The sequence below is a fragment of the Verrucomicrobiota bacterium genome, assembly GCA_019247695.1.
Lineage (GTDB): Bacteria > Verrucomicrobiota > Verrucomicrobiia > Chthoniobacterales > JAFAMB01 > JAFBAP01.
The window spans coordinates 1-57,279 of record JAFBAP010000116.1 but is presented as its reverse complement, the minus strand read 5'-3'; the positions used below and the strand labels follow the sequence as shown (position 1 = coordinate 57,279).

Below are 57,279 nucleotides of genomic sequence, written 5' to 3'. Positions count from 1 at the left end.
GTCATGGCAAATTAATAACGGCATTTTGCCAGGGCCCTTAATTTCCTTTTAATCAGTACGGCTGCACGCCGGAGGCATTGACCATTCGCCAAGCATTTTCATCAACAGCAGCGCGTTCTGAGGCGCGCGGGTGTTCACGTCGTTGTTGAAATAAGCAAACCCGGTAAGGCCCCGGCGCGCGCAGTCGCGGAGAAACTCAGCCCACGGCTGGAGTTCTTCCTCCGTATAATCGTGAGCGGCGCCGCCTTCGAGGCCGTGGAACCGGACATAGGCGAACCCCGCCGTCAACTCATGGCAGGCGGGCATTCGCAACGAACTGACGGACACCTGCGCAACCCCGGCCTCCCGCAAGAGCGCAAACGTATCGGCATCCAGCCACGACGGATCGCGAAACTCCATTGCGTGCGGTAAATCGCGCGGCAGCGTTTGCAGAAAATTCTGCAGCCGGTTCAGGTCCTTCCGCATCGAGCCGGGCAGCTGCCAGAGAATCGGGCCGAGCCGCCCGTTTAGCTGCCGGCTACGCTCCATCAACAGGTCGAACGATTTGGCGCCGGGCAGCAGGCGTTTGTAATGCGTGACTGCCCGGCTGGCCTTGACGCTATACACAAAACCGGGGGGCGCCTGTTCTCGCCAATGAACGAATGCCGCCTCCGTCGGCAGCCGGTAAAATGACGCGTTGATCTCCACCGTCGGGAATCGGCCCGCGTAAAAGGAGAACCGATTTTTGACCGGAAACCCCGGCGGGTAAAACGATTTCGCCCAATCCTTGTAGATCCAGCCGCTGGTTCCTACGCAGACCTTGCCGGTGTACCCTGCTGGAAGGCCATCCCTCACAGGGGCTAAAGATGCCATGGATCAGCGGTTGAACGATCCCTATTAATCGGTCCGGGTTATTCCGCCGCGAACTTTCAGGACTCTCCGCCGGTGGCACCTGCCGGTTTCGCGCAACCGGGCGGACCGGTTGAACCGAACGAACTCCAACCGATTCACCAGGTGTTATGACTACGAGCCAGACTGATCAACCGCCCCAGACCGGGCGCGAGGAGGACAAGCGCGAGGCCGCCGAGATCGAAGAACGAATCGCGCCTAATGCCGGCGTGGTCTACGCCACCATCGTCCGTCAGGGCGAAGACGAGCTCGCACGTCCCAATTCAGCGCTGGCCTTCTCCGGGCTCGCGGCAGGTTTATCGATGGGATTTTCCTTCATCGCGGAAGCCTTGCTGACTGCCGCGCTGCCCGATGCACCCTGGCGCAACCTCATTACCAAATTCGGTTACAGCTTCGGCTTTCTGATCGTCATTCTGGGCCGGCAACAATTGTTTACGGAAAACACGCTCACCCCGGTTCTGCCGCTCCTGGACCAGTTTACCTGGAAACGGCTGGTTCAGGTCTGCAAGTTATGGGTCGTCGTCCTGATCGCCAATATGATCGGCGTCTGCCTGCTCGCCTTGGTCCTGGCCAAGGTACCGGTGCTCGACGAACCCGTGCGCCAAACGTTGAAAACGCTGGGCGAACACGTCTTTGCCGGGCCCATCCCGATCACGTTTGCCCGTGCTGCCTTCGCCGGATGGCTGATCGCCTTGATGGTCTGGCTTCTGCCCTTTGCCGAGACCGCGCGGGTGCTCGTCATTATTCTCCTGACCTATCTGATCGGGCTTGGCCGCTTCGATCACATCATCGCGGGCTCGACCGAGAAGTTCTACCTCCTTTTCACCGGGGCTGAAGACTTCGGCTCTTTACTGTTCCGATTCTGGCTGCCGACCCTGCTCGGCAACATGTGCGGCGGCATCTTGCTGGTTGCGGTGCTGAACCATGGCCAGGTCGCCTCCGGCAAGTAGGAAAATGCCACAGATGAAGAAGTGCCGGGTGTCGGGTGTCGGCTCACTTCTGCCAGAGGTTGCGCGACAAGCTCGTTGAGCATCGCCGGCACCTGCCGGAGGTCCGGGATTGGAAATGGCCGTACAACCGGTAACGCGTAACGGGTAGCTCGTAGCTCGTCCCTGGTGACAGGCTCGCGCTGCGAAATTGCCGGCTCCCTGCAGGAATCGTCACCCGGTCCACCGGTAAAGCAAAAGGCGCCCGGGACGTCACTCCCGAGCGCCTTCATGCGGTCTGAGTTTTAACAGTTACCAGTTACCCGCTACGAGTTACCCGTGATCACAGATCAAAGTACATGAAGAACTCGTACGGGTGCGGCCGGAGGCGCAACGCGTCGTACTCCTTGGTCTTCATTTCGATCCAGTTGTCGATAAAATCCCGGTTGAACACGTCGCCTTTGAGCAGGAACTCATGGTCTGCCTCGAGCGCTTCGACCGCGCCCAGCAATGAATCGGGCACGCTCGGCACCTTGGCGAGTTCCTCCGGCGGCAGTTCGTACAGGTTCTTGTCGAGCGGATCGCCCGGATCAATCCGGTTCTGAATGCCGTCCAGCCCCGCCAGCAAAAGTGCCGAGAAAGCGACGTACGGGTTCGCGGCCGGATCCGGGGTGCGAAACTCGATGCGTTTCGCTTTCGGGTTGGCCGAATAGGTCGGGATACGAATCGAAGCTGAACGGTTCCGGGCGGAGTAGGCCAGGTTCACCGGCGCTTCAAAACCCGGCACCAGCCGCTTATAGCTGTTGGTGGTCGGGTTGGTGATGGCCGTCAGCGCAGGCGCATGCTTGAGGATGCCGCCGATGTAGAACAGCGCCATCTCACTTAAGCCGGCATACCGGTCGCCTGCGAACAGCGGTTTGCCGTCTTTCCACAACGACATGTGCGTGTGCATGCCGGAGCCGTTGTCGCCGAAGAGCGGTTTCGGCATGAAGGTGACCACCTTGTTGTATTTCTTCGCGACGTTCTTCGTGATGTATTTGTAGTACATCATGTGGTCGCCCATGAGCTTGAGCGACGCGAAACGGATGTCGATCTCCGCCTGACCTGCCGTTGCCACCTCGTGGTGCTGCCGCTCGATCGGCACCCCGGCCTTTTCCATCTCAAGGCACATCTCGTTGCGGACATCCTGCAGCGTGTCGGCGGGTCCCACCGGGAAATAACCTTCCTTATGCCGGATCTTGTAGCCGAGGTTGGGAAACTCCTCGCGCGCAGTGTTCCAAATACCTTCCACACTGTCGAGCGAGTGGAACGAACTGTTTGCGGTGTAATCGTAACGGACGTCGTCGAAGATAAAAAATTCCGCTTCGGGACCGAAAAACGCGGTATCAGCAATCCCTGTGCTCTTCAGGTACGCCTCAGCCTTTTCGGCTACCCCTCGCGGGTCGCGGTCATAAGGTTCGCGGGTGATCGGGTCCCTGATGGTACAGATAAAGCTGAGGGTTGGCTCAGTATTGTAAATGTCGATCCAGGCCGTCTGGGGGTCCGGGATGACCAGCATGTCACTCGCGTGAATGGCCCTCCACCCACGGATGCTGGAACCATCAAAACCGAGGCCATCGTTGAAAATGTCCTCATTGTACTCGGTCAGCGTCGTGGTGAAATGCTGCCAGGTACCAAGCAGATCCGCGAATTTGAAATCAATGAGTCTGATACCTTTATCTTTGATAAACTGAGAAACTTCCGCTGGGGTCATAGATGTTCCATTTTGCTTCTAAAGTTCGGTCTGGCCGAGTTTCAGGAAAAGCACGGCTTCTCAGATCGCCTGATCTCCGCGCTCCTCGGTGCGGATCCGGATCACTTCAAGGAGATCCTGCACAAAAATTTTGCCGTCCCCTTGTCTGCCTGTCCGCGCGCACTGCTTTATTGCAGCAATGGCGGACCCTAGCAATTCGTTTCTTACAATCAGTTCAAGTTTCAATTTCGGCAGAAAACAGCTCGCTCCGGACCACGTTTGTACGGGGGCGTTGGTTCCCCGAAGCCCGAAACCTCGGACCTCACTGACGGTCATGCCTTGGATCCCCAGCTCAGCCAACCCCGACTTAACTTCTTCCAACTTAAAGGGTTTGATGATCGCCTCGATCTTTTTCATGGCCGCGTTTTCCTTCGCCCTCGGGGAAAAAAGAGCGAGGAAGTGGCACTCCCTCCAAGGCCACTTCCTCGCCGTATGCTCGCGTAACGTACTTAATCCGACTCGTCCCTGACCCCTCCGGCGTTCGCATTAGTTTCCCACGCTTTAACGCAAGCCTACATTCGGACCCCCCGAATGAACGCATGCTCCACGACAGCACCTCACGTGCCAGGACCCTCCAATCGAGTCCTGCCCAACGCACTCCGTGAAAGCCGGGCCGGAAACACGGGAACAGGGTGGCAAGAAAAAGCCAAATTGCTCCTTCGACCCGAAAACTGGTCAAAATGGAACAAAAGCGGTCATCCTCCGGACACCTGAAAATACCCCCGGACGCGTCGCCATCCCCGGTTTTCCCGGCGACCGGGGTCTTCACGGTGCCCCAAATGGTTGGAGAAGAAACGTAAGTCTGAACCTTTCGATGTTCGCGCTTGCCGAGGCGCGTAAAGGTGCCATCTATCCCAACGTTTATTATGACTCAGGAAGAGTTCGACGATCTGATCAAAGAGATCCGGGAGGAAGACCCCGAGCAGCTCAGCTCAGACTATTTGGTGCGCGAGGATCCTCTTAAGGAGGAGATGCTTGCTAAACTCGAAAAGAAGGCTGGGTTCCGATTTCCCGAGGAATACCGCTATTTTCTCAAAAAATTCGGTGCCGGCGAGATCGGTACCGTGACCGTCTTATCGCCCGATCCTGAAAGCCAATTTTCAATGTGGGACGGGCGTGAGGAGTTTAATCGTGAAACGGGTGTGCCGTTTGCGGAGGATGGCAATGGGAATTATTACGCCTTTCTGGTGGAGAATAACGCCTGCTCAAAAGATGTCTGGGTCGCTGAGGCCGGTGCCGGGGGCGACCTGACGTACACCGACCACGAAGACTTTTTTGAATTTATCGCCGTTGTCGGTTTCGGAGTCGACCTCTGACCGTTGCCGGCCGTTCGGCGTCACGTGGTGTGGCGTCCGGACGAACGGGCGAGAGCGTTGTGCGGGCGGGCCTCCGTTTTCCCGCCCGGATTTTTTCCGGCCCTTTGCTTTCCTTCATGATGGCCGGCGATAGCCGGAAAACAGCAAGGTATTTTACGCCCGGACCGGTCGATTTGCCCGGCCAAAGGCAATCCCGCGCGCTTCCGGTCCGAAAAAGGTTACGATGGACAGCGACACGGCGACGATGGCGGCGACCGACGCGAGCGCCAGGCCGAAGTTGCCCCCGGAGCGTTCCACGATCAGGCTTTGAAGGTAAAGGTTTCCGGAAGCAAAAAGGTTCCCGAGCTGGTAAGTGAAGCCCGGGAACGTTCCCCGTACGTCCCGCGGTGACAATTCGTTGAGGTGCACCGGGACCACCCCCCACGCGCTCTGGACCAGAAACTGGACGATGAACGCCCCGGCCGCCAAGCCTGCCGGCGATCGCGCAAAGGCCCACAGCGGAATGGCCGGCAACACCAGCAGAGCAGCCGAAATGATCGCCCGTTTGCGGCCGATCCCTTCCGACAAACTGCCGCCGGTCAGGCCGCCCAGGATGGCCCCGACATTGTAAATCACCGCGATCATCGAAACCGTGGCGGGATTGAGGTTATGCTGCCTCTGCAGAAACAACGGATACAAATCCTGGGTGCCGTGGCTGAAGAAGTTGAACGTGGTCATCAGGACGATGACGTACAAGAACAGCTTCCACTGCCGCGCGATGAGGTTCCACCTGAACGCACCGCCTTCATGCTCGTGCTCATGCTCGCGTTCGAGCCAGATCGGAGATTCCTCCACCTGCCGGCGAACGTACAGCACCAGCAGGGCCGGCAGCGCGCCGATCATGAACATCCCGCGCCAGCCGATGTGTTCGTACAAGGTCCAGTTGACCAGTGAGGCCAGCAAATAACCCGACGGATACCCGGCCTGCAGAATTCCCGAAACGATCCCGCGCGCCGGTGCCGGGATGGTTTCCATCGTCAAGGAGGCGCCTACGCCCCATTCACCGCCCATGGCGACGCCGTAAAGTGCCCGCAGGACGAGCAGGACAGCCAGCGAAGGTGCAAACCCGCAGGCGAACTCCACCGCGGAGTAAAACAGAATGTCCGCCATCAGGGTAGGCCGGCGGCCGATGCGATCAGCAACCAGGCCGAACAACAGCGCCCCCACCGGTCGCATCGCCAGGGTAAGATTTACCGTGAAAGAGACCGCGCTCAGGTCGCTGTGAAATTCTCTGATGACGTCTTTAAGAACGAAAATCAGGATAAAAAAATCGAAGGCATCGAGCGTCCACCCCAGGTACGCCGCAACCACGGCGTTGCGTTGTTTCGGGGTGAGACTTTGCAGGATCGCAAGGATGTTCATGCTCTGACACGTGCGGCTGGGGCAAGGGCAAACCCGCGGGCAGTCCGGTCTGCGGCCGGCCGCGGTTCAGAACGAGCCTATCAGAATGCCTGCCAGAAAGACCAGCACACCGCCGAGGACAACCTGGAAAATTGCCGAGAGCAGCGGCGTATCCATGAAATGGTTGCGGATGTACGCGATCACGATCAGTTCGATCGCCACCACCGCGACCGCGATCCCGGTCGCCAGATAAAAATTGGGGATCAGGAACGGAATCGTGTGACCGATGCCGCCCGCCGTGGTCATCAAACCGCAAACCCCGCCGCGGAGCAACGGTCTGCCTCGGCCGCTCAGCGCGCCGTCATCCGAGAGGGCTTCGGCAAACCCCATGCTGATGCCCGCACCGACCGACGCGGCGATACCCACCAGGAACGCATCCCAGCTACTCTTGGTGGCGAATGCCGCCGCAAAAACCGGCGCCAGGGTCGAGACCGAACCATCCATCAGCCCCGCCAACCCGGGCTGGACGACCTGCAGGACGAAAAGCTTACGGTTGGCTTCGTCTTCGGAACCGAACTCGCCGGATTTCTCCTTCTCGTGCGCCATTTTGTCGGCCAGCTTCTCGTGACCCCTCTCGTCGTCGGCCAGATCCCCCAGCAGCTTGCGCAGGTCCGGCGAGGCCGCCCTCTGCGCCGCCCGCAGGTAAAAGCGGCGGGTCTCGGATTCCATGGTTTGCACGGCGCTCCGGATCTGGGCCAATCCGAGCACCTTGTTAAGCCAGATCGGGCGGCGCTTAACGAATCCACGGACATCCTGACGCCGGATCAGAGGAATGAAGTTGCCGAATTTTTGCTGGTAAAGGTCGATAAGCGCGCGCCGGTGCTTGGCTTCCTCCTCGTGCATCGACACCAGGATTGACGCCGTGGCGGGGTAGGCGTCCTTGACCCGTTCGGCAAACTCCCCGTAAATGCGCCCGTCCTCCTCTTCAAGCGAGACGGCCAGGGCCAACACTTCATTTTCCTTCAGCTCATTGAAAGCTTTGATCATAGTTAAGTTCTAACAAGCTCCCCCCGGCACGCCTTTACGTTCGCCGGCGGGAGCGGTGCGCCCCCCTATCCACGCCGTGCCTAAGCCGCTAGCCGTCCAGGCGGGGCTAGCCGTCCAGGCAGGACTAGCCGTCCAGGCAGGACTAGCCGTCCAGGCATTATATTGGAAAGGGCTGCCCTCACGAGCAGTGTGGCATTCTATGTACAATGACCAGCCTGTCGAGGGACGCCGGTTAGGTTTGCCTAATTGAGAAGGAGTCGCAGCCGCAACAAGCTTTTTAGCCCGCAAGAAAATCATGCAAAAGCCGAAGCGACCTGCCTGCTCATCGCAGGGCTAAATCCAAGCCTTGCCCGGCGACGGCAGGGTAGCCGGACCAACCTTGCGGTAAAGACGGCCATCCAGCCGCATTTCCGTTCCTCCGCCGGCCGGGTGCGGCGGTTCGTCCACGTGCCAGGAAGGTCCCAGGATTGAATATTTGAGCGATAAAGACCGGTGAACATCATCGTAGCGAACCCGTGCGCCGGCCAGTTGATAATCGTCCCTGCCATGATAAATGCTGCAGTCGCCTTTGCCGTCGGGGCGAATCGTGATCGTGCTGCGAGGGTCATCAACCGCCTGCCAGGTGCCCACGAACTCGCCGGGCACGGGTACGGCCCCGCGCGGCAACTTGGGCTCAAACGGATGCAGGTCCAGCGCGGCAAGGATGATCAAAGTCAGCCCCAGGATGAAAGCGAGCACGAGCCCGAGGCAGCCGGCTGCACAGCCGAAAATAAATAGCCGGTGGGTGCGGCGCCGTCGTGGAACCGGAGGAGGCATTGAATATCACAAATGCCACAAGCCGAAAAATGCCACAAATGGAGAAGTGGAGCGTCGGGTGCCGAGTGTCGGGTGTCGGGTGCGGAATCCGGAGGCGCCGCGCCCGTTCCGCTGCCTCAATGGGCGAAGACGTTAAATGCCACAAGCCGAAAAATGCCACGAACGCCACAAGTGACTAACCTCCATCCGCGGCATTTTTCCACTCAGGCCAATCGCGGCATTTCACTTGCGCCATTTGAATGCTAAAACCGGGGCATGTCACGAGCGCTCCGGGCAAATGCCGCAAGCCAAACAATGCCGCGACTGCCACGAATCAGTGATCGTCATTTGTGGTATTTTTTCACTCGTGGCAATTGTGGCATTTTTCCATGAGTTCGGACGCGCCATCAACACCGGCGGGGGAATCGGTGCTTTTCCAGGGCGATACCGCCGAAGGACTCAAGAACCTCCGGGGTCGCCTCCTCGACCTGAGCCGAAACAACCGGCTGCTCAATTTTAAGCACACGGCCAAATCGCTCCGGCTGTTCAACCTTGCGCCGGACTGGATATACGAACGCCTCGTCACCAGGAAAAAAGAGTTGCGCCTCCTGCCCGTGCCGAGGCCCAAACCCGGCGCCCTCACCCCCGAACAGGAAGAAGCGTTCACCGCCCTGGGCAAAAACGCCCGGGGCGACAAAACCGCCCCCCAGGCCAGGTTCATCGCCGAAACCGTTTACGGCTTGGCATGCACCTTCGAATTGCCTTGCGCCGCTGCCGGTGATGATCTCCTTGAGCGGGTCGATCCGGCCCGCCTGATCAACACCCTTTATTTCCCGGACGAACTCGAGGCCCGCGGCCAGAATATCAGGAACGCTGCCCGCCTCGCCGTCGAAGAAACCGGGTCCAACGTTCTGCACTTGGTCCTGGGATTCCTGGAATGGTTTGAGAGTGACGACTCGAACCAGCCGAACCTAGCGCCCCTCCTGCTCATCCCCGTGCAAATCCGCCGGACCCAAAACGCCGCCGGCCATGCCTATGAGTTCCACCTCGCCTTTACCGAGGAAGAACTCATGCCGAACTTATCGCTCATCGAGAAACTGCAGTTTGATTTCGGCTTCGCGTTCCCGGTTCCCGGCGAGGAGCAAACCCCTGAACGCTACTTCGAGGCCTGCGCGCGCGCCATCAAGACCCGGCAGGACCGGTGGCGGATCTGCCGCGGCGCCACCCTGGCGCTGCTCCAGTTTCGCAAAATGGTCATGCACAAGGACCTGGACCCGGCCAACTGGCCGGATCCCGGTCTGCTCCTGCAAAACCCTCGGGTCAGCGAATTCTTTGAAGGCCAAAAATCCGGCGATTCCTGGCATGCCGATGATTTTCCAATCGACCAGCTGCCGCCTGACCAACGCGAGTTGCCTTTGATCGAGGACGCAGACAGCAGCCAGCACAGCGCCATCCTCGATGCCTTGAACGGCCGGGACCTGGTCATCCAGGGGCCGCCCGGCACCGGCAAATCGCAGACCATTACCAACATTATCGGCGCCGCGCTTGAGCAAGGCAAAACCGTCCTCTTCGTCGCCGAAAAGCTGGCCGCGCTGCAGGTCGTGAAAGAGCGGCTGGCCAAAGCCGGCCTGGGTGATTTTTGCCTTGAGCTGCACAGCGAGAACGCCAACAAACGGCATTTTTACGCCGACCTTCGACGCCGGCTCAACGCCAGGTTTCCTGAGCCGCGCGACCTTGACCAGGTAAAAGCCCGGCTCCGCGGTCATTGGGACGAACTCAAGGCGCTCGTGCTCGAACTGAACGAAATCGAGCCGGTCTCAGGCAAGACGCTGCAGCAGATTCTGGCGTTGGCCGCCCGGAGCCGGTTAACCGTCGATTCCCATCAATCCGGCGATGGACAGACGCTCTCGGCCCTGTTCGACCTCGACAAGGATGCCATCGACCCGGCACGCTTCGAACCGTTCATCGCTGAACTGGAGAGATTCCAACTCCTGACGAGGATTGTCTGCCCCGGCCAAACCACACTCGACCGGCATCCCTGGCACGGACTGCAAACCACCGCCGCCGATCATGCTGCGCAGGCCGAAATCATCGCCCGCCTGCACCAGGCCCGGGACGCCCTCGATACGCTTCTCGCCCTGGCCGGCCGCTTCCTAACCGGACACGGCGCCACCTTCGAACTAACCACCCCAAACCTCCAGAAATGTTTTCGGTTAGCCGATCTGCTCCGGGCCGGCCGCGACTGCTGGTGTTTCGGCTGGCTTAACCTCCATGCCTCTTCGGGCGACACGGAAGCGGATGAAGTGTTGGCCTGCCTCGGGCGCCTCCTCAACCACAGCCGGCAATTGGCAGCCACCCTGCAGTCGCGCCGCCTCCAGCAATCCGATCTAACCTCACTCGGGGCCTTCCTTTCCCTCTCTGACGATATCAACTCAACTCCGGGTCCCGGCATGACCCTCGGCAGGCTCCGGCAATGGTTAACCGGCCTGCTGAGCCTGGAGCCTGACCTGCCCGGCATCAGCGCCTCTCTGGACGAACTGGAAAAAACTTTCTCCTTAACCTTTGCCGCCTCACCCGCTGACCTCGAGCTCGCCGCGCGGTTGATCCAACTCCTCCGTGACGCTGACCACGTCCCCGGCGTCACCCCGCAAGCGCTGCTGACCCCGGAATTTTCCGCCACGCTGGCAAAAGCCGCCGCCGAGGCTGGTCAGATCAACGCGGAAGGCCAATCATTAACCGAGGACTATTATGTTTCTCAACTACCCGGCGCGCAGGAACTGTTAAAGGAAGCCGCGTTCCTGGCCGGACACAGGTTTTTCCCTTTCCTGAGCAAAGGCTGCCGGGAAGCCCGTCAACGTCTGTTAGTCTGGCAGAAGGACAAAACCCGCCGGCCCGGCTACAAGGTCACCGCCGCCGTGCTAAACCGCCTCGCCGACTGGAAACTCGCACTCGAAGAGTTCGAGAAAAACCCGGTTTACATCGCCGCCTTCGGACCGGCCTTCAGCGGCATCACAACCGACCTGGCGCACTTGGCTCGGGCCCGCGACTGGGTCACAACCATCGATCGCCAGTTCCCGATTTCCGGTTCAGCCATTGAACGGCGCTGCCGCGAGTTCCTCTTCTCATTGTCGCCTGACCGGCTCACGTTTTTGAAAGGTTATTTCAGTGGCGGCAGAGGCGACGCCCTCACCGGCTTCTGCCGCACCCTCCGGCAAGGCGCCGATTACCTCAAACTCACTTTCGAATCCGATCCTGCACTCGCCGGGTTCCAGTCTATCCTGCCGGTTGCACAAGCCATCAAAAGCAGCGTGGACGCCCTCTCCGGCGGCGTTGCGGCGGACTCATTACCACTTGCGGTTCTCCCGGTTGCCTTCACCGGGTTCAAAGACCTCCAAAGCGCGCTGGCGCACGTCTGTGGACGCCGGTGGGACCACGTTCTCGGACCGCAGCATTACCGCGGAATCGATACCAGCCGGGCCGAACTCGCCCGGCAATCGGTCCTTTGGCGCGCCCTTGCCGCCGCAACCCCCGATCGCGCCCTGCTGCAATCCGTGGTGAAGACAATGATCGAACGCGGGAATACGGGCCTCGACCAGTGGTTGGCGAGTTTCCGCGACCTGCAACGCGCCTACCTGGCCTTCGATGATGCGTTCAGCCGGTTTGCTACCTTTGGCGGGCTGGCTCCCGCCGTTTGGCATCACCCCGATCAGCCCCTGACGCGCACGCGGGACCGGATTCACCGGGCGTTGGCGGAAAACGAAAAACTCGATCACTGGCTTCAGTTCAACGAACTATGCGCGTCGCTTCGGGAGCTCGGGTTAGGTCCGGTTACTCGCGCCATCCTGGATCACCGTGTCGCTCCCGGACTCGGCCGCACCCTCCTCGATTACCTCACCTGGGAACCATTGGCCCGGCGACTCCAGCGGGCACATCCGGCTTTGCGGAGCACCCTGGGAAAATGGGACGCCGTGCAGGAACAGTTCCAGGCGCGCGACCGCGAATTTCAGGCGCTCACCCGCCGGATGATCGCCACCCGGCTCGCGCAACGGCCCGTTTCTGCCGGGATCAACGCGGCCCGGACGGGCGGGAAGACCGAACTGGCTCTTCTCCAGCACCAGATCGGTTTACAGGTGCCGCGCGGGTCGGTGCGCGACGTCCTTTCGCGTGCGGCCAACGCTGTGCTTGCCTTGAAACCTTGCTTCATGATGGGGCCTCTCGCCGTCTCCCAGTACCTGGCCCGCGGCAAATTTCAGTTTGATCTCCTCGTCCTGGACGAGGCCTCCCAGATGCGGCCCGAGGATGCCCTGGGCGCGATGGCCCGCTGCCGGCAGTGCGTCATCGTGGGTGATAACAAACAGTTGCCGCCGACGTCCTTTTTCGAATCCAACTTCGGCGACGATCATCTCGACGATGACGAGAACGTTGACCTTGCCGCCATCCAGGAATCGGAAAGCATCCTGGACGCCGCCGCCGGCCTATACCAGCCCGCCCGCCTGTTGCGCTGGCATTACCGGTCCCGGCACCCGTCCCTCATCGCGTTTTCCAACGCCGAGTTTTACGACAACGAACTCATCCTGTTTCCCTCAGTCCACGAAAAATCCCCTGAGTACGGCGTTAAATTCATCGAAGTCGCCGGCCAGTATGCCGGGAGCAAAAACGAGATCGAGGCTGCCGCCGTCGTTGAGGCCGTCATGGATCACCTCCGGCACCGGCCCGGCGAAAGCCTGGGCGTGGTCGCGATGAACTCAGTCCAATCCGCCCTTATTGAGGACCTCCTGGAGACCGGCCTTAAGCACGATGCCGTTGCTCAGGCCGGCGCCGGGCGGCTGGAGACTGACCGCGGCGAGCGCGTCTTTGTAAAAAACCTCGAGAACGTCCAGGGCGACGAGCGCGACGTCATCTTCATTTCCATCACCTACGGCCGCAATCCCCAGGGCGTGCTGCACCGGAACTTCGGGCCCATCAACGGCCGGAACGGCGGGCGCCGCCTCAACGTTCTCTTCTCCCGGGCCCGCAAACGGGTCCACGTCTACTCGTCCTTCCGCCCCGACGAACTCAAGCTGACCTCGGAAAGCAGCGCCGGCGCCCAAAGCCTGCAGCGCTACCTCGAGTTTGCCCGGACCGGCCGTCTCCCGTCGACCAGTTTGCCGCCGCGTCCGCCCGATAGTGTGTTCGAGCAACAGGTCATCGCTGCCGTGCAGAGCCTCGGGTTTGACTGCCAGCCGCAGCTCGGCGTCGCCGGGTATTTTATCGACCTCGCCGTGCGCGACCCGGACCAGCCCGGCTCTTTCATCCTGGCCATCGAATGCGACGGCGCCTCCTACCATTCCTCCAAATCCGCCCGCGACCGCGACCGGCTCCGCCAGAGCATTCTGGAGGGCATGGGCTGGCGTGTCCACCGAGTCTGGTCGACCGACTGGTTCCGCAACCCGCAAGGCGAACTTACCCGGATCCGCGAGGCGATTGCCGCGGCGGGAGCCGCCCGGGCGCGAGGAGATGGGGCATTGATGGCAAACACCCTTTCACCGATGAAAACCGGTTGATGGTGTGTTGAACCTCCTGAAATATAGGAGGGGAGGTTGGTGCGTCGTTGGCTGGTGAACGTGATCAACGAATCGGCATCTTCCGGCGGGTTGCACCGCTTTTCGGTACGATCCAGCCGGCCCGCGTCCTGCGCGACGCCGAACGCTTCGGCCACATCCTCCATCCGTTTGCCGAAGGTATCTACAAGCCGCACTGGTCAAGCCACGCGCTTTCGATTACGTCGATGCTGTCCAGCCCTTACACGGACAGGATCGAGTACCTCTTTGATCGTAGCTGGACGATGCTTTACAGCCCGAAGGCCGGAGGACTCGAGATCTCCTCAAATCAAGCGCTGGTGCGATGCAGCGAAGACCGCGAGCCGGTCCTGGTTTTTCGCCAGGTCACGAGCAAAATGGATCGTGAGGGCTCGACTTACCTCATTGCAGGGCTCGGGCTGATCGAAACTTTTGAATCGCAATCCGGTCTTTTTCGAATCCGAGGCATGCACGTGGAAGAAGTTTCCAGGTACCTGTACGGGCAGGAAGAACTCTCCGACGATTTACTGGAAACTGCGCTGAGACTCGAGAGCCTGGAGGAATGGACCGCAGTGGTGCAGGAAAACCGAGCCGTTTACCAGGTGAGCCGCCAGAAACGCGAAGCGGTTTTCAGGGAAATTGTGTTGAGCAACTACGCGTTCACCTGTTCCGTAACGGGCCAGCGGTTCGTGCATGGACCTCACATCGAGGCTGAAGCGGCCCACATTATCGGCAAAGAGCATCGGGGTCCTGACGATCCCCGCAACGGCCTGGCTTTATCCCGCACAGCCCATTGGGCTTTTGACCGGGGCATTTTCACGATCTCGGATCAGTACGAGGTCATCATCCACCCGGAAGCACGAAACGCGAGCTATCAGCTTTTTCCGATCATCGATGCGGAAGGAAGAAGCATTCTGCTTCCAAAAGAGAATCTCTACCGGCCGCACCCGGAAGCGCTGGAATGGCATCGAAAAGAACGGTTCGGAGCCTTTCTGCGGTAGCAAGGATAGTAAGCCAGCGGATCGTTCCCACAGTGCAGTGTACCGGTAAGCGTTGACTTCGGCCCAGATCGTGGACGCCTACTGTTCAACCTCTTGAGTGCCAAAGGATTTGCGTTCATCACTGGGCTCGCGGCCAAAATTGTCCCATAAGGGAAGCGGGGCACCAGCAGCCGGCGGTAATTGCCGTGAAATAACGGTCCGATCTCCGGAAACATTCGCAAATGGCCAAAAGCCACGTCCAAATGTCGCGTGAAAATCGCACCCCGGCCCACCTGATACTCCTTGTAAACGTTGTAGGCCTGCTGGATATCGATGTAGGCGGAGAGGAGAAAGATGAGCTCAGCCATCTACCGGGAGCCGAGAATGCGCTCCTTAATGGCTTCCCACGTGGTTACCTGTGACGGGCCGTTGCGGTAATCCTCCATGCGCCGGTCAAGCTCGGCCAAATGCTCCGGTGAGACTGGCGCGTCAGCCGGGTGGGCGGCCAAGTCGTCCCATAGCTCCGTAACCAGGGCGAGCTTCTCCGCAGGCGAAAGGCGCCGGAGCGCGGGATACCGCTCAAGGATCATCCGTGCAAAATAGTCATTCATTCCGATCGGTTCAAATAAATAGCCCGGTAGCTCACCCATCACCGCCCTGCTTTCATTTCACCATCTCGCGTTCATTGAGGATGCTCGAGGTCGGATCAACGCAGAATTGGCAGCGATTCGGGAGCAATCAGTACTTCGATGCTGCGAGCGACGCCGGGTCGCCGTCGAATCAGCCCCGCGCGCTCCAGGGTCAGGATCATCTGGTGAACAGTCGGCGGGCTGACGCCGAAGTGGCGCTGCATGTCGGCTTCGGCTGGCGGCCGCCCCATCACGCGCGTGTAGGCGTAGATAAACGCCAGATACTGCCCTTGCTTGGGCGTAAAGCGGGGCGCATCAGGAGAAGACGAAGGGACCATGGGGCGGGGTTTGGCTCCGGGTGGCCTCCAGGCGGCCCGCAAAGAGTGTAGCACCTGCAAGGGTGTGATACCATTCAGACAGTTTCTCGGTAGAATGTCGCTCAGGGGGTGTCGGCGCCGGAGGATGCTCCGTAGCTGGTTGAATCGGTCATACACCATTCAGACAGTTATCTTGGTGGAATTTCGAGCGGGTTTCAGCCCCGAAGGGGCGTTTGATGGCCTGAAGGGCCAAAAGAACCTAGCCCAGGGTTTACCCTGGGTGACCGTCAAATCACGATCGCCTAGACCCGTTATACAGTCTAATAGGTATAAAGCCGGCAGGGCACCTGGGAAGGCAGTCAAGATTTTATCTTCATGGCCGTCGAAATGGTATGAAGCTACCCGGCACCTTTGAGTCGCTCATAGGGACAGGTCCGAACGGCGGCCGGTAAGCGACCTGTCCCCATGCCACGAATAACCCCATTGGGGACAGGTCCGTTTCGGCCCCTCATGCAGCCTGTTTCAACGCACCGGCTGGGACCGGGTGTCAGGCAACGTCCAAGGAGCACTGGCGGAGCGCGCCCGGATGGTGCTCAGCAGCCTTGGTGAAAAGTTCGGAATCTTCATCGGGGGTGTGTACCTTGAGGCTAAATGGTCACTCCTTTGTTTAAACGCGAGCGTTTGGGCGTCGTTTGTGCGGCGCTCCTTTTTTTAACCGTGGGCGGACGGGCGCAGGAAGCGCCACCGCCCCCGCAGGGGCCGGCCGAGACGCCGCCTGCGGTCGAACCGGGCGGGGGGCAAGGCGTTCCGGAGCAGCCTGAAGGCCAAACTCCCGGCGGGCCCCGGCGGCCGCGGGGCGGGCCGGGAGGACCGCCGGGGCCCGGACACGGCAATTTGGGCGGGGGGTTGGGAGGCGCGCCCTTTTTGGAAGGGTTAACCTTGACGGACGCCCAGCGCCCGGAGGTACGGCGGATTCTCGCCGGCGCCCGGCCGGGACTTCGGCAAGCCCGGTTGGCCGTTTTGAAAGCGCAGGAAGCTTTGCGCCAGGCAGTGCTGAACAACCCGGATGACGCGCAGGCAATCGGGTCGGCCGGCCAGGCTTTGGGTTCGGCCTTCGCAGCCCAAGAAGTGCAGCGCGCGAAGCTTGAGGCGAAGATGGAAGCCTTGTTGACCCCGGATCAAAAGACGGAGTTGGCCCAGCGGCGGGCCGCCGCACGCGCGCGGGTTCAGGCGTTGATCGATCGCCTTTCTTCCGGGGCGCCGGAGCGTTGAGGACATCCCCGGGGTTCATAAGCGTTGAATAAGGCTCAGCGAGACCTCGGTCGCCTGTTCAAGTCGAACCCCGCCTCTTCGAGCGGCCAAGAGAGAGTAATCACCTACGATCCGGTATGCGCCCTGGCCGGCCGCCGGCTCCGGAATGGCCGTCGATGGCCATGGTAGAACGCGTATTGCATCGATAAGAAGGATGATTAACCTTCTGCGAACGTGGCAACGGTGACTTTATCGTCGAAATTTCAAGTCGTTATCCCGCGTGCGGTTCGTGCCCGACTTGGATTGCGGCCGGGCATGAAACTCCAGGTAATCGAGTATAACGGCCGTGTGGAATTTCTACCCCTGCGTAAGCCGGCGGAATTGCGTGGTTTTCTAAAGGGCCTGGACACCACTATCGAGCGCGACTCGGACCGGCTATGAATGTAGTAGATTCCTCGGCTTGGCTCGAGTACCTCACCGGCTCGGAGTGGGCGGAACGCTTTGCCGAGCCCATTGAGAAAACGGCCAGCCTGATCGTGCCGGTCATCGTCATCTACGAACTGTTCAAGAAAGTTTACCGGGAGCGGGGTGAGGATGCCGCACTCGAAGTGTACGGGCTGCTGGCGCAAGGCACAGTCGTGGATATCGAGCCACCCTTGGCATTGGCCGCTGCGCGCATCCCGCTTCCTCTGGCTGATAGTCTGATCTACGCTACCGCGCAGCTCCACCGGGCAACGTTGTGGACTCAAGATGAGCACTTTCAGGGAATGGCTGGCGTGAGGTACTTTCCCAAAGGGAAGGAAGAGAAATAAAATAAGGGAATAGGAACCGGTGCGCCCGTCCGCCAACCGGCGAAAACTCGCCTGCTCGCGCAGAGGCAAGCGGTAAGTACCTTGCCGCTACCCCCGCAGCCGGGGCTGCGCTTTTCACCTGAGCGCGGCCATTCGCACCGGAATCCGGCCTCAAAGGAAACGGAAACACGGGTAGGTTCATCTCGGGGTTAGCCGGTCCCTCATTAAAGATGCAAATAAGATGCAAATGACGTCACATCGGGGGCGGCCCGTTAAGTGACTCCCCTTTCGCTTCGGTTGATTCCCATGCGGCGCTTACGGTGCCCCGTAGAGTTGCCGGCCGCCGGCTTGCCGCACCCGTTTCAGCCTGCGCTCATGTGATTTGATCCGGTTCACGGCTTGGGATCAGGCGAATGAATGGGGGAGTCCTTCAAGGTTAGTATGGTTCTCCTGCATCGCTTGCGGCGATACCCCTTTTCGTTCCATCAGCAGCATCACGACGATGTCGGTGAACAGAACGAGCGCCTGCTCAAGCAACGAAGCCATCGGTTGGATCGAGGGCACTTCCTGCGGTCCCCCGAAGATTTGTCCGGGCACGCGGACGCAAAGGTCCGCGAGTTGTCCGTGCTCATTCTCCGGGTGAGCGGTGAGCAGGACGATTCTCGCACCGGCTGCCTTGGCCAGGCGAACGACGTTCAGTTCGACGTTTGTCACCGCGCAATGGTCGATGAGTAAATCTCCCGGACCGATTCGCGGGCTCGTCGTGTCGTAAACGATGTAAGTGTCGATTCCCATGTGCTTGAGTCGCATGGCGAAGGCCCGGACCGAGAGTTGCATGCGCCCCATGGCGTAGAGGTGGACGGTTTTTGCCTGGAGTATCTCCTGGATAAAGCGATCAACGTCCTCGGGATTGACGGCCTCAAGAACCTGCCGGTTCTCGTCGAGGACCTTGGTGATAAGGGTTTGGTAGTTCATGGTTGGAAGGCGGTCATCGGGTGGCTCTGGTCTTTGCATCGTTTCGGGCGCGGCCGGCAATTCGTCCGTTGCCGGATCCGAGGCACTGCGTAGCATGGTCGCATGGTCGTCGAGCTACTGACAGGCGAAGAAGCGTTGCGGGCGTTGGCGCCGCTGCTTCGTCCGGAGCGGACTGCCGATGGGTTGAAATTTTCGTCCGGCGCGATGACGGTACCGCCTACGAAGCGGTCCCGCGGAGCCGGCGGTTGCCGGACCTCGACGTTGCGCTGCTCGAACGTTGCGTGGCTATCCGTTCATGGCAGCAGGCCCGGCGTGCATTTCGCACCGGTTTGGAAACCGGCCATTGACTTCTTGGCTTCAGGCCGCTCTCCTGACATTCTCCGCGCCCTTGGTACGGAACGCGATACGGCTTGAACTGATACCATTTCGACGGCCATTGAGGTAAAATCTTATTTTCCTTCCCAGGTACCCTGCCGGCGTTACACCTATTAAACCGTATAAACGGTCTGGGCTCAACGGGCCGGAAGGCGATCTGATGGCCTGAAGGGCCAAAGGAACTTAGCCCAGGTTTCCACCCTGAGAAGGCGTTTCCCCCCCGAATCAGCCCTCCTAAGACGTCACGCCTGTACGCCCTCCCTAACAAACACCCGCCCCGCCGGGTTGGATTTGCTGAAGGGGCGGCAGAACCCGTGAGCCACGCCTTCTGCCGCCCTTCAGGGCTCGATCGTGATTTGACGGTTACCCAGGGTAAACCCTGGGCTAAGTTCCTTTGGCCTTTCAGGCCATCAGATCGCCTTCCGGCCCGTTCGGCCTAAGAGCGATTCAACCAGCTACAGGGCATCTTCCGGCGCCGACACCCCCTGGGCACGCCAACAGGGACAGGCCCCAAGGCCGCGCCGAAAACAGGGACAGGTCACAACACGCATACTGATGGGGACAGGTCGCGTGCCACAGGGACAGACCTCAAGGGTGCGCCGATGGGGACAGGTCGTAAGTGCCCCCGAAACACCTCGACAGAAACAGGGACAGGTCTCGAAGGCGCCAGGTCAGGCCCGGGCCGAAAGGGACAGGCCCGCAAGGAAAGGGGACAGGTCCGCCTTGTGCCCGCCTTACCCACGCCGGACCCGCCCTGACGCGCTCGGTGTCCTGGCGACAAGCCTTCGCCAAAACCACTGCCGGCCCGAGGACGTTCCTGCCCCGAAACGCGCCCCCGGGTGGCTCGAGCGGGGACAGGTCCGGGGGGAGAGAGAACACGGACCTGTTCTGGCTGCACGCCTGGGTCACGCCCAGGACCGGTCTCGTTGCTCCGGCCCGCAAGGCGCGTAAGCTGATGCCGGCCCAAAAGGATCGAGATGAAAATTTCCGAACTGCGCACCCTGCTCGAACGCATGTCGCCGGACGATACGAAGCGTGTCCTGGTGGAAATTTACCGGGCGTTGCCTCCTAAAACGCGAGAAGGCTTAGGCATCGACGAACTGCTGAATAACCCCACCGCCGCCGGTAGCCGCACCAAGCAGGCCAAGGCTCAAGCGCAACCGGTAGACATTGATGCGCTCGCCGCGGAACTCGAACAGTTTTTAAGCGATGCTTACGCGCAGAACTATTTCGCCCCCAACCGGCACGTGCCCAAATCAGAACGGCCGAAATGGCGTTTCAAAGCCAAGCGCTTTTTCAAGGAGATCAATGCGGCCGTTAGCGACCGGACCAACCTTGAGCAAGCAAGCGATTTGCTCGAACGGCTGTACCGGATGCTCTGCTACGCGTGTGATTACGCGCTGTTCAACACCAATGATGCGTTTCAATCAGTGGGCATCACGCAAACGGAGTTTCTGGATGCTGTTCTGGGCTTGAAGGCGGAACACCTGGAGCTGCACGAATTTATCGGGGAGGGCCTGCGCCTCGTGATCGACAGTGAGTTAAGTCGCGAGACGCTCGGTTCCTACCTGGCACGAGTCTTGATCAATCGCCTGCGGACGCCGGAGAGCCTGGAACAGGCAATCGAACAGGCGGCGGGGCTGTATGCTCGACCCGACCCGGTCTCCGAAGAGGCCCCGGGCCGCCGGGCATGGGACGGGGCGCAGGCGTACCATTCTCGCGAGCAACGCAACCGATTGGCAGAGTTCGGCTTTCTGGCCTACGCGAAACTGTCCGACTACGAAAAAGCGATCGGTTTTCTGAGGCTCCACTACGCGGCAACCAACCAGGAAGTCCTCCTGTATGTGGTTCTGGATTGGCTACGCGCATTCGGCCAGAAAGCCCTCTGGATGCGCGAATACGAACAAGCGATCCAGACAGGCATCGAGCCGCGGCAAAGCCTGTCCCAGGCGTACCATCGTTTGAAAGCTCACGGGGAGCTTCCCAATTACTACTGATTACTGATCGAAGGACGACGGACAGGACGACAGCTCAAATCGGGCCGCTCCCAGGGACCCGTGACGAGGGACAGGTCCAAAGCCGGCTGATTTTCTCCAGCTACTTCGCAGGCCCGAGGATTGCCTCCTTGGCCATCTTGGCAAAGCGAAATTCGAGCACGGGCCCGGCCCGGATCTCAAACCTCTGCCTGGTCATGGGGTTAAGTGCCTCGCCGATCTTCCGCCGATGCTTGACCACTTTGCCAAGCCCGGGCAGAACCATTTGACCCTCCTCTCTGACCGTCTGATACGTGATGGCCGTGAGCGCATTGAGGAACACTGCGGCAGTCTTGGCGTCGGTCCCGGTCGCTGCGGCCAAGGCCTTTTGAAGTTTGGTGCTCGTCATCTCCGGGCAAAAGGTACTGCCTTTCCGGGGCTTGTCCCGGGTGGAACGTGCAACGGTTTCCTCTTCCTGCTGTCAATCCAATCACCCGATTATCAATGCCTGGCGGGCAACCACGTCCCGGACGTACCCGCGAAACTCCAGGAAGGTCAATGACTCCCGATCCTGGCCCGCCACTTCGAGCAGGCCGGGTAACAGCCGTTGAAAATGGCCGTAATCTTCCAGGATGCGATCGCGTCCCGGCAATCTGGCGCCCCTCGGGGCATGCTGGACAAGGAATTGCCGGACAGCGCGCACGGCCTCTTCCGGCTTTCCCAGGTGCGAGTCGACGTCCTGACCCGCGATATCCGAGATGACCCGTTGATATTGGTGAGGTTCACCCGACAAAATCAGGCACCGCTTCCGCCGTTGCCGTTTGGAGCCATACCGCTGCGCGCCGATGAACAAGCCAAGCTCGAAAGGCATGTTGAATCGCGGCAGGCTGCCCTGCGTGTCGACCCGGCTGAGATCGTGAATTCCAAGATCCGATTCCCCGATCATCTGCATGATCTTCTCGATCCGCACGACGTTACTGTCGGAATCTTCCATGGCGCATCGAACCAGGAACCCGCAACGGTGGACGGCGAACACCACCGCGTCGAATATGGGTTTGTACTCCGGGTCGAACGGGCAATTGACGAAAACCGCGTTCGATGCCGGCCGGGACGAACCCCGGTTATTCAACCTGGGCAGCATGCCCGGACTCGTGCACTAAAATCCCCACCTTATGCAAGGCAGCGCTTTTCCGTGCAGCGTCAAGGGCCTCTTCCCTGTGCCGGAACTTGAGGGAAGGTTCCCCCAAGCGGAAAACTTCCCAGCTGTTGTCGTCCTTAATCACCTGGACGGCTTCGACCGCCCGGCGAAACCGGGTGCGCGGTGATGGAAAGTTCGAATTCATAACCGATCGTTAAGACTGGATAAGGACCATTCTTACCGTACCAAAGTTTCCAGCGGGACACAACTGCCCACCGTGGTAGGCGCCGGCGCTCAGACCACGGCCGTGGATTCCGGACCACCGAACGAACCGCGGCGGCTCATCCGCGGCGGTGGCCAACGGCAATCCCCGTCTTTGGGTCCAGTTTTTCTGATTTGGCGCAGCAGCCGGGCGTGAAGCGTTCGCCGCGGTTGCCGCGCTCGAAAGTGTGTTGCACGATTTCGCATGAGTCCAAAACGTGCTCCCGAAGCTTTCGTTTCCAGCGCCTTGTTTGAAGTCGGCATGGGAACCGTCATCCTGAGTCGTTTCAAATCCGAAGGCCGGGTCGAATCCGGTGTTTTCCTGCTTGACGCCTTTTGTCTCGGCGTCAAGGACGCAACGTTTGTTCAGCTTGACGTCACGAGGTATGAAAAGCAGTTGTTAGAAGGTTATTCAGCCCAGGACCCGCTGGAACCTATCGAGCCGGCCTGTGCCCGGAAGTTAATTGAAGACGCCGTCCGCTACGCCGCCGGCCTCGGGTTCCAGCCTCATCCGGATTACAAGAGAGCCTGCCGTGTCTTTGGCGGAACCGATCCGAGTGCATGCACGCGCCAATTCGTCTTTGGTGACCAGGGCAAACCGAGTTACATCCAAGGCCCGAGCGATTCACCCCAACGGGTCGCCCGGATTCTGGAGACGTTGCGAACCCGCTGCGGCGAAGGCAACTTCACCTTCACGCTCCTCGATGACGATCTGCAGGATTTTCCCGATGACCCTGAATGGGATACGGAACCGGAATGATTCGCTCGCCGGCGACCGGCTGGATTTGAGTGCCTTTCTCGAGCCACCACTCACACGCCGGAAACTCGAGCTTCCTCGGAACGGAGCAGCGCGAATCGCCCTGATCCGTGCGAATGATGGTGACTGAACAGATCGCTTTGAGCAAAGTGCAAAGTGCAACGTCCTATACCAGAATACTATGAAAATCGACGGTTTGCGCAGCCCCTATGAGACGGTCGAAGGACTCGTTCACTTCGGCCGGATGATCGATAAGATCCGGCTCCACGCCGCCGGAAAACTACCGGCCGAGTATCAGGCTTTCTTAGGAGGAGCCAATCCTCACGGCTTTGACGCGCGCTGCTGCCGCTTGCTGCGGATCGATTATGCGGCACTAACCACCCAGGCTAAAAACGGCGCTACGGAGAACGAACTATTCCAATGGGCCTGCACGCAGGGACGCAAGCCGTCCGGCGAAGAAATCGAAATCTGGAACGCCTTCATGCAAAAGCGCGGCTGGCGCGATGACAGCTCCGGGCGCCTTCGTGAACGCCTGCAGCAAGCGCAAATAACGGATCGCGCCGCGCAGACTTTTTTCGACTGCATCGATGCTGATGAGGGCCGTCCGCTTCATTTTCCCAGCGATCCCGCCCCGCCGGAGGGACCCCTGCACGGTACGGTGGTCATCCCCGGCTTGCGCAGCCCGTACGAACGGGTAGGCGGCCTCGTCCATTTCGGCCGCATGCTCGACAAGATACGGATTTTTCCTCAAGGAAAGCTCCCGCCTGCCTGGGTGCAGTATAAAGGTGGCGCCCACGCCTTCGACGGGATCTGCTGTCGCTTTCTCCAGGTGGATTACCGCGTCCTGGAAGACGAAACCCTCAAAGGGAGAAGTGACGACGAAATGCTCGAGTGGACCTCAAAACACGGGCGCAAGCCCTCCGAAGAAGAAATTGAAATCTGGAACGCCTATATGTCCAAACGTTCCTGGCGCGACCCGCACACCCCACGGCTCCAATTCCGCTTACAGGAGGCGGGCCTGCCGGCCGAAGCTGCCCTGACCATGTTCGACTTTATTGACCTCGATGAAAACCGCCCATGCCGCTTTCGCGAATGATTCGCGCGCGCACGGCGGAGGGACGGCACTCGGCAATCGGTGCCGGCTGCCCGATGCCAACTCCAAAACTCCTCTTCCCGCCGTGTTTCGCCGTGTTCGCCGTGTGAACTCTTACGTCGTGCCCGCCCGATCCGCCCGCCGTGGTCGCCGTGTGACGTGGCAGGGCTTACGGTGTCCCGTAGAGGTGCTGGCCGCCGGAGATGTCGTCCGTGGTGAGGCTGTCGGTGTTGCTGATCGAGCTGTTCATGATCGCATTAACCACCTGACCGTTCTGGTCGGGGTGCGCCAGGCCGATCATGTGGCCGCTCTCATGGAGCGCCACCCTCCGCAGGTCCATGACCGGGTAGGTGAGGTTGCCGCGGTAGGAGTTCCACTTCCATCCGGGGTTGATCGCCGTGGAAGTTTGCGTCATCCGGTTGGGGTTGGACGACGGGTTGTAGTAGTAGAGGGTCAGCCCCAGGGTGTACTGACCTAAGGCATAGCCCTGGATCGTGCTGGAAAAGCCCACCTCATTAAGCCCGCTGGACATGGTGACGCCTTGGGCATTGGACCCCGTGACGGTATTAATCTTGAGGTTCTTCAGGTAGGAACTCCAGATCGCTTCGGCGTTCGCATAAACCTGGTTGTAGCTCGCCGAGCCGTCCGTGAGGGGGAACTTGGCCAGGTTGGCGCCCAGGCCGGCCTGCGACGCCGTGAGGTTCAGGTACACCAGCACGCTCGGCACCGCCCAACTGGGCCCTTCCAGCACATAGGCGCCGGCCGGCAACGCCGGCAAAACCGCCAGGGCCGCCATAGTCAGAATAAGGAGCTTTTTCATCGTGTAAAGGAAGGGGCCGCTGACTCCGTTACTGGTTGGCATAAACGCGGGCCAGGAATTGGGGGACCGTGTCGGCCGTGCGCAGGTAGTCGCGGGTGGTCAGGCCGGCCACCGCGGGGATGCGGCCGGCAAAGTCTTCGCGCCCGTTGACCGGTTGGCCCCAGTGGCGGAACACCCGATCGACGTTGCTTTGCTGGTCATGGACGACGCGCAAGGCCCCCTGGTCCAAGCCCAGGATCGGGCAGACAACGGCTTTATCGGGGGATTCAGAGAAGATGATGTAGCGTCCGCCGGGCTGGAACTGCGGTACGCCTTCGACGCTCAAGGATTGTTGGCCCACCTGGCCCCCGAGGAACTCCAGGGTGAAGGTCGGCCCCGGGTTGCCCTTGACGGCTTGGTTGACCTGGAAGGTGACTTTGGTGCGCAGGGTTTGTGCCCCGGAGGGGGTGGCCCAGAAGCACTGGACGCTTTGGACGGTGGCGTCGGCAATGAGGGCAGCGCTGTGGGTGAGTTGGGGCAGGGTGAGAGGGAGGGCCGAGGAGCCGTGCGCCTGGGGCAGGCTCAGGCTTGCGGCCGCCGCGACCGCGCCGGCCGCCACTGTTCTTCGTACATGTTTGAGAAGTTGATTAACCATGGTCCGAGTGTCTTTGGGATGGTCCGAAAAATGTTCGGCGGTTTTTCCGATCCGCCTCTCGGGTTTGCATGTCTGACACGGCTTAAACCGACAAGCAAGATGGAAAACCCCTCGCTTCAGTAAGGAAAGCATCGTGCCGTCTCAAATCCCCGTGCGCTGCTGCTATCCACTCCGCGTGTTCAACAAATGACTTTCGGCAACCGGTATCAAAGCTTTAATCCCAATGACCCGCTCCCAACGGCCCAGTCGGCAGGAGCAGGTTGAGGCCTGATACCATTTCGATGAGCAACGAGGCAAAATTCTGTCTTAGGCCAAACGGGCCGGCAGAAGGCGTCGCCCGCGGGTTCTACCACCCCTTCAGGGCTCATCATCATTTTACGGTTACCCAGGGTAAACCCTGGGCTAAGTTCTCCTGCCCATTCGCGGCTGAGACCCGGTTGAAATTCCACCAAGATAACCGTCTAAATGGTATGAGAACCGGGGACCGGGATCAAACATCCATTACAAACGTTACGAGCGGATCGCCGAATCGACCGCCGGCGGGAAAATGTTTGTGACCTCACCCTCCAGGCGCAGCGAAACGCAGCGTTCGCCGTCATGTTCGGTCGGGCCTCGATTGATGATAACGTAAGGTACTCCACGCCCCGCGGCCAGAAGCGGGAACGAAGCTGCCGGATATACCGAGAGAGTGGAGCCGAGTGCCACGACGAGGTCGGCCTTTTGCGCTGCATCGTATGCGCGTTCAAGCGTTGCCCGATCGAGACCCTGGCCAAAGCTGATCGTCGCCGGCTTCAAGAAGCCGCCGCAAGGGCACAAAGGGGGGTTGCGGTGAGCCTGAAAGTATTGGAAGTGCGGCTCAGGATCGCTTCGCTGGTGACAGCTTTGGCACTCAATCAACCGGTTTGTGCCATGCAATTCGACCAGGCGGCCAGGGCTGGTTCCAGCGTCTGAATGTAACCCGTCGATATTCTGTGTGAGCACGACGAGCAGCTTGCCCGCCTTTTCGAGTTCCACAATCGCATGGTGCACCGCATTCGGCTGGGCGCTGCGAAACAGTTCCCAACCTTCCAGTTTATAGTCCCAGTGCTCGATTCGCGCGGCCTCCGAGCTCATAAACTCGTCGTAGTACACCGGCTTGCGCCGGGTCCAGACGCCCTGCGGACCGCGAAAGTCCGGGATCCCGCTGCTGGTGGAGATGCCGGCCCCCGTGAAGATCAGTATCTGCCGGGCGCTTTTGAGATGCTCGACAAGGTCGTGGACCTTTCCATTCATGACAACGCGGGAACTTTAGCGGAACGCACCCCTTCAAACACGGCGGAGCCTCCTTCGCGAGACGCCCTGCAACGCCGCAGGCAGAAAAAAACGTTGGCGGCCATCCCCGATTACCTCAGGGAAGGAATGACATCTGCGCCGCCCCCTGTAGCCCCGGTTCCGCCGATGGGTCCGGCAGAAGAACCTGGGTTGCCGTTCGGGACTGCGGTTGGTGAATTCAAGCTCGATGCCGGCGGCGCGTGGTCGGTATGTGCCGGAACAGCCATGTCCTGGCTCGAGCATGATGCCAGCAGGAAAAGGGCACCGCCCACTCCGCCACGCAGAATCCGGGGAACCGCTCCATTCACGTTTGGACATTCGTTCCTCTGACGCTTTCCGGATGTGACTGGAGCAGGTAGAAACGGGGACAGGCCCGAAGGATGGGCCCCCTGTGCCGGCGGTCGGCTGGGGAAAAAGAGCGGGCTCCCGGGAGGTTGCAACCAGGAGCCCGCCGTTGTCTGCCGGAGCTTGGCACCCGCCAAGCGGGCTGTTATGCGCTTAGGTTACGCACGATTTGGTGAGCACGAGTCGTGCCAGTTGGCCGTCGGCGAACCGCCGCTCCTGGGACCGGCGGTCCGGCGCCATTCGCAAGGTGAAATCATGAATGATGAACGCGAAACCCGCAACGAGTTGGCAGAAGCCGATAGCCACCTGAAGCAAGCGGAAGCCCGGATAGTACAGCAGCAAAAACGGGTTGCAAAACTTGCCGCAGGCGGCCATGACACCGAGGAAGCAGAAAAGCTTTTAACCCGCCTTACTGAATCGCTGGAAACGATGTTGCAGCACCGGGAAATCATCCTCCGCAGAACTAGAAGGTAAGGGCTGCCGTCACGGGTCATTCGGTACCCTTTCGGTGCATTCTTGTGCGCGCTTACACCGGCATGGGTGCTCTGAAACGTCGCCCCGCTTACCGGCAGAGACCGATCGGCTCCGGTCTCACTGACGCGCCGCCATTTGCCCGGGATTGGGACGTCATTTCCCATTTCCGGTATGCCCGGCTGAGTTCAGGCGTACACCTTACCCGCGTGTCGCCATGGCATCGCCCATGCTTACGAAAACGTTCAAGGTGAGACGAAATGCCGATTCCTCATTGATGGATCACGCGGCATAACGGCAGATCCATGTTTTACCTGGTCAACCCAAAACCCGGATAAGACAGCCGGTCCAGGAAACTACCGTATGATAAACGCGGCAAGGCGCAAAATCGCGCGGCATGGCGCCTCGCCACGGGTACGCCGCTGGCCCGGTCTTGCTAAAGCCTGCATCGCGCATAACGAAAAAGAATCCTCCGCAGAACACGCAGAGAACGCAGAAAAGAAAGAAAACGTCCACAGATTACACAGATTGACACAGATTCAAAAGGCACCTCACGACGGCATCGGCGCCTCTTCATTTGTGGCATTCTTTGCCGCTCCGAACCCCGAACTCCGAACCCCGAACTCTTTCCTCTTCCCGCCGTGTTCGCCGTGGCTCGCCGTGTTCGCCGTGTGAACTCTTACGTTGTGCCCGCCTTTTCGCTGTGCCCGTGGTGTGACCGACACCCGACACCCGTTACCCGTTACCCGTTACCGCCACTTGGCATGGCGGGCAACTTTACCTAGATTGGAGGCATGCCGAATCGACCCCCTTCACGCGACGACCAAGCCTGGGAAATTTTTCTCGTCCTTTTGGGCCACAAACCTTACAGCTCGCTTCATCAACTTGTCGATGAGGCCTACAACGCGGCTGAAGCCTTCGAGAATTACCGTACTGAACAGGAGCCGTACCGGCAACCGGTGACAAAGAGGGCCAGGGTGAAAGCGCCGCCGGCTCTCTGAGTGGCGGCGGAAAGTTCGCGCACCATGACGGGCCGGCGGCTCGTTTGAGAGCTGGCGGCCCATCGAAGTGGACCGTCAGGTCAATAGGGGCGGTCCCGCAGGCGAAACTTGTAGAGCACCCGCGAGATCAGGATCTCACCGACGAAAAAGGTGAGGACCGTGACGACGGTGTCCACGCCACTCAACGAAAGCGCGCGGCGACAGGCCAGAAGTGGAAACAGGGATTCGGGCAACTGGTCCAGGCCGCTGGCCCGGCTGCTTGAAGGCAGCCGCATGCGGCGCTTTAAAAAGCTGGAAAACAGATCGCCTGACATGGCCAGTCCACCGACCAGCGCCCCGGTTTTCGGTTTCAGACCCACCAGGCATGCGCCGGCTGCGGTTGCCAGCACCGCGAGGAGGACGCCACGAAAGGTCTTGGACTTGCCGAACCAGGGTTCTCCATCGAGAAATCGGGCGCCGCTGTCGAGGGGACGCGAGAATCGATGGCCTAAGAATTTCTTCGCAAGCACGGGTGTGCCGTTCGCCAAGAGCAGTAGAAATAAAAGTCGTATAATCACCAGCGCCGCAAACCATTATGCGATCCGGGCGCGGTGTCGAGCCTATTGTCGGCGCCGGATGAGCGGTCCCGGCAAAGCCCGTAAGGCTGCTCCTCCCGCCAAAAATCCAGGCGGGCAAATCGTCAGGCCTCTTCGCCGTGCCTGGAGTCCCAGGATTCTTTTCTGTCCAGTTCTGACGGCCGCCTGATGCCTTCCAGTCTGAACGTCAGCTCCGCCCAGGCGAGGGCGTCAGCGCAAGACCGGCAAACGTTGCGCATTTGGATGGAGCTATGATGGGTTAGCTCGATTTCCTCCGACTCGCATAAAAAGCAAAAGCCTTCGGTAGGGAACGGTCGTTCGTGTGTGCTCGCGCTTAAGCCCATAAATGGCGGGCTCCTTTCTCGGAATCAACTCAGGTCTGAAGTTAACGGGTTAAACTATTGGTCTGGCATAACGTGGACAAAATTGCCGCCCACGGCCCGGCGGTCACCGAGGAGCAGTTGTTGTGCCATGTACCCGGCCTGGCTTGCCGGCCGCGCGGCTTGCTCCGGAGGTTGATCCGGAGTATGAACGACGCACGGACCTGACCCCCCGCGCGGTCCGCGATGGCGAACAGTGTTGACGACGATTAAAGATATCCCCTGGGATCTCAAAAGCCTGGAAACTGCGCGTTCCCGCCTGAGCCAGGGCTCGGCGCAGCGTGGAAAGGTTGTTTATGGCCAGGGACGGGTTGTTTCGTGCCGGGGCGACAAGAGCGGAACGGATTACAAGTTGGCCGTCCGGAAGGACAGCTCATACACCCGCGCCGCTTACCGGGTGGAACTAACCTACGCCAGGGGTTTTTGGACGTACTCTTGTGCTTGTTATAATTCGCCCGATTGCAAGCACATCTACGCGGCGCTGCTTCACCTGGAGAATGAGTGCAAAAACACGCACCCTGCGGCCCGTCCGCCTCCGGCCGGCTTTTTCGCGCTTTTCCCTGAGGGAAAAGCGTTCAGCAACCGGGAAAAGCAATACCTCGAGCGCCTGGAAAACCTTTACCATCGCCATCAGAGCCGATTGATCATTTACGGCCACGAACTCCAGGAGCTCATCCCTGGCTGGTCGCTCGGGCAATCCTGGCTGGAGCAGCATTTTGCGCCTGCCGGAAAACTTTCACGCCAGCAGTTCTGGCATTTTCTCGTCGATTTCCAACGGCAACGCGGTCTCACGCCGCCGGACTTCTTTGAAGCCCTGAACGACACCACGCCATCGCAGGACCTGATTGAAAACTGGAAGCACTCGCAGGAGGTCAGCGCATGGAACGCCCGGTTTGCACGTAAGGACCTGCCCCGTGGGGACCTTGATTTTCGGTGGGTCCTGCAAGGGGACTCCATCCACCTGGAAGTCCGTTTCCCGGCAGAACCGTTCCGGAAACTTCGCGGCGGAGAGCTCACCACGCTCACCGAGCAGTATCGTCATGCGCAGGTGCGCATGTGCGCCGGCGCCTTACCGCTGTTTTCCGAGCACGTCCATCGTTTCCCTTATCAACCCGAAGTTAACCTTAAGCTGACGCGCGTCTGCGGCGAGGCCCTTAACCGCCTGTTGCGTTTTCCTGACGTCCGGGAACGCTTCATCGTTAAAGACGGGCACCCGCCGGTCCTGACTGAGGACACTGTCCGGTGGCGCATGGACGAACCGGTTGAACGTCCCCGGTTTTACCGGTTTCAACTCCTGGTGAATGATGCGCCGGCGACCCAGCCGGTGTTAATCTTTCCGGGCGCGAATGCTCTTTATCTGATCGAGGACAGGCTGGCCAGCGGGCCGCCACCGCCTTTTCCCCTGGACAACGTCAGTTGCCTGCCGGCGACCGACGTACCCAAGGACGCCGTCGAGAGCGCTGACGCGATCGCTTACCTTTTGGCCTGCAACGCCGGCCTGCCCGAACGGTTGAACGCGCGTGTCAAGTGCAGGCAGCTGAGAGCCGTCGTGAACGGACGAGTCGACGTCGAACTATCCGGCGGGAAACCTGCAGCCTACTATTCGGTCGTCCTCAAAGATCCCGATACCGGCAAGACGGTTGCAACTTACAGAGAAATGGGTTGGGACTGCGATTTTCCCCAAATCGTCCGGAACGGCAAACAGTTTGTTTGCTATGAGCCGCCCAACCTGGCCTCACTGCATGAGTCCCTGGCGTCGCTGCCTGCCACGTTTGATTACCATCGTCAAAGCTGGCGGGTAAAAAATCCCAAACAATCCTTTGCCTTATTTGCGGAATGGGCCAGGAACCTGCCCCCTGAGGTCGAACTGGAGGTTGACGAAAATCTGGCCGGATTGCGTGAAGCTCCGCTCGAACTCGATATCGCCCTCGGTTGTTCCGAGGCGATTCGTGACTGGTTCGATCTGCGGCTGGCGCTCTCCGACGCAGAAATCGAATTGACTCCCGATGAGCTGAAGGCACTGCTCCGGGTTCGCGGCCAGACGGTCCAGTTGCCCGAGCATCGATACCGCCCGATTCGCGTTCACGTTGATGAGGAACTCGAGTCTCTCCTGGATGAGCTCGGGTTGACCCTGCCGGATCTGGCCGGTGATCCTCAACGTTTACACATCGGGCAACTGCAAGCCTTGTTAAAAGCTCGCCTGCTGCCGGAATCGATCCGTCCCCACCTGCAGCAACGGCTCAGCGAACTCCAGATCCAGGTGCGGCCGGGCGTGCCCGCATCCATTCAGGCTGCCCTGAGACCGTACCAGCGTACCGGCTTCCATTTTCTTGCGTTCCTCGCCACCAACCGGTTCGGCGGCATCCTGGCCGACGACATGGGCCTGGGCAAGACTGTGCAGGCGCTGACCTGGCTAGCGTGGCTTTTCGAGCCATCGGCCCCGGGTGGCGACGGCGGTCCGGCCCTGATCGTGTGCCCGAAGTCGGTGGTGGACAATTGGGTGGCGGAAGCGCATCGATTTTATCCGGGCCTCCCGATTTCTCGTCTTGAGAAAACCAAGCTCGATTCCATCAAACCTTCATTGCAGGTCCGTTCCGCGCTCGTCGTCAACTACACGCAACTGCGACTTTGCATCGCTGAATTAAAGCTGATCCACTGGTCGGCAAGCATTTTCGATGAGGGCCAGTACCTGAAAAACCCGCAGTCTCAGACGGCGCAGTCGGCGAGAGAACTGGTCGCTGACCACAAGGTGGTCCTGACGGGTACACCGATCGAGAACAGCCTGCTTGACCTGTGGAGCCTCATGCAGTGCGTGATGCCCGGCATGCTTGGAAGCCAGGCTCGTTTCAAGCGGACCTATATCGACGACGACGATCAGCTCTCGTGCCAGCGAGTGGCCCGGCGGATCCGGCCATTTCTGTTGCGCCGGACCAAGGAGGAAGTTGCCCCGGAGCTGCCGCCCAGGGTCGAAGAAGACATCCGCTGCGAGATGGAGGGAACGCAGCATCAGCTTTATCAGGCCGAACTGAAACTCGCCCGCCAGCAACTGCTGAATATCCGCAGCCATGCGGAGCTGGATCAGCATCGTTTTAATCTTCTCACCTCGCTACTCCGGCTCCGGCAGATTTGCTGCCATCCGGCGTTGATCGATAAAACGGCCGGCACGGAGACCAGCGCAAAGCTCGAAGCGCTTCTCGAAATGCTGGAACCGCTGCTGCAGGAAGGGAACAAGGTTCTGGTCTTCAGCCAGTTCGTCGACATGCTCGAGCTGATCGAGACGCAGATCAAGGCAGCCAAATGGACCTCGTTTAAACTTACCGGTGCAACCAGGCAACGAGCCAAGGTCATCGAATCATTCGACCGGCATGCCGGCGGGGCGGTATTTCTTATTTCGCTCAAAGCCGGGGGCGCCGGCCTGAACCTGGCCGCGGCCTCGTACGTTGTGCTCTATGATCCTTGGTGGAATCCGGCCGTTGAGGCCCAGGCAATCGACCGGACGCACCGCATCGGCCAAACCAGAACCGTTTTTGCGTATCGCCTCTTGATGCGCGAAACCATCGAAGACAAGATCCGCCAACTCCAAACCTACAAATCCGCCCTGGCCAAAAATGTCCTCGGTGAAGAGGGGTTTGCCCGCGCCCTCACGCTGGACGATTTCAAGTACCTCCTGGGGTGAAGGTCACACAGCGGCCACAGCGGGTGTGGCGGGCACAACGACAGAGTTCACACGGGCACACCGCGGGCACAGCGAAAAGGCGGGCACAACGACAGAGTTCACACGGCGAACACGGCGAGCCACGGCGACCACGGAGGGGAGAAGAATGCTACAAATGAGGGCTGCCGGTTAGGCACGCCGGGAATCTACGCCGTCTTTGCCCCGGAGCGGCGGCTGGCGGTAGTCTGGAATTTTAGGGCCGATTGCTCTCGCCGCCGCTCCGGGGTAAAGACGGCGTACTCCTTGCCAAGTGCCGAATTCAGGGTCGGGTGCCAAGTAATCCCCTCTTCCCGCCGTGGTCGCCGTGTGAACTCTTACGTCGTGCCCGCCTTTTCGCTGTGCCCGCCGTGTGACCGCACGCCGCAAATCTCTACTTGCGTGATCGACTCACATTTGCTCTGTTCGAATTGGAATGCAATCCGTGAGTCTTCCCCCCGGAGCGACACCGCTTGGAATCAGGGTGCGCGGTACATTCACGACCGGCGCAGGCGCGTTCTCGCCGGTTCTGTTCTGGTTCGACCGGTACTGCTTCGATTAACCTGCAGCTTCAGCATCACGGACTCTGCGGATCTGCCGGGTTTGTGATGCGATCGTGAGTCTTCGTAGTTGGCCGGCGCCAACTTGCGACGCCGCCCTGCATTTCCGGCGCCGGTTCTCGGGTGCGCGGCGCGTACTTACTCCCTCCCTCCCGTCTTTGCTCCAACCTAACTGTTGAACATTGCGGCTTTCGAACCGCCCCCCGAGCGGGGCTGAGACCTTAAACCGCCAATCAGATTACAAAACGTTTATGCGTAAGGAATTCCTGGTCGGGATCGTTATCCCCCTGATATTTGGTTCAGCTCAGTTTTCTTCAATTCAGGCGCAACCCCCGCCCGGGTACACCCTGGTTTTCGACGATGAGTTTGACGGGCCCCTTGACGTTGCCCCCGGCTCCGGCTGGGGTGACGGCAACACCCGTTACAAGTGGTATTGTCATACGCCTTACTGCGGCGATTTCGGTGACGCATACTTTTCCGGACCTGAGGACGGCAACGGGCCCAACGGGCAGCCGATGAGCCCGTTCTCCGTCAACAACGGGGTGCTTTCGATTACCGCCTGGATTGACCCGACCATCAACCATTGGCGCTCGGGGCTCCTCTCCAGCATGGACTGGTCGGGCAATCAGGGTTTTGCGCAGGCATTAGGTTATTTTGAGGTCAGGATGAAACTCCCGGACGGGGTAGGTCTCTGGCCGTCGTTCTGGCTGGACGGCGTGGCCCAACTGCAAAACCGCAATGTGCAAAATCCCGAGATCGATGTCCTTGAGGAATACGGGAATGGTCCCACGTGGGCCTATCAGACCATCCACGTCTGGAACCCGGACGGGAGCACCGCCTACTGGGCCATGGGTTGGGGCCAGGTAAGCGGCATGACGACTGATTACCACACCTACGCAGTTTTGGTGAACCCGGACTACCTGCACTTCTACATAGATGACGCCGAGGTCTGGACCACCCCGACCCCGCCGCAAATGACCCAGCCGCTGTACGTCATGGTCGATCTGGCGCTGGGGCATGGGCAGCCGGAGGACAGCACGCCGAACCCCAGCCAGCTCCTGGTGGATTACATCCGCGTGTACGCCCCGCCCGGCCAGTGAGGTAGAGGTGACGCTTGGAGTTGTCGAACCTGCTTAACCTCCAACCGCGCGCCGGTCAGCGACGTCGAGACGGGCAAGAAACGTGGACGGGTTCCGGAAGAGGGCGGGCAAATCCTGAAGGGACCTTTGCGCAAGCGGTCCTGGCTGGCGGCCCAGACCGGATTGCAGGTAGATGGCCAGGCGCGAGAGCTCGAATAAGTCCCGTGCGCGGTACCTTACCCAGGCCTCATCCGGACCGGCAAAGGCTCGCTCGGAACCTTCAAAGTCAATGAGAAAACTCTGGATGGGCCTGGTGCAGATAACCACGTTGTGCAGCTCAAGATCGCCGTGATAAAAGCGGTGCGCGTGGAGTTTCTCGACCTGTTCGAACACATCTGAAGCCAGTTGCCATAGCCCGATAAGAACGGCGGGGTGAGCCCGTTGCGCGATATCCAGGCAGCGTTCCGGCGGTTCCACACCGGTGAAGGGCGAAATTTTGCTTAACGGCTTTCCCGGCAGGAACATTGCCCGGAACGAGTTGCGGTCGAACCCGATTGGTTCCGGCGTGCCCAGGATTTGGGCGGCGGCACGGCTGTTTTCAAATTCGATTCGCAGATCCCCGTGGAACGTCCACGGATGGTACGATTTGACAAAATGAACAGGGTAGCGAGCCGCCAGCGGGAACTGGGCGCGAGCGCGTTTCCCTGCGATCACGAGTTCGCTGTGCACGAGTTCCCGGCCGTCCGGCCCGGTCTTTCGGGCGATCGAGTGGAGCGGGAAATCCTTTTCCGGCGGGTTGCTGACCAGAGAGAGAAGATTCTCGGCGAGCTCGACGCGGTGCAATGGTGAGAGCGGCACGCGCGTGTCGATTAAATCGCTATCTGGAGGCAAGTCAGCCAAAGCAACCCGGAGTCATGCCGCTGGCCGGCACGCGTTCTCACCATACCACAAATCAGCCGACGGGAAAACCCGTCGTGAGGACGAGAAACGCACCGGACGCGTGTGCGCGTGCCGATTATGACGAGCAGACGCAGGGGGGCATCCGTCTTCCAGACGCCCCCCCTGTTCACATTCGACAGGCCGCCCCGCCCTTGCTTGCGGCGTTATTTTTGCCTTCTTTACTTGATGAACAGCATTTCCTGATAGGTTGGCAGCGGCCAGAGATCGTCGGCGACGATTCCTTCCAAAGCGTCCGCTGCACTCCGCACCTCCTGCATGGCTGGCAGTACGGCATCCTTGAAGTGCTCTGCGTGCCCCTCAACGCTGCCGTTCGTCCCGTGCAGCGAAGCTTCCACTTTCGACACGCCGTCGAGGAGGGCTTTGATCAGGCTCGTCACTTTCTGTAGAACCGTGGTGTCCGGTTCCAAACCGGCCGCTTTCAATTTGGCCGCCGTATCCGCCAGTTCACCCTGATAACGGACGGCCGCCGGGTAGATGATGGTTTTGGCCATCTCGATCACGAGGTTTGCTTCAACGTTGACCGTTTTTATGTACTGTTCGTACGCGACTTCTTTACGGCTCTCGAGTTCACGCGCAGTCAGGACGCCGTACTTTTCAAAGGCCGCGATGGTGCCGGGCAGGGTATAAGCCGGCAAGGCGTCGACGGTCGTTTTGAGGTTGGGCAGCCCGCGATGCTCCGCTTCCGCGTGCCATTCCGGGGAGTAGTTGTTACCGTTGAAGATGACGCTGCCATGCTCGTCCATGATGTCTTTCAGCAGCTTCTGAATCGTTTCATTGAGCTTTTCCGGGCCCGCTTTCTCCAGTTCGGTGGCCAGAAAATCGAGGGATTCCGCCAGGATAACGTTAAGCGTCAGAATTGCGGGCCCGATGGATTGGCCGGCTCCGACCGCACGAAATTCAAACCGGTTTCCGGTAAAGGCAAACGGGCTGGTCCGATTGCGGTCTCCGGCATCCTTCGGCAGGGTAGGCAGTACGTCCACACCGATATTGAGTGAGGTCTTGGCCTTGCTGCTCTTCGCGCCGCCCGCTTTGATCTGCTCGAAAACGTCCGTGAGTTGATCACCGAGGAAGATAGAAATAATGGCGGGAGGGGCTTCGTTTGCGCCGAGGCGATGATCATTGCCCGCGCTGGCCACCACCGCACGAAGAAGTTTGGCGTGCAGGCTCACGGCCCGAATGACGGCGCCGCAAAGCACCAGAAACTGGGCGTTGGCGTGCGGGGTATCGCCAGGATCCAGCAGGTTACCCTGGGTCGCGTTGCCGAGCGAAAAATTCAGGTGTTTCCCGCTTCCATTTACCCCGGCAAATGGTTTTTCGGCCAGAAGACAGGCCAAACCATATTTTTCCGCCACCCTTTTCAGAAGCGTCATCACCAGTTGCTGGTGATCGGCCGCCAGGTTTGACGATTCGTACGTCGGGGCTACCTCGAACTGGCCCGGCGCAACTTCGTTGTGGCGGGTCTTGATCGGAATACCTAACTTGAAAAGTTCGCGTTCCACCTCGAGCATGAAAGCCAGCACCCGTTCCGGAATGGTGCCGAAGTAGTGGTCTTCGAATTCCTGACCTTTGGGCGGCTTCGCGCCAAACAGGGTCCGCCCGGCAGTCAGCAGATCGGGACGAGCATAGAAAAAATTCCGGTCAATCAGGAAATATTCCTGTTCCGGCCCGCCCGTGCTGGAAATATGCGCGATTTTCTCGTGGCCGAACAACTTCAGGATGCGGCGGGCCTGCCGGTCGAGAGCCTGCATCGCGCGCAGCAGGGGAGTCTTGCTATCCAGCACGTCGCCCGTCCAGGAGATGAAGGCCGTTGGAATGCAGAGGGTGGTTCCATTTGGATTTTCGAAAATATAGGCCGGGCTGGTAACGTCCCACGCAGTATACCCGCGCGCTTCGTACGTCGAGCGCAGGCCGCCGCTGGGAAAACTGGAGGCGTCGGGTTCGCCTTGAATCAAGGTTTTGCCCGAGAATTCCGTGATCGCACTGCCCAGCCCGTCGGGAGCGAGGAACGAATCATGTTTTTCCGCAGAACTGCCGGTGAGCGGGTAGAAGATATGGGCGTAGTGGGTAGCTCCCTTTTCAATTGCCCAATCTTTCATCGCGGACGCCACCACGTCGGCGACCGCGGGATCAAGTTTTGCACCGCTCTCGATTGTCTGGATAACGCTTTTAAAAACAGGTTTGGGCAAACGATCCTTCATCACCGCCGGGCTGAAGACGTTGCATCCATAAAGTTCAGTAATAAAGGTGCCACGGAAATCGACCGGCGTGGCCGAAGGTCTGAAAGTGCTCGCTGCACGGATGGCTTGTAGACGGGAAATGCTCGAACTCATCTGGCTTAAATCAATCAATTAATGTTGCTGCTTGGCCAAGGTGGTTGAAACGCAACCGGAGGAAGCTGAGTAGTCGACCCATAGGGCAAGCAGGTCCCACTCCAGAAGCAAGCGGCGTGCTAACCTGCATCGGACGCGGTGCAGGCAGGCTGTAGCGGTGGAACTCTCCGGCTACGCCGGAAAATCCCGCTGCGTTTCGGACAGGGGCGTCAAAAATCGTTTATTTGAATCGCTCGAGCGAAAGAGTGATACGGGACCGAGAAGAAGGCGGGCAGGGAGCATCAGAAGTGAACCAACCGCCAGAAGAGGGCGGCTCCGATTGCCGAGAGCAACACGGCCAGCGTCACGATCCATCCCAGCCAAAGCAGGACAAGGCGCCGCCGTACCCAGTGGTATTGCTCCGGGATCCGCCAGCGCGCGTGACCTTTTGGCATACTCAGACCTTCCTCCCACCGCACGCCGAGGTCAAATGCGGTCCGGCGACCGGAACAATGGCGGTGGACCACCCGATCAAGCGAAGACCGATCACCGGCTTTCGACGCGCGTCCCGACCTGATGCGTTATGGTTCGGTCGCGGAATGAATGGCCGCCGCGCTGAGCATCACCCATAATATTATGGGCGAATGCGTTTCAGACCTGCACTATCGAACGACGAGATCGATATCCCGCTTCGGTTCACCATTGATGCCGAGGTCCACTTGCTGCCGGGATGCAGACAGGGCTGACCGGTTCGCCCAGAGCATGTAGTCGGCTCGGCGTTCCCAGAAGAAATAGCTGCCGGGTGGAAGCTGCTGGGCTGCCGGCGAGCCCGGATGGTCGAAGGAACGGTGCTGGTCCGGGTACGGAAGGAGGCCTTTCATGCAGAACCGCGCCTCAGCATTCTGCACCTCTCCTCCACTTTCGTCGCGGATAGTCGCTTTGACGAGAATGCTTGAAAATGGGTCCGCCGGGTTTCGGCTCGCGTACGTGGACTTGACGCGCAGATCTGCGGCTGCGGACAAGACCGGCTCGTCGGAGGGCAAGCGGTACCTTTGATGGCGCCAGACCTGCCAGGCATCAACCGAAAGTTGATGAAGGTAATCCGGAGGGATGGGATGAGTCTGCGCAATCCCTTTCAAAAGCGTCGCGTCCCGGTCGATGCTGGCGAAGGCATTCGTCAAGGCACCCTGCGGCTGGCCGGCACGCGGTTTTTCACGGCGCAAAAGTCTTGAGAATACTTTTTTGGACGACCAGGCCCGCTTCGGCGGAAACGGTGATGAATCGTCCGGCAGGAATTGGGCAACGAGCGAGATCAGCGCGGCGAAACCGGCGCAAACGTAAATAACGAGCACCAGCTTCGCCACGATCGCGTCGACGAGTTTCGCAATACGGCCCTGGCGACGCCCCGAAAAGGCCCTCATCACCAAACCGTGCAGAAAGAACACCACCAGGATGGCAGCGACGCTGCAGATAACCAGTACGAAGGGGGGATTGCCCACAGCCAATTCCTTTGGAGGAAGAGCTACGGGATGTCAAGGATGCTGAATCCGAGGGGGGCCGGTGCCGGAAACGGATTCGCCGCCTGCACCGGATTTATCCCCTCCGGAAGCTGTTGAGCGAAACCGGCACCCGTGACAGGGCCCGAATGGAAACGACAGCGGCAAAACTCAACTTTATAACATCATATGATTTTATAACATAATTCTGATTGCACCCCGGGGATTAGGTCGTAGACGGCGCAGCCATCTCCGAGAGGAAAAGCGCTTGCGATTTTGCTGGCTCTTTAATCGATGATCGCCTTTTTGCACAGGCTGTACAAATCTCGCTTCTTCAGTCGGATGCATCCTAAGAGGAATTCCAAGTCCCAAATCCCAAATCCCAAGCGCCGAGCTCCGAACCCTGCCGGGCATCCGCCACTCTCTTCCATTTGTGGCCTTTTTCCGCTTTTGGCATTTACTTAAGGGTGAGCACCGGGCAGTACGGCTGTTCTTGATCCCGCCGCCACCAGGTCCCGGTCCGGCGCCGCTCAGCCAGGCTGGTAAAATGGTACTGGAACAGCCTGGCCCGGACGTACGGCGGCGGCCCGCCTGGGAACGGGTTTGTTTTCAGCAGATTGAGGACGGCGGGTGAACCTTGCAACAGCCGTACCATAAAGCTCAGGAACCACTGTTCGCGGCGCACGTCGTCCAAGGCGGCAAACCACATCTGCCAATCCAGCCTGGGCTGGTAAGGCGCGACGATGGGCGGCGGCCGGTTCAGATCGCCGATCTTGTACTTGAATTCGTAGGGGAGCCAGGTTGTGCCGTCTGAACTGCCTTCCACGATGATTTCGGGACGCGTTTTCGTCATGACGCGGAACAACCCGTAACTGTTCATGGATTGGAACGGCTCGATGCAGCCGTAAGCGGTGGTAAAGAAGGTGGGGAACTGGGCTTCGGGGAAGAACGATTCCCAGAGGAGGGGTCCGCTGAAGAAGAGGGTAACCACGGTTACCGGGATCACGATCCAGGAGGGCCACGATCGACCGTGGCGTTCGTTTTCCGGGGTCCTGGCGCGGCCGAGGCGCGGCCACGCGGCGTCATCGACGGCGAGCAGGCAAATGCCGACGGTCAGCAGGTTGAAAAAGCCGTAGTTACCCGTCAAGGCAATCAGCAACTGGAGCGTAACGATCCCGGCTGCACCGATCAGCCGGGCACGGCGCGGCCCGAAAAGGAAAAACGGCAAAATGAGTTCGATGATAAACAACACGATCACCGACGCGGCCTGAAACCGGACGGGCGCGTGGGCCGCCCCCCATCCGAGCGGCGTTGGCAGCGGCTGGGTTTCGTAATGGTAACGGAGTGCGGAGAGATCCCACCAGGACTGGTCGCCGCTGGTCAGCTTCACCACCCCGGACATGAACATGAGGCGGAACAGCAACCATTGGAGAAGGAACCGCGCCCAGGGTGAGACCGGGAACTGGCGCCGGTGCACCGGCAGCCACTGCAGTGGTGCCAGAAAGATGCTGAAGAAACCGGTTTCCAACAGGAGTGCATCCCATTGGAAACTCATGAACGTCTGTCCGGCGACGGTGAGGGAAAGGTAAAGGGCCCAGAGGGCAACCAGGCAAAACACGGGTGCCACCTGGGCGAAGAGGAGCAGGCTCAAGCCGGTCCCGGCGGCGCACAGGCCGCGGACGAACCCGTCACTGGAATTGAACCAGCATAACGTCGGAAAAAGGTGATAACTTTCCGCCCCGAAACGGTCTTTGACCGCAGCCAGCCAAGGGCCGACGGGCATGATCCCGTGTTCGCCGATCAGCCCGTCGGCTTGCACCCAGAAAGACGCGAATGCGATGAGGTAAACGACTGCAAGCCAGCGCAGAAACCAGGTGCGCGCGTGGTAGAAGGTCGCGCGGCGGAGCGCGTCGTCGGCTTTTCCCCACAGCAGGGTCGTAAGCCGGGAAGCAAGGGTACGGTTTCGGGCGACGACGCGGTAGCAAAACTCCGCCAGCGGAGCGAAACCGGGCAGCCGGTGATAGCACCAGAGCGGCCATCCGCTTACCGGGCTGCGCTTGTACGATAACAGGCGGACAACCGCTTCTGCCGCCCCTGAAACGCGGCCGTCAGGTTCAACCAGCCGTACCGCCTCCTGGAAGCAGGGGACGGGAATATCGCCCGCGAAGCGCTCCGTTACGCTTTGAACGGGAGCGTAATCGACGTTGTCCCTGGTGATCTCCTGACCTCGTAGGACGCAGCGCCGGCAGAAACGGCAGTCGCCGTCGTAGACCAGGAGCGGCCGGTCAGGCGCCTGAACGCGCGTAAGGTGATTCGGGCAAGGCGCTGAACGGGCTTTAGGCGTCACAGCTTCCGAGCTTGCTTCTCGGCTTGCCGATCGTCAACGAACGGTCAAGCGGGAACCGCCGGCGTTCGCGGATGTTGGTTGATGTTCGCCCGCGTTCACGGTTGAATGCGGCGGCGTAAGCAATCCCCACGGCTAAAGCCGGGGCTTGCAGTCGCCCCCACCGTAACCCAGCATTCCCGACCTCAGATACCCAGTCACGATCCGATGAACGGCGCGAAATTAACCTTTGCCGTGTTTCTGTTGCGCTTGGCGTCCGCCCTGATCTGCGGCCTGGCCATCGGCGCAGAGAGACAATGGCGCGTGCGCACGGCTGGTCTGCGCACCCACAGCCTGGTGGCAGTCGGGGCGGCGCTGTTTGTCATGTTCGCGCCATTAGCGTCCGAGCCGGACCAGTACGCCCATCTGGCCGGGCAGGTCATTTCCGGAGTCGGCTTTCTGGGGGCCGGCGTGTTGATGCGGACCGGTCTGACCATCCACGGGCTGAACACTGCCGGCACCATCTGGTGCAGCGCGGCCGTCGGCGTTCTGGCCGGAACCGGCGCACACGCGGCCGCCTGCGCGGGGACCGTCGCTGTATTGATGATCAACACCTTGCTGAGGCCGCTGAGCGACTGGCTCACCAGGCACGGCCACGCACCGGTGTCGGAGCATGAAACCGAATACTTGTTGCAGGTCGTTTGCCGCAACCGTCAGGAAAGCGCCGTGCGCACCCTCGTCATTCAGCTGATTACGGCTTCGCCGCCCCTGGTCATGCATCAGATTGAAAGTGTGGTGGAGCAGGGTGACCGGACTACCGTGATCAAGGCCCGCCTGAGCACGGCGGAGCGCGCGGACGCGCAGGTCGAACAAGTGGCGAGCCGGCTCAGCCTGGAACGGGATGTAACCGGGGTTTCGTGGCAGGCCGCTTCGAAAGCCGAATGACGAATGATTTCGGCCGGTGCCAGCCGGCCGGCCCCCCTTGTAAAACAAACAAGACAACTGCTTGCATTTCCCGGTTCGGCCGAGCTAGCTTCGCTCCTGTTTTCCCATTTGCCGGCCGAACCCAGCGCCGGCCTCCCCCCAAACAAAAATCCGGTGAGTTACGGGAACACAAAGCTATGAGTGCCCATCCCCCCAAGTCCCCAGGTCTGTCTATCCCACGTAGAACCTTTATCCGTCGCGCTGCCGCTTTCACGGGAGCCGCGGCGGCGTTCGGCGTCCTGCCGCGCGGCGTTTTTGCCGCCGACAACACCGTCAAACCGGTGCTGGTAAACTCGATCCGTTCGCTGGCCAACCCTTACCACGCAACCTGGAACCAGGGCGGCCAGGACTTTGCGAAGGCCGTCGGGTGCGACTACGCAACCCTGGTTACCGAAGGCAACAGCGAGAAAGGCATTGCTGACATCCGGGCCATTCTCGCCAAAACCGGCGGGAATATGGTGTTGAACGTCGACCCGAACGATTCTCCCGACGCCCGCCCGATCGTGGAGGCGTGCGTCAAGGCGGGCGCGTTCCTGGTTACGCAGTGGAACAAGCCGGCTGATTTGCGGCCGCAGGATTTCAACCCGGACTACGTTGCGCACATTCATTTTGACGGGGTGAAATATGGCCAGGCAACCGCCGAAGCGCTCTTCAACGCAATGGGCGGTTCCGGCGGCATCGTGGGTCTCGGCGGGATTCTTTCCAACACGCCGGCCATCGAGCGTAAAGAGGGTTTGGGAAATGCCCTCGCGGCGCACCCTCAAGTCAAGCTGCTCGATTTCCAGGTCGCCAACTGGAAGGCAGCGGACGCCTTTAACATCACCAGCAGTTGGCTGACCCGCTTCGGCAGCGACATCAAAGGCATCTGGGCGGCAAACGACGACATGGCGAGCGGCGTCTTGGAAGCCCTCCGGGCCGAAGGACTGGCCGGCAAGATTCCGGTTACCGGTATCGACGGCATCAAGCTCGCCATCGACAGCATCCGCAGCGGCGACATGGTGGCCACCGTTTCCTGGGATCCGTACTGGCAGGGAGGCATGGGCCTTTCCCTCGCGTACGCGGCGCGCTCCGGCAAGATCGACCCTGCGAAGGAGCCGGATAACCACCGTGACTACAAAGCCAAAGGCATCCTGGTGACGAAGGATAACGTCGAAGACTATTACAAGAATTTCGTCGAGAACACGCCCAAGATCGATTGGAACGATTACTGGGGTAATCTGGCGACGTAAGCGGGCAGCGCACCGGCTGGGGTTGTTCCCGTGTCCCTGATCCGTCTATGGCGTCGAGCAACCCTACCGGCTTTCTGGAACGCCTGAAGCCGTTTGCGCCCTTTTTTGCGCTGGTGATCCTTTCGGTGCTGATCGGCCTGCGCAATCCACGGTTCTTCGAGGTTAATAACTTCATCCGCGTCGCAAACGCGGCCTCGATTCCGCTGGTGCTCGCCCTGGGGGCGACTTCCGTTATCCTGCTTGGCAGCGTTGACCTCTCGGTGGAAGGTGTGGTCGCCTTGGGGGCGGTGGTGGTGGCCATCCTGGTCCGCAACGATCATAACCACAACGCCTTCGGGTGGTGGGGCCCGCTCGCGGCGGTGGCGGTGGGTGCACTCATCGGTTTTTTAAACGGGCTCGTGCACGTGGGGCTGCGGATTCCGTCCTTCATGGTGACGCTCGGCAGTTGGTTTATCGGGGTTGGCCTGGCCACGCTGGTCCTGGGCGGCACGAGCGTCCGGGTGTTGGACCCGGCGATTCGCAGCCTTGCATTGATGCGCATCTGGAACTGTCCGCTGGCGGTCTGGGTCGCTTTATGCACGCTGATCGTGGCGTGGTTGATCGAGCGGTTCACGACCTTGGGCCGGCACACTTTTGCCGTCGGCGGCGGTGAAGATCTCGCGCTGCTCTCCGGCATCGCGGTTCGGCGGACGAAACTGGCCGTCTTTACCCTGGCGGGTGCATTTTACGGGGTGGGCGGCATACTGGCCGCCGCGCAGCTCGGACAAGGCAACGCCACGATCGGTGACGGCCGCCTGTTTTCCACCATCACGGCGGTCGTGGTGGGCGGCACGGCTCTGACCGGAGGCGCCGGGGGCGCCCTTAACACGCTCGTGGGCGTGCTGATCATCGCCGTGATCGGCAACGGCATGATTCTGCTGGGCATTTCACCCGACGTGCAGCAAGCCGTCCAGGGCTTGATCATCATCGTCGCGGTCGCTTGCTCGACTGATCGTCAGCGGTTGAAATTCGCGAAATAGACGGTCATGGCTGAGGCATTGCTCCAGGTTCAGAACGTCAGCAAAGCATTCGCCGGGGTGCAGGCACTCGATGACGTCAGCATCGAAGTGCGGCCCGGCGAGGTGGTCGGCCTGGTCGGTGAGAACGGCGCCGGCAAATCCACCCTGATGCGCATTCTCGCCGGCGTCTACCGGGCCGACCGGGGAACCTTGTCGCTGAGCGGAACCCGGATCGTGCTGAACAGCCCGCGGGAAGCGAACCTGCACGGGATCGGCATCGTTTTTCAGGAACAATCGTTGCTGCCTAACCTCAGCATCGCCGAAAATATTTATCTGGGCCAGGAGACCGCCTTTACGGGGGCCGGCGTCATCCGCTGGCCTGCGTTGCACGCCGCGGCGCGCCGGCAACTCGAGAAAGTCCGGGTAAACCTGGACCCGCGCACCCGGACGGCTCGCCTGACGTTTGCCGAGCGCCAGATGGTGGAGCTGGCCAAAGCGCTCGCGTTGGAGGAACGGACTGACCGGCCGCTGGTCATCCTGCTGGATGAACCCACCTCCGTGCTTGAACAACGGGAGATTGACATCTTGTTCGACCGGGTGCGAGGGCTGCGAAACCGGGCCAGCTTTGTTTTCGTCTCCCACCGGCTCGATGAAGTGCTGAGTGTGTCGGACCGCGTTTACGTGATGAAGGACGGCCGGGTGGTGGCCGGGATGCCCGCGGCGCAGACCAGCGTCCCGGAACTCCACCAGCTCATGGTCGGCCGCGAACTGCATGCGCAATACTACCGCGAGTCGCGCCAGCAGGCCCCGCGTGAACGCATCGTGCTGGCGGCCGAAGGGCTTTCGGCCGGGCACGCGTACCGCAACGTCACGCTGCAGGTGCGGGAAGGGGAGGTGCTGGGCATCGCCGGGGTGGTCGGGTCCGGACGCGAGGAACTGACCCGCACCCTGTTCGGGTTCCTGCCCCACACGGCCGGCACGCTCACGGTACGAGGCAAACGCGTCCGGTTCACCTCGCCGGATCAGGCAGCTGCCCTGGGCATCGGGTACATCCCCCGGGAGCGACGGTTTGAAGGCCTGATCATGCCGCTGCCCATTGTGCCGAACATGACGCTGGCCAGCCTGCGAAGCGTGATGCGGGCCGGCGCCATCCGGATCAAAAAGGAACGTGCTCTCGCAGAGGAGTGGGTCCGGCGATTACGCGTCCGCACCCCCGGCGTGGACGCGCTCTGCATGAACCTGAGCGGGGGCAACCAGCAGAAGGTGGTCCTGGCAAAGTGGATGAATGCCCGTTCACAGATCCTGATCCTCGATCACCCGACCCGGGGGCTCGACGTGGGGGCGAAAGAAGAGGTTTATGACCTGGTCCGGACGCTGTCCGAGCAGGGGCTCGCGATCGTGCTGACTGCCGACACGTTGGAAGAAACGATCGGGCTTTCACATTCCGTCATGGTCATGCGTGACGGCGAGATCACGGCGCGCTTCGACGCGCCGCGGGGGGCAAAACCGGCGCAAGTGGACCTGATCCGCCACATGGTGTAACCGCATGCCTGCAACCTCCGTGCCCCACTCGCGCTCGCAGGCCTGGGCCGCTGACCGGTTCCGAAGGGTCGCGCCCGTCCTGGTGCTGGTTGCCCTCGTGGTTTCGGTCGGGGTGCTGCGGCCCAGCTTTTTCAACCCGGAAAGCCTGCTGGTGACCGTCGCCGACACGGCCACCCTTTTTATCCTGGCGGCCGGCACGACTTTTGTCGTGATCCTGGGGAGCATCGACCTTTCCATCCAGGCGATCTGCTCGCTTGCCAGCGTCATCGTTGCGTTGCTGCTGCCGCGTTACGGCTACCTCGCTTGTCTCGCCGCGTTGGCGGCCGGCCTGCTGGCCGGGATTACCAGCGGCATCCTCCACGTCTGGCTGCGCATCCCTTCATTCATCGTCACGCTCGCCACGAGCGGCCTCGTGATCGCGGCCGCCCTCCTGCTCTCGCAGGAACGATCGATCGTCATCGATGAACACGGGCGCCTCCTGCTCAGCGGGATTACCGGCCGCAGCGTCGGCGTGCCCAACGTGATCTGGATCGCCGCCGCGGTCGCCGCGGTAGGAGCCTGGACGCAAAGGTACACGCCGTTCGGGCGCTACAGCATCGCGATCGGCGCCGGTGAAGCCGCGACCTGGGCCTCCGGGGTGCGGGTGAACCTGCATAAGGTGATCGCCTTCGCATGCTCAGGCGCGCTGGCCGCTCTGGCCGGCATCCTGCTCGCCGCCCGCCAGTCCAGCGGTTCGCCGACCCTGGCCAACGAACTGCTGCTTCCGGCCATCGCGGCGGTCATCGTCGGCGGCACGGCGATTACGGGCGGAGCCGGCAGCATCGGTCGCACGGTCGTCGGAGCCCTGATCATCACCATCGTCCGGGTGGGAATGACGTTTATCGGAATCAACATCTTCGCCCAACAGATCGTCTTCGGCCTCGTGCTGATCGTCGCGGTGGCCCTGACGATCGACCGGACCAAGATCGTGATCGTGAAGTGAGCTTCTTTATTCGCTGACCGTCCAACCATGATGTAGGGGTGCCCACATGGAATATCGTCAACTCGGAAAATCCGGTTTGCGGGTCTCGGTGCTTACCTTGGGCACAATGACCTTCGGCGGCCGCGGCGTCTTTAATAAGATAGGCACCACAGACGTCGAGGGTGCGCGGCGTCAGGTGGATCTTTGCCTGGAAGCCGGTGTGAATCTGTTCGACACGGCGGATATGTACTCGGCGGGTGTTTCAGAGGAAATTCTCGGCCAGGCCCTGGAAGGCCGCCGGGATGACGTGCTGATCGCAACCAAAGCCAGGATGGTTGTCGGAAACGGGCCGAACGACGGTGGCGTTTCGCGGTATCACCTGATCCGGTCATGCGAACGAAGCCTGCGCCGGCTCCGGACTGATCACGTCGACCTGTACCAGTTACACGAGTGGGACGGCGCGACGCCCCTCGAAGAATCCCTGGAGGCGCTCGACACGCTGGTGCGTTCCGGCAAGGTTCGTTACATCGGCGCCTCGAATTACTCGGGCTGGCATTTGATGAAGGCGCTGGCCGTTTCCGACCGTCACAATTATGCCCGGTTCGTCAGCCAACAAATTTACTATTCGTTACAGGCGCGCGAAGCGGAATACGAGTTGGTTCCGATCACCATCGATCAAGGCCTCGGGATCCTGATCTGGAGCCCGTTGGCCGGCGGGCTTCTGTCCGGAAAATATCGCCGCGGCCAGCAAGGACCGGAAGGTTCGCGCCACTTCGGGGGTTGGGCCGAACCTCCCATTCATAACGAAGAAAAGCTTTACGATACCATTGATGTCCTGGTCGAAGTTAGTAAGGCTCACGAGGTGTCCGCCGCGCAGGTTGCCTTGGCTTACCTGCTTGGCCGGCCCGGTGTGACTTCCCTGGTCATCGGCGCCCGCACGGAGGCGCAGCTCGCTGACAACCTTGCCGCGGCTAACCTGAAACTCACGCCCGAAGAGCGTCAGCGCCTCGACCAGGTCAGCGCGCCGGTATTGATTTATCCCTACTGGCACCAGGTGGCAAATGCAAAGGAACGGCTGAGCCCGGCCGACCTGACGCTGCTTGCGCCGCACATCTGACGCGGCCCGGCGAGGCCGAGCCGGTCTTTACCCCCTTTCAGAGGAGCAGCCACTCCGAAGTTCGCTCGGGTTCAACACTCGAACCCGAGCGGGTTCCTGAATTCCCTTAAGGGTCCGGCACCAGCGACACTTTCATCGCCCGGCGCCGGTCGCTCGCCAAGGCGAATGCCTCGGGCGCGCGCCCGAGCGGAAATTGCGCGCTTAACAAGGGAGTGACGTCGATACGCCCGCCGGCCAGCGCCGTCACCGCCCAGCCAAACTCTTCATAGAAACGAAACGTGCCCACCACCGCGAGTTCTTTAGCCAGGACGCGGTTGAGTGGTGCGGCGACATTGCCCGGCGGCAGCATCCCGACTTGCACCACCTTCGCCTGCGGGCGCGCCGCCTGGATCCCGAGTTGAAGGGCGGCCGGGCTGCCCGATGCTTCGAACACGGCATGAAATTCGTCTGCGAGCTGCGAAAGCCGGCTATCGCCGGAGCCGGCCTCGCTCACGTTGATGGTTTCGGTGGCGCCCATGGCCAGGGCGACTGCGAGCGCCTCGCCAAACAAATCGGTTACGACCACTTCCGTCGCCCCGGCAAGCCGGCAGGCCGCGGCCACCAGTACCCCGATCGGCCCGGAACCGGTGACCAGCACGCGGCTGCCGAGCAGTGGGCCCCCACGGGTGACGGCATGCAATGCCACCGCGAGCGGTTCGGCGCACGCCGCCGCCGGATAAGAGAGGTGGTCCGGGATGGGATGGCACTGCCGTTCGGACGCAACAAAACGCTCCACAAAAGCCCCTTGCACATGGGGAAAACGCGCGGCGCTGCCGTAAAAACGGACGTTTTGACAAAGGTGGGCGCGTCCGGCACGGCATTCCCTGCAGGAAAAACAGGGGCGCGTCGGGTTTACCGCCACGCGTTGTCCCGCCTCAAGCGCCGTAACGCCGCTGCCGGTTGCCATGATCTCACCGGCCACCTCATGGCCCAACACCAGCGGTTCGCGCAGTCGAAAATCGCCGGCACCCCCGTCGTGGTAGTAATGCAGGTCTGATCCGCAGATCCCGCCTGCGCCGAGCCCGACCAAAACTTCGTCCGGTTGAAGCTTTGCCGGATCAGGGAGGTCTTCGATGCGGAGGTCCTTTGCACGATGGATTACGCACGCTCGCATACAGGACAAAGTAGGATCGGCAGGATCATGAAGTCCAATTCGGGTCTCGGCTTTCAGCCCGGGAACCTGCGTTCTCACCCGGCGTGGAGTAATTCAGAACAGGCGGAGAATGATCGTTCAAGCCGGCTTCCTGGGGAGGAGCATGGAAACGGGACGGTGAGCAACGGGTTCGTGGCTGGTCTCGGCTGTAAAATTAAGAATCATTTATACTGATCAAAATCCCTGCAGGCATTTTAAATTACGCTTGCACCCTTGCCTTTGAGAGGTCGTGTCCTTTTGGTAGAGAGTTATTCGCGCTTGGAGGCGAAACGCCGCGTGCAACAGCACGCGGCGTTCCGCCCCGGCGCCTGAGGATACCTCCCCCTCTTTTACCTTTCGTTCGGCGATTTTTCCGCGATTCCGTCCTGGTCCTGGCCACGCTCGCCTGCACGGGCCCGGAATGACCAATAAAAGCGAACCGGCGGCAACCCCTGATCGAGGTTGCCGCCGGCCCCTGCAAACTTGGCGATCGATCAACCGGCTAATTAACGATAGCGCCAGTGACCACGGCCCCAGTACCGGTGCCGCCAGTACGGGTGACGATAGTAGCCGTACCCATACGGTCCGTAGTAGTAACCGGGGGCATAATAGCCGGGCCCATAAAACGCAACTCCCGGCGCCGGGATAGGTAACGGAGGAAGCGGCAAGCCGATGAAAACCCCCGCCTTAGCCTGCGGCGCGCCCAGGGCGGCTGCGCCCATCACGAGTGCGATAATCAGAAGAAACCTTTTCATAGGATGTACCCGGAGAGACGGTCCGGCCCGTCCCTGGTTACACGAATAATTTGCCGGGGGGACCTGGTGCACGCTCTCCGGGCGTTGATGCCTCACCCTTACTCGATGCGCCGGGCTGCGGTTTGGGCCTTAAGGCAGAGCTCGGCCGCCTTGAATGCGTGCTGTTGGGTCATGGCCGTTTCGGTTCCATGCATGCAGTCGAGAATCAACCGGCCGAAAAAGGGAAACCCGACCTTTCCGCCCAGAGCAAAGTGTTGTTCGCCCTGTTGGTTCACCAGAAACAGCTGGTCGCCCCCGGAGTCGCGGGCAACGTCGATGTATTTCCGCAGTTCGATGTAGCCGTCCGTGCCGAGAATCATCGTGCGGCCGTCACCCCAGGTGCGAAGGCCGTCCGGGGTGAACCAATCCACCCGGAAATACGACGTTGCGCCGTTGTCGGCGATCAATGAAGCATCCCCGAAGTCTTCGAGCTCCGGGTATTCTTTGTGGCCATAGTTTGCGATGCGGGCCGAAGTGATGACGGCGTCGAAGGCTCCCGTGTAGAAGAGGAACTGCTCGATCTGGTGGCTGCCGATATCACACAGGATGCCGCCGTATTTCGCCCGCTCAAAGAACCACGGGGGACGGTTCCCGGCGCTGAGACGATGCGGACCCAAGCCAAGCACCTGCAGGACGCGGCCGATTGCGCCTTGCCCGATCAGGTCACCGGCGAACACCGCGCATTCGACGTGCAGACGTTCGCTGTAGTAAACCATGTATTTTTTAGCGGTCTCCGCGACGACGCGCCTGGCTTCCTCGAGCTGAGCCGGTTCCGTAAAAGGGGGTTTGTCGGTAAAGTAATGTTTTCCCGCGCGCATGACCTGAACCCCAAGCGGTCCGCGGCCGGACGGCACGGCGGCTGATGCGACCAGCCGGATTTCCGCGTCATCCAGGATTTGCTGCAGCGACTGGGCAACCTGAGCCTGCGGAAACGTTTTCCGGAAGGCTTCGATCTTGAGCGGATCAGGGTCATACACCCAGCGAAGTTCGCCGCCGGCTTCAATCAACCCGTTGCATTGTCCGTAGATGTGGCCGTGATCAAGGGCGGCGGCCGCAAACGTGAATTCGCCCGGCCGGCACACGGGTTGAGGTTTGCCTTTGGGAGCGTAATCGAAACCGGTTTGGCTGAGGCTCATCGTAAAAGGGGCGCAGTGAAGGGTTAGCGGAACGAACTGGCCATATCATCCACCGCCGGCCGGACGACCTTGGGCTTTTGTTGGCTGGATGACGCGATCAGCCTTTGCAGGTGTTGTTCAAAGAGGGTCCCGTCCAGAGGAAGCTGCACCGAGCGGTTTTCCAAGGTTGAGAGCAGAAACGCATTGGCGAGTTCCAGCGATAAGATGCCCTCCCGGGCCGGCGCGATCAGGGATGCCCCGTCCAGAATGGCGGCCACAAAATTGGCGAGAACGCCATCGTGCTGCGGGCCATGGCCTCGGACGGGAATCCGGACGTCCCAGGTTGCGGGCGCTGAGAATCGACCCGGATCGGTTCGCGAAAATTCGCTCATGGGCACTTCGTTCCGGGTAAACAGAAACTGGTCGTTTTCAATCACGACCTTACCCCGTTCGGCGGCCACTTCAAGACGGTTGGTGCCGGGCGCCTCACCGGTCGAAGCGTTGATCACCGCCGTCATCCGGTCCGGGTACTCGAGGTAGGCCGTGACGTCGTCCTCAACCTCGATGTCATGATACCGGCCGAAATGGCAGAAGGCGCGCACGCTGGAGGGCATTCCGAAGATCCACTGGTACAGATCAAGGTTGTGAGGGCATTGGTTCAGCAGGACGCCGCCGCCCTCTCCCGCCCAGGTGGCCCGCCACGCACTGGATTGATAGTAGGCTTCGGTTCGGAACCAGTCGGTAATGGTCCAGTGCACGCGCCGGACCGGCCCGAGTTCACCCGACTGCACCAGTTGGCGCAGTTTGAGGAAAAAGGGATCCGTGCGCTGGTTGAACATGGCCCCGAACACCTGGTCGGACCGCGTGTGTGCCGCGAGCAGACGTTCCGCATCGGCTTTGTGGACAGAGATCGGCTTTTCAACGAGCACGTGCTTCCCGGAGTTGAGTGCCTGAATTCCGATCGCGGTATGAGAGTAGTGCGGGGTCGCGATCAGGACTGCATCCGTGGCGGAAGAAGCCAGCAGCTCATCGACCGAGACAAAGCCGGGAATCGAGGCGAACCGCTGCAGCCGTTCCGGGTGCCGGTCACAGATCGCCGCCAGTTCACAGCGGGGCACCTTGCCGTTGAGAATGTTTTGCGCATGCACCTCGCCCATCGCGCCGACCCCGATGATCCCGAGTCTGACCTTCTCCATTTTTGATCTCCGCCTCCTGCCGCCAAACCCCCCGGTTAGCCTTAATTCGCGGGTCCGGACCGGAAAGGCCGTCCCACGGTCACACGGCGGGCACGGCGGAATGACGCGGGCACCACGTAAGAGTTCACACGGCGAACACGGCGAGCCACGGCGACCACGGCGGGAAGACAGGAATCATCCGCAGAACACGCAGAGGAACGCAGAAAAGAAAAAACATCCACAGATTACACAGATTGACACAGATTAAGGTCACACGGCGGGCACGACGTAAAAGACTCACACGGCGCCACGGCGGAACACGGCGACCACGGCGGGAAGAGGGGGAAAGCGTTCGGCGTTCGGCGTTCGGGGCGGCAGAGAACGCCACAAATGACAGCGGGTGTCGGGGGCGAGCTTGGGGAAGAGTCGCCGATGTCAAGTCTGTAACTTGTCTTCCCGCCGTGTTCGCCGTGGCCCGCCGTGTTCGCCGTGTGAACTCTTAGGCCGCGCCCGCCTTTACGCTGTGCCCGTGGTGTGACCGTGTGAACTCTTACGCTGTGCCCGCCTTTATGGTGTGACCGTGTGAACTCTTACGTCATGGCCGCCTTCTTCCGCCGTGTTCGCTGTGTGACGTTGTTGACAGTCGGGTTTAAGCCCTCTTTGCTTTTTACCCGTTTACGGCGTCCATGAGTCTGTCATCTTTACTTAAGCTGGCTTTCCCGAAGGAGTTCATCCGCGAAATCATCCGCTTGCTTCCTAACCAACCTCTCTCCCGGCGGGTGCAGTGGGACCTTTTCTCGCGTCCGGACTACGCCTACGGGGTGTATAACGCGTCGCTGCAGGCCGCCGCTCTCGGGATCACGAAAATCAGCGCGATCGAATTCGGAGTTGCCGGCGGGAATGGACTTGTGGCTCTTGAAGGCATTGCTGAGGAGATTGCGGCCGCAACGGGGGTGCGGGTGGACACGTATGGCTTTGACAGCGGACGCGGCATGCCTGCCCCGGTCGATTACCGGGATTTGCCGTACATCTGGCAGCAAGGATTTTTCCAGATGGACGTGGAGGCACTTCGCCGCCGCTTGCGCAGAACCACCTTGGTCTTGGGCGACTTTACTGAGACGGTGCCGAGCTTCATCCCCGATTACCGGCCGGCTCCGATCGGCTTCATCTCGTTTGATGCAGATTATTACTCGTCGACGGTGACTACCTTTGGCCTGCTGGAGGCCGACCACGCCTTCTTTTTGCCGCGCGTCTTCTGTTACTTCGACGATATGATCGGGGGCGATCTGGAGTTGCACTCCCGTTACACGGGTGAGTTACTGGCCATTGAAGAATTCAATGCCGCACACCAAGGGATGAAGATTGCGAAAATTCACGGGTTGATGCACAAACGTCCCGTCACGGCGTGGTGGAACGACGAGTTGTTCGCACACCACCGGTTTGATCATCCGCTCTATAACCGGCATGTGCATCCGGAAAAGGACTGGCAAATGAAGCTTAGATGAATGCCACGAACTCGGTTACGGGTAACTGGTAACTGGTAACGCGTAGCGGGTAGCGGGTACGGTGCGGCGTTCGGCGTTCGGCGTTCGGCTCCGAGGGCCGGATACCGGATGTCAAGCTTGGTATTTCTTTTCTCGCCGTGGTTGCCGTGTTTTGCCATGCCGTCGTATGATCGAACCCGTTACGCGTTACGCGCTACCCGTTATCGAGCACCGAGTTTGTGGCATTCTCTTCCGTCCCCGGCACCATTTGGGTCAGACGTGCAAGCCTGGCGTGGCTGCCGGCCGACGTCGTCCTGTTGACCTTTGATGATGGTCCCAATGAGCTTGGCCGTACCACGGACCGGCTGCTGGACGTCCTGGAACGCGAAAGGGTTAGGGCGGCGTTCTGCCTGATCGGCCGCTTGGCGGAACAAGCCCCTGCGGTGGTGCGGCGGATGCGTGATTCGGGCCATCTCCTCGTGAATCATACCTATCAGCACCGGGTGGAACATCAGGTCCGCGCGGTAGAACGGGAACTCAGCCGGTGCGATGAGGCAATCGGGCGCGCGTGCGGAATGCCGGGGTACCTAAGCCGTTGGTTTCGGCCTCCGGGTGGATGGCTTACCCGTGCAATCAGAACCTGTACCGCAGCCCGAGGATTGCAGATCCTGCCGGTGACTCATTTTGCTTTTGATACCTTGTACAGTCACCGGGGCGCCCGGCAGTTGGTTGAAACGCATGTGCGGGTCGCAAAGAGGGATCGCGGCGGCATTTTCGTCGTGCACGACGGCTTGATCAGGTTGCGGCCGCTTGATCGCGTTGGCGACTTCTTGGGAGGTAAGGACCGGACCTGGGTTCCGGAAGCCGTTGAGGAGATGATCAGGCGGCTCCGTACCGAGGGAATCCGTTTCGGCGCGCCTGAGGAGGTGTTGCCCGGCACCGGTACGAAGTCTTAGCGCATGTTTACGCAGCCGATCGCTCGGCCGGGCCGCGGTTTCATTGGTCAATAATCGAACCGGCGGTCACGGGAAAACGACACCGATCGCCGGGCCGCTCGGAGCATGAGCAGCCAGGACCCGAGCCCGAGCAGCGCGGAAAAAGCACCGATTCCGGCGAGGATGGTGTTGGAAATGCAGGGGTTGCCCCCGGTATCCCGGGTTGCGAGGAGTGCGATCAGGCTGCTTGCGGCGAGAAAAGCGACGACGACGGAGAGGAAGAATCCCGTGATCGGCACCTTACATCCGTACGAGATGCGCGCGTTGCAATTGGGACATCTGATCAACCCCCACGTAAGGCCGGTGCGGCAATAGGGACAATGCATCAGCGCCGGCGTGCCGTGGGCCTTTCCCTTTTTCATTTCTGGCATTCTAATGGTCACATGAAGAAAAGCTGGACGGCGCCCTTGTGTTGCTGGTTGCTCGCAGGCTTGGGCATGGGCGCTTCAATTGAGGTGGACGGGATGGAGACGAAGGGTCCCCGGCGTCTGCTTCACCTTCACCCTATCATTCCGGAAATTCGCCGCAGTTGCCAACTGATCACGGTAACAACCCGGGGTTGGAATGATGCGAAGGCAACCATCCAGCTCTTTTCCCGTCCTGAAGGCGGATCCGTTGCCTGGAAGCCTGTCGGCAAACCGTTCCCGGCGGTGACTGGCGCCCATGGACTCGGTTGGGGCATCGGTTTGCACGGGACGGGAGAGCCTGAAGCGCCTTACAAGGTTGAAGGTGATCGCCGTGCCCCGGCCGGGGTGTTTAAACTATATTCGGTCTTCGGCCTGGCGGCTCCGGATCGCGTTCGATTTCTCCGCTTTCCGTACCGGCAGGTTACCTCAACCACGGAAGCGGTCGATGATCCGCACTCCAAACATTACAATCGGATCGTAAACCGGGAGGATGTCGCGCGGCCCGATTGGTCGACTTCGGAATCGATGCAGCGAGTCGGAGGCCGTTACCGGTTCGGAGTGATGGTCGAACACAATTGGGGGCAGGTTCCAGGGTATGGGTCCTGCATTTTCCTTCACCTCTGGGCAGGGGCGGATCAAGGGACGGTGGGATGCACCGCCATGGCTTCGTCGGACCTGAACCGCCTGCTGCACTGGCTGGATGCGCGCCGGGATCCGTTGATTGTGCAGTTGCCTTTCGGGGAATACGATCGGTTGAGGGCGGCTTGGGGTCTGCCGGCTCTGAAAGCCGCTTGGTGAGAGCAGGCGCTTCGGGTGGCCCACCCTTGAAAAGGGGGGGGTTGACGCGGGGCCGAACTAAGGCATAATAACCGCCCGATCCTGCACCCCGGCCGAGCGAAAGCCCGCCGGGAGGGCGCGAGTAAAAACTTTTAAGTTTTTAGTTGCGTAATGCGGGTTCGGCTTTAAGTTGTTTTCCCTTTTGGAAGGCCGCAAGCCGACCGAACGGGCCGGCCTCCCAAGGCCGGCGGGACTTCAAATTGGCTCAATTTTGTCCCGGGTGAAGCGGCGGCGCTTGCTAACAGGCTGCCCCGTTTCCCGGGCGATAAAATT

51 protein-coding genes and 1 pseudogene (1 of these 52 only partly in view) are annotated in these 57,279 nt (G+C 60.5%); 25 read left to right on the top strand and 27 right to left on the bottom strand.

Annotation, left to right across the window (positions count from 1 at the left end; genetic code table 11):
• Positions 1–5 carry the 5' portion of a dual specificity protein phosphatase family protein gene (locus tag JO015_13920; protein MBW0000194.1) on the bottom strand. The gene continues 550 nt to the left of window position 1, outside the view, so only the first 5 of its 555 coding nucleotides appear in the window; it begins with the start codon at positions 3–5; the stop codon falls past the left edge of the window.
• 43 nt (positions 6–48) lie between these two features.
• Positions 49–834 (bottom strand): DUF72 domain-containing protein, encoded by a 786-nt coding sequence (locus JO015_13915; protein ID MBW0000193.1) that lies wholly within the window; start codon positions 832–834, stop codon positions 49–51.
• 164 nt (positions 835–998) lie between these two features.
• On the opposite strand from JO015_13915, the gene JO015_13910 reads away from it, so the two are divergent.
• The gene (locus tag JO015_13910; protein MBW0000192.1) at positions 999–1,838 is read left to right on the top strand and encodes a formate/nitrite transporter family protein; all 840 of its coding nucleotides are present in this window, start codon (positions 999–1,001) and stop codon (positions 1,836–1,838) included.
• A gap of 319 nt (positions 1,839–2,157) precedes the next feature.
• On the opposite strand, the gene glnA is transcribed toward JO015_13910, so the two are convergent.
• Both glnA and JO015_13900 read right to left on the bottom strand, forming a co-directional pair.
• Positions 2,158–3,567, bottom strand: a complete 1,410-nt coding sequence (glnA, locus tag JO015_13905) for a type I glutamate--ammonia ligase (GenBank protein ID MBW0000191.1) — start codon at positions 3,565–3,567, stop codon at positions 2,158–2,160.
• Between the two features lie 60 nt (positions 3,568–3,627).
• Entirely contained in the window at positions 3,628–3,963 is a 336-nt protein-coding gene (locus JO015_13900) for a P-II family nitrogen regulator (protein ID MBW0000190.1), read from the bottom strand.
• 509 nt (positions 3,964–4,472) lie between these two features.
• Between JO015_13900 and JO015_13895 the strand changes: the two genes are divergently transcribed.
• Positions 4,473–4,922: an SMI1/KNR4 family protein gene (locus tag JO015_13895; GenBank protein ID MBW0000189.1), complete on the top strand. Its 450-nt coding sequence runs from the start codon at positions 4,473–4,475 to the stop codon at positions 4,920–4,922.
• 153 nt (positions 4,923–5,075) lie between these two features.
• On the opposite strand, the gene JO015_13890 is transcribed toward JO015_13895, so the two are convergent.
• The 3 genes from JO015_13890 to JO015_13880 all read right to left on the bottom strand — a co-directional run bounded on the left by JO015_13890 (position 5,076) and on the right by JO015_13880 (position 8,165).
• Complete coding sequence (locus JO015_13890; GenBank protein MBW0000188.1) at positions 5,076–6,323, bottom strand: MFS transporter; 1,248 nt, start codon at positions 6,321–6,323, stop codon at positions 5,076–5,078.
• A gap of 66 nt (positions 6,324–6,389) precedes the next feature.
• Positions 6,390–7,349, bottom strand: coding sequence for a rubrerythrin (locus tag JO015_13885; GenBank protein MBW0000187.1), 960 nt, complete (start codon positions 7,347–7,349; stop codon positions 6,390–6,392).
• Between the two features lie 333 nt (positions 7,350–7,682).
• Positions 7,683–8,165 carry a hypothetical protein gene (locus JO015_13880; GenBank protein ID MBW0000186.1) on the bottom strand — a complete coding sequence of 161 codons (483 nt, stop codon included), beginning with the start codon at positions 8,163–8,165 and terminating at the stop codon, positions 7,683–7,685.
• A 368-nt stretch (positions 8,166–8,533) separates the two neighbouring features.
• On the opposite strand from JO015_13880, the gene JO015_13875 reads away from it, so the two are divergent.
• Together JO015_13875 and JO015_13870 are read left to right on the top strand one after the other, a co-directional pair.
• Positions 8,534–13,687, top strand: a complete 5,154-nt coding sequence (locus JO015_13875) for a DUF4011 domain-containing protein (GenBank protein MBW0000185.1) — start codon at positions 8,534–8,536, stop codon at positions 13,685–13,687.
• A 47-nt stretch (positions 13,688–13,734) separates the two neighbouring features.
• A complete protein-coding gene (locus JO015_13870; GenBank protein ID MBW0000184.1) occupies positions 13,735–14,703 on the top strand; it encodes an HNH endonuclease in 969 nt (322 codons plus the stop codon).
• Between the two features lie 347 nt (positions 14,704–15,050).
• Here JO015_13870 and JO015_13865 read toward each other — a convergent pair whose 3' ends face one another.
• Together JO015_13865 and JO015_13860 are read right to left on the bottom strand one after the other, a co-directional pair.
• Entirely contained in the window at positions 15,051–15,332 is a 282-nt protein-coding gene (locus JO015_13865; protein ID MBW0000183.1) for an addiction module protein, read from the bottom strand.
• Positions 15,333–15,388: 56 nt separating this feature from the next.
• Entirely contained in the window at positions 15,389–15,649 is a 261-nt protein-coding gene (locus JO015_13860) for a MarR family transcriptional regulator (protein MBW0000182.1), read from the bottom strand.
• A gap of 630 nt (positions 15,650–16,279) precedes the next feature.
• Here JO015_13860 and JO015_13855 point away from each other — a divergent pair.
• The 3 genes from JO015_13855 (at position 16,280) to JO015_13845 (ending at position 17,691) form a co-directional block, all read left to right on the top strand.
• Complete coding sequence (locus tag JO015_13855; GenBank protein MBW0000181.1) at positions 16,280–16,900, top strand: Spy/CpxP family protein refolding chaperone; 621 nt, start codon at positions 16,280–16,282, stop codon at positions 16,898–16,900.
• A 213-nt stretch (positions 16,901–17,113) separates the two neighbouring features.
• Positions 17,114–17,320: an AbrB/MazE/SpoVT family DNA-binding domain-containing protein gene (locus tag JO015_13850; GenBank protein MBW0000180.1), complete on the top strand. Its 207-nt coding sequence runs from the start codon at positions 17,114–17,116 to the stop codon at positions 17,318–17,320.
• Positions 17,317–17,691, top strand: a complete 375-nt coding sequence (locus JO015_13845) for a type II toxin-antitoxin system VapC family toxin (protein MBW0000179.1) — start codon at positions 17,317–17,319, stop codon at positions 17,689–17,691. Before JO015_13850 ends, JO015_13845 begins: the two co-directional genes overlap by 4 nt.
• A gap of 384 nt (positions 17,692–18,075) precedes the next feature.
• Here the strand turns inward: JO015_13845 and JO015_13840 are convergent, their stop codons facing one another.
• Complete coding sequence (locus JO015_13840; protein MBW0000178.1) at positions 18,076–18,645, bottom strand: sugar isomerase; 570 nt, start codon at positions 18,643–18,645, stop codon at positions 18,076–18,078.
• A gap of 1,352 nt (positions 18,646–19,997) precedes the next feature.
• Between JO015_13840 and JO015_13835 the strand changes: the two genes are divergently transcribed.
• On the top strand, positions 19,998–21,017 hold the full coding sequence (locus tag JO015_13835) for a hypothetical protein (GenBank protein MBW0000177.1): 1,020 nt from the start codon (positions 19,998–20,000) through the stop codon (positions 21,015–21,017).
• A gap of 100 nt (positions 21,018–21,117) precedes the next feature.
• Here the strand turns inward: JO015_13835 and JO015_13830 are convergent, their stop codons facing one another.
• The 3 genes from JO015_13830 to JO015_13820 all read right to left on the bottom strand — a co-directional run bounded on the left by JO015_13830 (position 21,118) and on the right by JO015_13820 (position 22,336).
• Positions 21,118–21,402: an HU family DNA-binding protein gene (locus JO015_13830; GenBank protein MBW0000176.1), complete on the bottom strand. Its 285-nt coding sequence runs from the start codon at positions 21,400–21,402 to the stop codon at positions 21,118–21,120.
• 81 nt (positions 21,403–21,483) lie between these two features.
• Entirely contained in the window at positions 21,484–22,134 is a 651-nt protein-coding gene (locus JO015_13825; protein MBW0000175.1) for a hypothetical protein, read from the bottom strand.
• Positions 22,115–22,336: a DUF2188 domain-containing protein gene (locus JO015_13820; GenBank protein ID MBW0000174.1), complete on the bottom strand. Its 222-nt coding sequence runs from the start codon at positions 22,334–22,336 to the stop codon at positions 22,115–22,117. Before JO015_13820 ends, JO015_13825 begins: the two co-directional genes overlap by 20 nt.
• Before the next feature lie 261 nt (positions 22,337–22,597).
• Here JO015_13820 and JO015_13815 point away from each other — a divergent pair, with 261 nt between their 5' ends.
• The 3 genes and pseudogenes from JO015_13815 (at position 22,598) to JO015_13805 (ending at position 24,245) form a co-directional block, all read left to right on the top strand.
• Entirely contained in the window at positions 22,598–23,152 is a 555-nt protein-coding gene (locus tag JO015_13815) for a hypothetical protein (GenBank protein ID MBW0000173.1), read from the top strand.
• Between the two features lie 178 nt (positions 23,153–23,330).
• Positions 23,331–23,759: pseudogene (locus JO015_13810) on the top strand (DUF5069 domain-containing protein).
• Positions 23,760–23,795: 36 nt separating this feature from the next.
• Entirely contained in the window at positions 23,796–24,245 is a 450-nt protein-coding gene (locus JO015_13805; protein ID MBW0000172.1) for a DUF5069 domain-containing protein, read from the top strand.
• Between the two features lie 166 nt (positions 24,246–24,411).
• Here JO015_13805 and JO015_13800 read toward each other — a convergent pair whose 3' ends face one another.
• The 3 genes from JO015_13800 to JO015_13790 form a co-directional block, all read right to left on the bottom strand.
• Positions 24,412–25,062 (bottom strand): matrixin family metalloprotease, encoded by a 651-nt coding sequence (locus JO015_13800; GenBank protein ID MBW0000171.1) that lies wholly within the window; start codon positions 25,060–25,062, stop codon positions 24,412–24,414.
• Between the two features lie 28 nt (positions 25,063–25,090).
• Complete coding sequence (locus tag JO015_13795) at positions 25,091–25,696, bottom strand: hypothetical protein (GenBank protein MBW0000170.1); 606 nt, start codon at positions 25,694–25,696, stop codon at positions 25,091–25,093.
• Between the two features lie 510 nt (positions 25,697–26,206).
• The gene (locus tag JO015_13790; GenBank protein ID MBW0000169.1) at positions 26,207–26,968 is read right to left on the bottom strand and encodes a Sir2 family NAD-dependent protein deacetylase; all 762 of its coding nucleotides are present in this window, start codon (positions 26,966–26,968) and stop codon (positions 26,207–26,209) included.
• A 639-nt stretch (positions 26,969–27,607) separates the two neighbouring features.
• Between JO015_13790 and JO015_13785 the strand changes: the two genes are divergently transcribed.
• The 3 genes from JO015_13785 to JO015_13775 all read left to right on the top strand — a co-directional run bounded on the left by JO015_13785 (position 27,608) and on the right by JO015_13775 (position 28,824).
• Entirely contained in the window at positions 27,608–27,826 is a 219-nt protein-coding gene (locus JO015_13785) for a hypothetical protein (protein ID MBW0000168.1), read from the top strand.
• 360 nt (positions 27,827–28,186) lie between these two features.
• A complete protein-coding gene (locus tag JO015_13780) occupies positions 28,187–28,498 on the top strand; it encodes a hypothetical protein (protein MBW0000167.1) in 312 nt (103 codons plus the stop codon).
• Positions 28,499–28,617: 119 nt separating this feature from the next.
• On the top strand, positions 28,618–28,824 hold the full coding sequence (locus JO015_13775) for a hypothetical protein (protein ID MBW0000166.1): 207 nt from the start codon (positions 28,618–28,620) through the stop codon (positions 28,822–28,824).
• 80 nt (positions 28,825–28,904) lie between these two features.
• On the opposite strand, the gene JO015_13770 is transcribed toward JO015_13775, so the two are convergent.
• Positions 28,905–29,384 carry a CDP-archaeol synthase gene (locus tag JO015_13770; GenBank protein ID MBW0000165.1) on the bottom strand — a complete coding sequence of 160 codons (480 nt, stop codon included), beginning with the start codon at positions 29,382–29,384 and terminating at the stop codon, positions 28,905–28,907.
• Positions 29,385–29,975: 591 nt separating this feature from the next.
• Between JO015_13770 and JO015_13765 the strand changes: the two genes are divergently transcribed.
• Both JO015_13765 and JO015_13760 read left to right on the top strand, forming a co-directional pair.
• On the top strand, positions 29,976–33,455 hold the full coding sequence (locus JO015_13765; protein MBW0000164.1) for a DEAD/DEAH box helicase: 3,480 nt from the start codon (positions 29,976–29,978) through the stop codon (positions 33,453–33,455).
• 826 nt (positions 33,456–34,281) lie between these two features.
• On the top strand, positions 34,282–35,130 hold the full coding sequence (locus JO015_13760) for a glycoside hydrolase family 16 protein (GenBank protein ID MBW0000163.1): 849 nt from the start codon (positions 34,282–34,284) through the stop codon (positions 35,128–35,130).
• Between the two features lie 33 nt (positions 35,131–35,163).
• Here the strand turns inward: JO015_13760 and JO015_13755 are convergent, their stop codons facing one another.
• The 5 genes from JO015_13755 to JO015_13735 all read right to left on the bottom strand — a co-directional run bounded on the left by JO015_13755 (position 35,164) and on the right by JO015_13735 (position 42,221).
• On the bottom strand, positions 35,164–35,967 hold the full coding sequence (locus JO015_13755; protein ID MBW0000162.1) for a hypothetical protein: 804 nt from the start codon (positions 35,965–35,967) through the stop codon (positions 35,164–35,166).
• A 260-nt stretch (positions 35,968–36,227) separates the two neighbouring features.
• Positions 36,228–38,399: a glutamine synthetase III gene (locus JO015_13750; GenBank protein ID MBW0000161.1), complete on the bottom strand. Its 2,172-nt coding sequence runs from the start codon at positions 38,397–38,399 to the stop codon at positions 36,228–36,230.
• A gap of 281 nt (positions 38,400–38,680) precedes the next feature.
• The gene (locus JO015_13745; GenBank protein ID MBW0000160.1) at positions 38,681–38,833 is read right to left on the bottom strand and encodes a hypothetical protein; all 153 of its coding nucleotides are present in this window, start codon (positions 38,831–38,833) and stop codon (positions 38,681–38,683) included.
• A 207-nt stretch (positions 38,834–39,040) separates the two neighbouring features.
• Entirely contained in the window at positions 39,041–39,877 is an 837-nt protein-coding gene (locus JO015_13740) for a hypothetical protein (GenBank protein ID MBW0000159.1), read from the bottom strand.
• Positions 39,878–40,331: 454 nt separating this feature from the next.
• The gene (locus tag JO015_13735) at positions 40,332–42,221 is read right to left on the bottom strand and encodes a lipase maturation factor family protein (GenBank protein MBW0000158.1); all 1,890 of its coding nucleotides are present in this window, start codon (positions 42,219–42,221) and stop codon (positions 40,332–40,334) included.
• A gap of 204 nt (positions 42,222–42,425) precedes the next feature.
• Here JO015_13735 and JO015_13730 point away from each other — a divergent pair, with 204 nt between their 5' ends.
• The 6 genes from JO015_13730 to JO015_13705 all read left to right on the top strand — a co-directional run bounded on the left by JO015_13730 (position 42,426) and on the right by JO015_13705 (position 49,028).
• Positions 42,426–43,142, top strand: a complete 717-nt coding sequence (locus JO015_13730; protein MBW0000157.1) for an MgtC/SapB family protein — start codon at positions 42,426–42,428, stop codon at positions 43,140–43,142.
• A gap of 176 nt (positions 43,143–43,318) precedes the next feature.
• Positions 43,319–44,410, top strand: a complete 1,092-nt coding sequence (locus tag JO015_13725) for a sugar ABC transporter substrate-binding protein (protein MBW0000156.1) — start codon at positions 43,319–43,321, stop codon at positions 44,408–44,410.
• 47 nt (positions 44,411–44,457) lie between these two features.
• Entirely contained in the window at positions 44,458–45,429 is a 972-nt protein-coding gene (locus JO015_13720) for an ABC transporter permease (protein ID MBW0000155.1), read from the top strand.
• Positions 45,430–45,447: 18 nt separating this feature from the next.
• A complete protein-coding gene (locus JO015_13715) occupies positions 45,448–46,950 on the top strand; it encodes a sugar ABC transporter ATP-binding protein (protein ID MBW0000154.1) in 1,503 nt (500 codons plus the stop codon).
• A 4-nt stretch (positions 46,951–46,954) separates the two neighbouring features.
• The gene (locus JO015_13710) at positions 46,955–47,932 is read left to right on the top strand and encodes an ABC transporter permease (GenBank protein ID MBW0000153.1); all 978 of its coding nucleotides are present in this window, start codon (positions 46,955–46,957) and stop codon (positions 47,930–47,932) included.
• Between the two features lie 46 nt (positions 47,933–47,978).
• Positions 47,979–49,028, top strand: a complete 1,050-nt coding sequence (locus JO015_13705; GenBank protein MBW0000152.1) for an aldo/keto reductase — start codon at positions 47,979–47,981, stop codon at positions 49,026–49,028.
• Between the two features lie 106 nt (positions 49,029–49,134).
• On the opposite strand, the gene JO015_13700 is transcribed toward JO015_13705, so the two are convergent.
• The 4 genes from JO015_13700 to JO015_13685 all read right to left on the bottom strand — a co-directional run bounded on the left by JO015_13700 (position 49,135) and on the right by JO015_13685 (position 53,304).
• Positions 49,135–50,181 carry an L-idonate 5-dehydrogenase gene (locus JO015_13700; GenBank protein MBW0000151.1) on the bottom strand — a complete coding sequence of 349 codons (1,047 nt, stop codon included), beginning with the start codon at positions 50,179–50,181 and terminating at the stop codon, positions 49,135–49,137.
• A 524-nt stretch (positions 50,182–50,705) separates the two neighbouring features.
• Positions 50,706–50,954: a hypothetical protein gene (locus JO015_13695; protein MBW0000150.1), complete on the bottom strand. Its 249-nt coding sequence runs from the start codon at positions 50,952–50,954 to the stop codon at positions 50,706–50,708.
• Between the two features lie 98 nt (positions 50,955–51,052).
• A complete protein-coding gene (locus JO015_13690; GenBank protein ID MBW0000149.1) occupies positions 51,053–52,129 on the bottom strand; it encodes a Gfo/Idh/MocA family oxidoreductase in 1,077 nt (358 codons plus the stop codon).
• Positions 52,130–52,152: 23 nt separating this feature from the next.
• On the bottom strand, positions 52,153–53,304 hold the full coding sequence (locus tag JO015_13685) for a Gfo/Idh/MocA family oxidoreductase (protein ID MBW0000148.1): 1,152 nt from the start codon (positions 53,302–53,304) through the stop codon (positions 52,153–52,155).
• A 665-nt stretch (positions 53,305–53,969) separates the two neighbouring features.
• Between JO015_13685 and JO015_13680 the strand changes: the two genes are divergently transcribed.
• The gene (locus JO015_13680) at positions 53,970–54,788 is read left to right on the top strand and encodes a hypothetical protein (protein MBW0000147.1); all 819 of its coding nucleotides are present in this window, start codon (positions 53,970–53,972) and stop codon (positions 54,786–54,788) included.
• A 218-nt stretch (positions 54,789–55,006) separates the two neighbouring features.
• On the top strand, positions 55,007–55,723 hold the full coding sequence (locus JO015_13675; GenBank protein MBW0000146.1) for a polysaccharide deacetylase family protein: 717 nt from the start codon (positions 55,007–55,009) through the stop codon (positions 55,721–55,723).
• Positions 55,724–55,770: 47 nt separating this feature from the next.
• Here JO015_13675 and JO015_13670 read toward each other — a convergent pair whose 3' ends face one another.
• On the bottom strand, positions 55,771–56,124 hold the full coding sequence (locus JO015_13670; protein ID MBW0000145.1) for a hypothetical protein: 354 nt from the start codon (positions 56,122–56,124) through the stop codon (positions 55,771–55,773).
• A gap of 21 nt (positions 56,125–56,145) precedes the next feature.
• Between JO015_13670 and JO015_13665 the strand changes: the two genes are divergently transcribed.
• Positions 56,146–56,967 (top strand): hypothetical protein, encoded by an 822-nt coding sequence (locus JO015_13665; GenBank protein ID MBW0000144.1) that lies wholly within the window; start codon positions 56,146–56,148, stop codon positions 56,965–56,967.
• The last annotated feature ends 312 nt before the right edge of the window (positions 56,968–57,279 follow it).

Excerpts from the sequence above, each read along its gene's own strand:
- JO015_13665 (MBW0000144.1), top strand. The coding sequence starts at position 56,146 with ATGAAGAAAAGCTGGACGGCGCCCTTGTGTTGCTGGTTGCTCGCAGGC.
- JO015_13895 (MBW0000189.1), top strand. The coding sequence starts at position 4,473 with ATGACTCAGGAAGAGTTCGACGATCTGATCAAAGAGATCCGGGAGGAA.
- JO015_13670 (MBW0000145.1), bottom strand. The coding sequence starts at position 56,124 with ATGAAAAAGGGAAAGGCCCACGGCACGCCGGCGCTGATGCATTGTCCC.
- JO015_13795 (MBW0000170.1), bottom strand. The coding sequence starts at position 25,696 with ATGGTTAATCAACTTCTCAAACATGTACGAAGAACAGTGGCGGCCGGC.
- JO015_13780 (MBW0000167.1), top strand. The coding sequence starts at position 28,187 with ATGATAAACGCGGCAAGGCGCAAAATCGCGCGGCATGGCGCCTCGCCA.
- JO015_13880 (MBW0000186.1), bottom strand. The coding sequence starts at position 8,165 with ATGCCTCCTCCGGTTCCACGACGGCGCCGCACCCACCGGCTATTTATT.
- JO015_13760 (MBW0000163.1), top strand. The coding sequence starts at position 34,282 with ATGCGTAAGGAATTCCTGGTCGGGATCGTTATCCCCCTGATATTTGGT.
- JO015_13910 (MBW0000192.1), top strand. The coding sequence starts at position 999 with ATGACTACGAGCCAGACTGATCAACCGCCCCAGACCGGGCGCGAGGAG.
- glnA (MBW0000191.1), bottom strand. The coding sequence starts at position 3,567 with ATGACCCCAGCGGAAGTTTCTCAGTTTATCAAAGATAAAGGTATCAGA.
- JO015_13695 (MBW0000150.1), bottom strand. The coding sequence starts at position 50,954 with ATGAAAAGGTTTCTTCTGATTATCGCACTCGTGATGGGCGCAGCCGCC.
- JO015_13775 (MBW0000166.1), top strand. The coding sequence starts at position 28,618 with ATGCCGAATCGACCCCCTTCACGCGACGACCAAGCCTGGGAAATTTTT.
- JO015_13865 (MBW0000183.1), bottom strand. The coding sequence starts at position 15,332 with ATGGGTGAGCTACCGGGCTATTTATTTGAACCGATCGGAATGAATGAC.
- JO015_13705 (MBW0000152.1), top strand. The coding sequence starts at position 47,979 with ATGGAATATCGTCAACTCGGAAAATCCGGTTTGCGGGTCTCGGTGCTT.
- JO015_13855 (MBW0000181.1), top strand. The coding sequence starts at position 16,280 with ATGGTCACTCCTTTGTTTAAACGCGAGCGTTTGGGCGTCGTTTGTGCG.
- JO015_13700 (MBW0000151.1), bottom strand. The coding sequence starts at position 50,181 with ATGCGAGCGTGCGTAATCCATCGTGCAAAGGACCTCCGCATCGAAGAC.
- JO015_13860 (MBW0000182.1), bottom strand. The coding sequence starts at position 15,649 with ATGGTCCCTTCGTCTTCTCCTGATGCGCCCCGCTTTACGCCCAAGCAA.
- JO015_13890 (MBW0000188.1), bottom strand. The coding sequence starts at position 6,323 with ATGAACATCCTTGCGATCCTGCAAAGTCTCACCCCGAAACAACGCAAC.
- JO015_13710 (MBW0000153.1), top strand. The coding sequence starts at position 46,955 with ATGCCTGCAACCTCCGTGCCCCACTCGCGCTCGCAGGCCTGGGCCGCT.
- JO015_13730 (MBW0000157.1), top strand. The coding sequence starts at position 42,426 with ATGAACGGCGCGAAATTAACCTTTGCCGTGTTTCTGTTGCGCTTGGCG.
- JO015_13815 (MBW0000173.1), top strand. The coding sequence starts at position 22,598 with ATGAGTCCAAAACGTGCTCCCGAAGCTTTCGTTTCCAGCGCCTTGTTT.
- JO015_13820 (MBW0000174.1), bottom strand. The coding sequence starts at position 22,336 with ATGAATTCGAACTTTCCATCACCGCGCACCCGGTTTCGCCGGGCGGTC.
- JO015_13830 (MBW0000176.1), bottom strand. The coding sequence starts at position 21,402 with ATGACGAGCACCAAACTTCAAAAGGCCTTGGCCGCAGCGACCGGGACC.
- JO015_13885 (MBW0000187.1), bottom strand. The coding sequence starts at position 7,349 with ATGATCAAAGCTTTCAATGAGCTGAAGGAAAATGAAGTGTTGGCCCTG.
- JO015_13785 (MBW0000168.1), top strand. The coding sequence starts at position 27,608 with ATGAATGATGAACGCGAAACCCGCAACGAGTTGGCAGAAGCCGATAGC.
- JO015_13875 (MBW0000185.1), top strand. The coding sequence starts at position 8,534 with ATGAGTTCGGACGCGCCATCAACACCGGCGGGGGAATCGGTGCTTTTC.
- JO015_13790 (MBW0000169.1), bottom strand. The coding sequence starts at position 26,968 with ATGAATGGAAAGGTCCACGACCTTGTCGAGCATCTCAAAAGCGCCCGG.
- JO015_13725 (MBW0000156.1), top strand. The coding sequence starts at position 43,319 with ATGAGTGCCCATCCCCCCAAGTCCCCAGGTCTGTCTATCCCACGTAGA.
- JO015_13825 (MBW0000175.1), bottom strand. The coding sequence starts at position 22,134 with ATGCTGCCCAGGTTGAATAACCGGGGTTCGTCCCGGCCGGCATCGAAC.
- JO015_13690 (MBW0000149.1), bottom strand. The coding sequence starts at position 52,129 with ATGAGCCTCAGCCAAACCGGTTTCGATTACGCTCCCAAAGGCAAACCT.
- JO015_13685 (MBW0000148.1), bottom strand. The coding sequence starts at position 53,304 with ATGGAGAAGGTCAGACTCGGGATCATCGGGGTCGGCGCGATGGGCGAG.
- JO015_13845 (MBW0000179.1), top strand. The coding sequence starts at position 17,317 with ATGAATGTAGTAGATTCCTCGGCTTGGCTCGAGTACCTCACCGGCTCG.
- JO015_13840 (MBW0000178.1), bottom strand. The coding sequence starts at position 18,645 with ATGAACTACCAAACCCTTATCACCAAGGTCCTCGACGAGAACCGGCAG.
- JO015_13750 (MBW0000161.1), bottom strand. The coding sequence starts at position 38,399 with ATGAGTTCGAGCATTTCCCGTCTACAAGCCATCCGTGCAGCGAGCACT.
- JO015_13900 (MBW0000190.1), bottom strand. The coding sequence starts at position 3,963 with ATGAAAAAGATCGAGGCGATCATCAAACCCTTTAAGTTGGAAGAAGTT.
- JO015_13800 (MBW0000171.1), bottom strand. The coding sequence starts at position 25,062 with ATGAAAAAGCTCCTTATTCTGACTATGGCGGCCCTGGCGGTTTTGCCG.
- JO015_13835 (MBW0000177.1), top strand. The coding sequence starts at position 19,998 with ATGAAAATTTCCGAACTGCGCACCCTGCTCGAACGCATGTCGCCGGAC.
- JO015_13745 (MBW0000160.1), bottom strand. The coding sequence starts at position 38,833 with ATGCCAAAAGGTCACGCGCGCTGGCGGATCCCGGAGCAATACCACTGG.
- JO015_13720 (MBW0000155.1), top strand. The coding sequence starts at position 44,458 with ATGGCGTCGAGCAACCCTACCGGCTTTCTGGAACGCCTGAAGCCGTTT.
- JO015_13680 (MBW0000147.1), top strand. The coding sequence starts at position 53,970 with ATGAGTCTGTCATCTTTACTTAAGCTGGCTTTCCCGAAGGAGTTCATC.